This is a genomic window from Kribbella sp. VKM Ac-2568, assembly GCF_004345365.1.
GTDB lineage: Bacteria > Actinomycetota > Actinomycetes > Propionibacteriales > Kribbellaceae > Kribbella > Kribbella orskensis.
In genome coordinates this window covers 500,521-557,517 of record NZ_SLVF01000006.1, presented here as the reverse complement: position 1 = coordinate 557,517, position 56,997 = coordinate 500,521, and the positions used below count along the sequence as shown (strand labels likewise).

General features: G+C 68.6%; 52 protein-coding genes and 1 tRNA gene (2 of these 53 cut by a window edge). 21 read left to right on the top strand and 32 right to left on the bottom strand.

Annotated elements, in window-relative coordinates; all coding sequences use genetic code 11:
* From EV648_RS20665 to EV648_RS20655, 3 genes are all read right to left on the bottom strand, one after another.
* Positions 1 to 298: the start of a class I SAM-dependent methyltransferase gene (locus EV648_RS20665; RefSeq protein WP_132293972.1), read on the bottom strand. It extends 515 nt beyond the left edge of the window; the window shows 298 of its 813 coding nt (coding positions 1-298); it begins with the start codon at positions 296 to 298; its stop codon lies off the left edge, out of view.
* 94 nt (positions 299 to 392) lie between these two features.
* Positions 393 to 956 carry a cysteine dioxygenase family protein gene (locus EV648_RS20660; RefSeq protein ID WP_132293969.1) on the bottom strand — a complete coding sequence of 188 codons (564 nt, stop codon included), beginning with the start codon at positions 954 to 956 and terminating at the stop codon, positions 393 to 395.
* 55 nt (positions 957 to 1,011) lie between these two features.
* Positions 1,012 to 1,950 (bottom strand): amidohydrolase family protein, encoded by a 939-nt coding sequence (locus EV648_RS20655; RefSeq protein WP_241995411.1) that lies wholly within the window; start codon positions 1,948 to 1,950, stop codon positions 1,012 to 1,014.
* A gap of 173 nt (positions 1,951 to 2,123) precedes the next feature.
* Between EV648_RS20655 and EV648_RS20650 the strand changes: the two genes are divergently transcribed.
* Positions 2,124 to 3,137, top strand: coding sequence for a LacI family DNA-binding transcriptional regulator (locus EV648_RS20650; protein ID WP_132293966.1), 1,014 nt, complete (start codon positions 2,124 to 2,126; stop codon positions 3,135 to 3,137).
* Between the two features lie 114 nt (positions 3,138 to 3,251).
* Here EV648_RS20650 and EV648_RS20645 read toward each other — a convergent pair whose 3' ends face one another.
* Positions 3,252 to 4,700 (bottom strand): GAF domain-containing protein, encoded by a 1,449-nt coding sequence (locus EV648_RS20645; RefSeq protein ID WP_132293963.1) that lies wholly within the window; start codon positions 4,698 to 4,700, stop codon positions 3,252 to 3,254.
* Between the two features lie 116 nt (positions 4,701 to 4,816).
* Between EV648_RS20645 and adh the strand changes: the two genes are divergently transcribed.
* Positions 4,817 to 6,340 carry an aldehyde dehydrogenase gene (gene adh, locus EV648_RS20640; RefSeq protein WP_132293960.1) on the top strand — a complete coding sequence of 508 codons (1,524 nt, stop codon included), beginning with the start codon at positions 4,817 to 4,819 and terminating at the stop codon, positions 6,338 to 6,340.
* Between the two features lie 4 nt (positions 6,341 to 6,344).
* Positions 6,345 to 6,722 (top strand): DUF779 domain-containing protein, encoded by a 378-nt coding sequence (locus tag EV648_RS20635; RefSeq protein WP_132293957.1) that lies wholly within the window; start codon positions 6,345 to 6,347, stop codon positions 6,720 to 6,722.
* Between the two features lie 215 nt (positions 6,723 to 6,937).
* On the opposite strand, the gene EV648_RS20630 is transcribed toward EV648_RS20635, so the two are convergent.
* The 7 genes from EV648_RS20630 to EV648_RS20600 all read right to left on the bottom strand — a co-directional run bounded on the left by EV648_RS20630 (position 6,938) and on the right by EV648_RS20600 (position 14,299).
* A complete protein-coding gene (locus EV648_RS20630) occupies positions 6,938 to 7,498 on the bottom strand; it encodes a hypothetical protein (RefSeq protein WP_132293954.1) in 561 nt (186 codons plus the stop codon).
* A gap of 16 nt (positions 7,499 to 7,514) precedes the next feature.
* On the bottom strand, positions 7,515 to 10,013 hold the full coding sequence (locus tag EV648_RS20625) for a GH116 family glycosyl-hydrolase (protein WP_132293951.1): 2,499 nt from the start codon (positions 10,011 to 10,013) through the stop codon (positions 7,515 to 7,517).
* Complete coding sequence (locus tag EV648_RS20620) at positions 9,994 to 10,647, bottom strand: hypothetical protein (protein WP_132293948.1); 654 nt, start codon at positions 10,645 to 10,647, stop codon at positions 9,994 to 9,996. Before EV648_RS20620 ends, EV648_RS20625 begins: the two co-directional genes overlap by 20 nt.
* Positions 10,644 to 11,486 carry a carbohydrate ABC transporter permease gene (locus EV648_RS20615; protein ID WP_241995410.1) on the bottom strand — a complete coding sequence of 281 codons (843 nt, stop codon included), beginning with the start codon at positions 11,484 to 11,486 and terminating at the stop codon, positions 10,644 to 10,646. The genes EV648_RS20620 and EV648_RS20615 overlap by 4 nt, the downstream gene beginning before the upstream one ends.
* Complete coding sequence (locus EV648_RS20610; protein ID WP_132293945.1) at positions 11,483 to 12,403, bottom strand: carbohydrate ABC transporter permease; 921 nt, start codon at positions 12,401 to 12,403, stop codon at positions 11,483 to 11,485. Before EV648_RS20610 ends, EV648_RS20615 begins: the two co-directional genes overlap by 4 nt.
* A 4-nt stretch (positions 12,404 to 12,407) precedes the next feature.
* On the bottom strand, positions 12,408 to 13,730 hold the full coding sequence (locus EV648_RS20605; RefSeq protein ID WP_132293942.1) for a sugar ABC transporter substrate-binding protein: 1,323 nt from the start codon (positions 13,728 to 13,730) through the stop codon (positions 12,408 to 12,410).
* 137 nt (positions 13,731 to 13,867) lie between these two features.
* The gene (locus tag EV648_RS20600) at positions 13,868 to 14,299 is read right to left on the bottom strand and encodes an RbsD/FucU family protein (RefSeq protein WP_241995409.1); all 432 of its coding nucleotides are present in this window, start codon (positions 14,297 to 14,299) and stop codon (positions 13,868 to 13,870) included.
* 148 nt (positions 14,300 to 14,447) lie between these two features.
* Between EV648_RS20600 and EV648_RS20595 the strand changes: the two genes are divergently transcribed.
* From EV648_RS20595 to EV648_RS20580, 4 genes are all read left to right on the top strand, one after another.
* On the top strand, positions 14,448 to 14,747 hold the full coding sequence (locus tag EV648_RS20595; protein ID WP_199234712.1) for a hypothetical protein: 300 nt from the start codon (positions 14,448 to 14,450) through the stop codon (positions 14,745 to 14,747).
* 135 nt (positions 14,748 to 14,882) lie between these two features.
* Entirely contained in the window at positions 14,883 to 17,753 is a 2,871-nt protein-coding gene (locus tag EV648_RS20590) for a M36 family metallopeptidase (protein WP_241995408.1), read from the top strand.
* A 153-nt stretch (positions 17,754 to 17,906) separates the two neighbouring features.
* Positions 17,907 to 20,054 (top strand): (Fe-S)-binding protein, encoded by a 2,148-nt coding sequence (locus EV648_RS20585; RefSeq protein ID WP_132293936.1) that lies wholly within the window; start codon positions 17,907 to 17,909, stop codon positions 20,052 to 20,054.
* Positions 20,055 to 20,154: 100 nt separating this feature from the next.
* Positions 20,155 to 20,964: an LppX_LprAFG lipoprotein gene (locus EV648_RS20580; protein WP_132293933.1), complete on the top strand. Its 810-nt coding sequence runs from the start codon at positions 20,155 to 20,157 to the stop codon at positions 20,962 to 20,964.
* 78 nt (positions 20,965 to 21,042) lie between these two features.
* Here the strand turns inward: EV648_RS20580 and EV648_RS20575 are convergent, their stop codons facing one another.
* A complete protein-coding gene (locus tag EV648_RS20575) occupies positions 21,043 to 21,837 on the bottom strand; it encodes an SDR family NAD(P)-dependent oxidoreductase (protein WP_241995407.1) in 795 nt (264 codons plus the stop codon).
* A 110-nt stretch (positions 21,838 to 21,947) separates the two neighbouring features.
* Here EV648_RS20575 and EV648_RS43315 point away from each other — a divergent pair, with 110 nt between their 5' ends.
* The 4 genes from EV648_RS43315 to EV648_RS20555 all read left to right on the top strand — a co-directional run bounded on the left by EV648_RS43315 (position 21,948) and on the right by EV648_RS20555 (position 25,439).
* Positions 21,948 to 22,703: a hypothetical protein gene (locus EV648_RS43315; protein WP_199234711.1), complete on the top strand. Its 756-nt coding sequence runs from the start codon at positions 21,948 to 21,950 to the stop codon at positions 22,701 to 22,703.
* Positions 22,700 to 23,527 (top strand): DUF4097 family beta strand repeat-containing protein, encoded by an 828-nt coding sequence (locus EV648_RS20565; protein WP_132293924.1) that lies wholly within the window; start codon positions 22,700 to 22,702, stop codon positions 23,525 to 23,527. Before EV648_RS43315 ends, EV648_RS20565 begins: the two co-directional genes overlap by 4 nt.
* A gap of 64 nt (positions 23,528 to 23,591) precedes the next feature.
* Positions 23,592 to 23,810: a hypothetical protein gene (locus EV648_RS20560; RefSeq protein WP_132293921.1), complete on the top strand. Its 219-nt coding sequence runs from the start codon at positions 23,592 to 23,594 to the stop codon at positions 23,808 to 23,810.
* 123 nt (positions 23,811 to 23,933) lie between these two features.
* Positions 23,934 to 25,439: a hypothetical protein gene (locus EV648_RS20555; protein ID WP_132293918.1), complete on the top strand. Its 1,506-nt coding sequence runs from the start codon at positions 23,934 to 23,936 to the stop codon at positions 25,437 to 25,439.
* A gap of 63 nt (positions 25,440 to 25,502) precedes the next feature.
* On the opposite strand, the gene dcd is transcribed toward EV648_RS20555, so the two are convergent.
* Both dcd and EV648_RS20545 read right to left on the bottom strand, forming a co-directional pair.
* Positions 25,503 to 26,078 (bottom strand): dCTP deaminase, encoded by a 576-nt coding sequence (gene dcd / locus EV648_RS20550; protein WP_132196992.1) that lies wholly within the window; start codon positions 26,076 to 26,078, stop codon positions 25,503 to 25,505.
* Between the two features lie 127 nt (positions 26,079 to 26,205).
* Positions 26,206 to 26,649 (bottom strand): MarR family winged helix-turn-helix transcriptional regulator, encoded by a 444-nt coding sequence (locus EV648_RS20545; protein ID WP_241995406.1) that lies wholly within the window; start codon positions 26,647 to 26,649, stop codon positions 26,206 to 26,208.
* Between the two features lie 232 nt (positions 26,650 to 26,881).
* Here EV648_RS20545 and EV648_RS20540 point away from each other — a divergent pair.
* Positions 26,882 to 26,955 (top strand) — tRNA-Gly (locus EV648_RS20540).
* Between the two features lie 287 nt (positions 26,956 to 27,242).
* On the opposite strand, the gene EV648_RS20535 is transcribed toward EV648_RS20540, so the two are convergent.
* The 5 genes from EV648_RS20535 to EV648_RS20515 all read right to left on the bottom strand — a co-directional run bounded on the left by EV648_RS20535 (position 27,243) and on the right by EV648_RS20515 (position 32,975).
* The gene (locus EV648_RS20535; RefSeq protein ID WP_132293915.1) at positions 27,243 to 29,780 is read right to left on the bottom strand and encodes a polysaccharide lyase family 8 super-sandwich domain-containing protein; all 2,538 of its coding nucleotides are present in this window, start codon (positions 29,778 to 29,780) and stop codon (positions 27,243 to 27,245) included.
* A 97-nt stretch (positions 29,781 to 29,877) separates the two neighbouring features.
* Positions 29,878 to 31,104, bottom strand: a complete 1,227-nt coding sequence (locus EV648_RS20530; RefSeq protein WP_132293912.1) for an epoxide hydrolase family protein — start codon at positions 31,102 to 31,104, stop codon at positions 29,878 to 29,880.
* An 83-nt stretch (positions 31,105 to 31,187) separates the two neighbouring features.
* On the bottom strand, positions 31,188 to 31,712 hold the full coding sequence (locus EV648_RS20525) for an NUDIX hydrolase (RefSeq protein ID WP_132293909.1): 525 nt from the start codon (positions 31,710 to 31,712) through the stop codon (positions 31,188 to 31,190).
* A gap of 106 nt (positions 31,713 to 31,818) precedes the next feature.
* Entirely contained in the window at positions 31,819 to 32,316 is a 498-nt protein-coding gene (locus EV648_RS20520) for a hypothetical protein (protein ID WP_132293906.1), read from the bottom strand.
* A 26-nt stretch (positions 32,317 to 32,342) separates the two neighbouring features.
* Positions 32,343 to 32,975, bottom strand: coding sequence for a TetR/AcrR family transcriptional regulator (locus tag EV648_RS20515; RefSeq protein ID WP_132293903.1), 633 nt, complete (start codon positions 32,973 to 32,975; stop codon positions 32,343 to 32,345).
* Positions 32,976 to 33,036: 61 nt separating this feature from the next.
* Here EV648_RS20515 and EV648_RS20510 point away from each other — a divergent pair, with 61 nt between their 5' ends.
* Positions 33,037 to 33,903 (top strand): LLM class flavin-dependent oxidoreductase, encoded by an 867-nt coding sequence (locus tag EV648_RS20510; protein ID WP_132293900.1) that lies wholly within the window; start codon positions 33,037 to 33,039, stop codon positions 33,901 to 33,903.
* 60 nt (positions 33,904 to 33,963) lie between these two features.
* Here the strand turns inward: EV648_RS20510 and EV648_RS20505 are convergent, their stop codons facing one another.
* From EV648_RS20505 to EV648_RS20495, 3 genes are all read right to left on the bottom strand, one after another.
* Positions 33,964 to 34,260: a hypothetical protein gene (locus EV648_RS20505; RefSeq protein ID WP_132191613.1), complete on the bottom strand. Its 297-nt coding sequence runs from the start codon at positions 34,258 to 34,260 to the stop codon at positions 33,964 to 33,966.
* Between the two features lie 121 nt (positions 34,261 to 34,381).
* Positions 34,382 to 35,560 (bottom strand): MFS transporter, encoded by a 1,179-nt coding sequence (locus EV648_RS20500; protein ID WP_132293897.1) that lies wholly within the window; start codon positions 35,558 to 35,560, stop codon positions 34,382 to 34,384.
* Positions 35,557 to 36,606, bottom strand: a complete 1,050-nt coding sequence (locus tag EV648_RS20495; RefSeq protein ID WP_132293894.1) for a MerR family transcriptional regulator — start codon at positions 36,604 to 36,606, stop codon at positions 35,557 to 35,559. Before EV648_RS20495 ends, EV648_RS20500 begins: the two co-directional genes overlap by 4 nt.
* Before the next feature lie 123 nt (positions 36,607 to 36,729).
* On the opposite strand from EV648_RS20495, the gene EV648_RS20490 reads away from it, so the two are divergent.
* Positions 36,730 to 37,203 carry an AAA family ATPase gene (locus EV648_RS20490; protein WP_241995405.1) on the top strand — a complete coding sequence of 158 codons (474 nt, stop codon included), beginning with the start codon at positions 36,730 to 36,732 and terminating at the stop codon, positions 37,201 to 37,203.
* Here EV648_RS20490 and EV648_RS20485 read toward each other — a convergent pair.
* The 4 genes from EV648_RS20485 to EV648_RS20470 all read right to left on the bottom strand — a co-directional run bounded on the left by EV648_RS20485 (position 37,193) and on the right by EV648_RS20470 (position 41,293).
* On the bottom strand, positions 37,193 to 38,086 hold the full coding sequence (locus EV648_RS20485; protein WP_132293891.1) for a S9 family peptidase: 894 nt from the start codon (positions 38,084 to 38,086) through the stop codon (positions 37,193 to 37,195). The genes EV648_RS20490 and EV648_RS20485 overlap by 11 nt on opposite strands.
* 39 nt (positions 38,087 to 38,125) lie before the next feature.
* Complete coding sequence (locus EV648_RS20480; protein ID WP_132293888.1) at positions 38,126 to 39,289, bottom strand: anhydro-N-acetylmuramic acid kinase; 1,164 nt, start codon at positions 39,287 to 39,289, stop codon at positions 38,126 to 38,128.
* Between the two features lies 1 nt (position 39,290).
* Entirely contained in the window at positions 39,291 to 40,619 is a 1,329-nt protein-coding gene (locus tag EV648_RS20475; protein WP_132293885.1) for an MFS transporter, read from the bottom strand.
* Between the two features lie 146 nt (positions 40,620 to 40,765).
* Complete coding sequence (locus tag EV648_RS20470; protein WP_132293882.1) at positions 40,766 to 41,293, bottom strand: histidine phosphatase family protein; 528 nt, start codon at positions 41,291 to 41,293, stop codon at positions 40,766 to 40,768.
* A gap of 113 nt (positions 41,294 to 41,406) precedes the next feature.
* Between EV648_RS20470 and EV648_RS20465 the strand changes: the two genes are divergently transcribed.
* The 6 genes from EV648_RS20465 to EV648_RS20440 all read left to right on the top strand — a co-directional run bounded on the left by EV648_RS20465 (position 41,407) and on the right by EV648_RS20440 (position 48,116).
* Entirely contained in the window at positions 41,407 to 43,266 is a 1,860-nt protein-coding gene (locus EV648_RS20465; protein WP_132293879.1) for an acyl-CoA dehydrogenase, read from the top strand.
* Positions 43,267 to 43,482: 216 nt separating this feature from the next.
* Entirely contained in the window at positions 43,483 to 44,865 is a 1,383-nt protein-coding gene (locus EV648_RS20460) for a hypothetical protein (RefSeq protein ID WP_132293876.1), read from the top strand.
* Positions 44,865 to 45,527 carry a hypothetical protein gene (locus EV648_RS20455; RefSeq protein WP_132293873.1) on the top strand — a complete coding sequence of 221 codons (663 nt, stop codon included), beginning with the start codon at positions 44,865 to 44,867 and terminating at the stop codon, positions 45,525 to 45,527. The genes EV648_RS20460 and EV648_RS20455 overlap by 1 nt, the downstream gene beginning before the upstream one ends.
* On the top strand, positions 45,524 to 46,798 hold the full coding sequence (locus tag EV648_RS20450; protein ID WP_132293870.1) for a hypothetical protein: 1,275 nt from the start codon (positions 45,524 to 45,526) through the stop codon (positions 46,796 to 46,798). The genes EV648_RS20455 and EV648_RS20450 overlap by 4 nt, the downstream gene beginning before the upstream one ends.
* Before the next feature lie 116 nt (positions 46,799 to 46,914).
* Positions 46,915 to 47,685, top strand: a complete 771-nt coding sequence (locus EV648_RS20445; RefSeq protein ID WP_132293867.1) for a DUF4097 family beta strand repeat-containing protein — start codon at positions 46,915 to 46,917, stop codon at positions 47,683 to 47,685.
* A 182-nt stretch (positions 47,686 to 47,867) separates the two neighbouring features.
* Entirely contained in the window at positions 47,868 to 48,116 is a 249-nt protein-coding gene (locus tag EV648_RS20440; protein ID WP_132293864.1) for a DUF6458 family protein, read from the top strand.
* Here EV648_RS20440 and EV648_RS20435 read toward each other — a convergent pair.
* Entirely contained in the window at positions 48,106 to 49,890 is a 1,785-nt protein-coding gene (locus tag EV648_RS20435) for an NHL domain-containing thioredoxin family protein (RefSeq protein ID WP_132293861.1), read from the bottom strand. The two genes, EV648_RS20440 and EV648_RS20435, sit on opposite strands and share 11 nt — an antisense overlap.
* Positions 49,891 to 50,009: 119 nt before the next feature.
* On the opposite strand from EV648_RS20435, the gene EV648_RS20430 reads away from it, so the two are divergent.
* Positions 50,010 to 50,927: a hypothetical protein gene (locus EV648_RS20430; RefSeq protein WP_132293858.1), complete on the top strand. Its 918-nt coding sequence runs from the start codon at positions 50,010 to 50,012 to the stop codon at positions 50,925 to 50,927.
* A 12-nt stretch (positions 50,928 to 50,939) separates the two neighbouring features.
* On the opposite strand, the gene EV648_RS20425 is transcribed toward EV648_RS20430, so the two are convergent.
* The 5 genes from EV648_RS20425 to EV648_RS20405 all read right to left on the bottom strand — a co-directional run.
* Entirely contained in the window at positions 50,940 to 52,583 is a 1,644-nt protein-coding gene (locus EV648_RS20425; protein ID WP_241995404.1) for a hypothetical protein, read from the bottom strand.
* A gap of 163 nt (positions 52,584 to 52,746) precedes the next feature.
* A complete protein-coding gene (locus EV648_RS20420) occupies positions 52,747 to 53,646 on the bottom strand; it encodes a carbohydrate ABC transporter permease (RefSeq protein WP_132191623.1) in 900 nt (299 codons plus the stop codon).
* Positions 53,643 to 54,545, bottom strand: a complete 903-nt coding sequence (locus EV648_RS20415) for a carbohydrate ABC transporter permease (RefSeq protein ID WP_132191624.1) — start codon at positions 54,543 to 54,545, stop codon at positions 53,643 to 53,645. The genes EV648_RS20420 and EV648_RS20415 overlap by 4 nt, the downstream gene beginning before the upstream one ends.
* Positions 54,546 to 54,588: 43 nt before the next feature.
* A complete protein-coding gene (locus EV648_RS20410) occupies positions 54,589 to 55,866 on the bottom strand; it encodes an ABC transporter substrate-binding protein (RefSeq protein WP_132294162.1) in 1,278 nt (425 codons plus the stop codon).
* 208 nt (positions 55,867 to 56,074) lie between these two features.
* Positions 56,075 to 56,997, bottom strand: partial view of a zinc-dependent alcohol dehydrogenase family protein gene (locus EV648_RS20405; RefSeq protein ID WP_132293855.1) — the 3' portion only. 109 nt of this gene lie beyond the right edge of the window; 923 of the gene's 1,032 nt are visible here — the last part of the coding sequence; its start codon lies off the right edge, out of view; its stop codon occupies positions 56,075 to 56,077.

Genomic DNA, 56,997 nt, shown 5'->3' with positions numbered 1-56,997 from the left:
AGGGCAACCGCCGCGCATCCCCTTGTACTGCGCTGATCCCCGCGGCCGTGGCTTGTTCCACGTGGTGCTGCACGGGATCGAGCAGCTCGACCTCGTACCCGCGGTCCTTCAACCAGCTCGCATGTACTCCGGGTCCGCCACCGACATCCGCCACCACCGCGGGAGGTTCGGGGAGGTAGCGGGTGAGCAGGTCGTGAACCCGGGCTTGTTCCAGCCGGCCTTTCAAGGTCGAGCTCAACCGAGTCGCCTCGTCGTGCCGGGTCGTGTAGTGGGCCTCGATATCCAACTGGGTCGTCATGCCAGCCGAGTCTGGTCAGCGGTCCAGCCCGACGGCAGGCCAGATCGCGGGGCAACCCGGGGCAGATCCGCTGCCTGCCGCGTGGCCGGACGAGCTAGTCCAGGGGGCGGAGTTCGTCGGCGTAGGAGACGGAGACCCGGCGGAGGACGCCTTCCTTGACGGAGTACTGGCCCATGCGCCACAGCGGCGGGCTGTAGGCGTGGACGGTGACGCTGCCCTTGTCGAGGCCGGTGAGGCGGTGGATGTGGTCGGGGCCGAAGCCGTAGACGTCGCCCGCCTCGATCTCGGTCTCGATCGACTCGGTGCCGATCGCGAGGTTGTGCTCGACGAGTTTGCCGCGGGCGACTGCGACGGCGCCGGAGGAGACGTCGTGGTCATGCCAGCCGGTGTCGTTGACCGGCGTCCAGCAGATCAGCCAGACGTCGACGTTGGCGTCGCGGTGCAGCGAGGCGAAGACGCGCTCCTCGTCGCTGTAGGCGACCTTGTCCTCCCACAGGTGCGGCTGGGCGGCGATCCCGCCGGCGAGCTCGGCCAGCTCGGCGGGGTCCAGGTCACGTCCCGGAAGGTTGTCCAGCGACAGACAGTCGTTGAGCTCCACGAGCCGGCTGGCCTGGCGCGCGGGAACGACGGGTGCGTCGGAAACGGGCTGAGCAGTCACTGCACTCCCCTCTCGGAGATGCTGCCGGTCCAGGACCGGCAGGTGGTCGGGTACCTCACCACGGGCGCGGGGAGGGGTTTTCCCGCCGCGGGCGCGGCGAGGGGTCTGCGGCACCGAACAGCAGCCGGTGCGGGTTGTCGTGGCGGATCACCGCGGTGGCGGCGTCGCCCTGACGGAGGTCGACGGTCCCGGCGTACGGCCGGTCGGTGCCGTGCACGACCTGGTCGATGCCGAGGACCCGGGCGACCGCGTCGATCCCCTGCGGGCCGTAGCTCGAGGTGTCGACGTACAGGTTGGGGTCGATGGTGCCGAGGCGGCCGCCGCGAGCGGTCAGCCTCTCGTGGTGGACCGGAGCCAGGCCGGCCGCGGCGACGAAGCAGAGCCGCAGCCGCGGGAACGCGGTACGGCCGCCGAACGCGTGCCAGGCCCACCAGGCCGCTTGAAGTTGGAGCGAGTAGTCGACCACCGGGCACCACCAGCCCGGCAGGTTCTCGGTCGGCGGCGCGGGCGTGCCCGGGTGGATGAGGATCGGCTTGTTCACCCGCTCGGCAAGGGTCAGGAGTTCACCCAGCTGAGCCCAGCCGGCCGGAGTACCGACGACCTGGGCCGGGAGCTGCAGACCGAGGAATCCCTTGTCCAGAACGGATTCCAGGCCGGCGAGGTCAGGCTCGGGAAGATTGACGGCCGCCCAGGCCTTGAAGGGTTCGGGCAACGCGGCAGCGCCGGTGTGCCATGCATCGAGCAACGCCAGGTCACCGAGGTGCTCGATCCCGAGAGGGCTCGACAGCGACAGCCCGACCAGGGCGGTCCCATCCCCCTGCTCCTCGGCCAGCCGCTTGTCGACGGCGTGCGCCGCCGGGTCCACCTCGTACGGCGCTTCGCCGGCCGTGTGCAGGGTCCAGCCGTCCAGGTACGGCGGCTCGGTCCGGGCCCGGAGGCGGTCGACGAACTCGGCCGGCCACAGGTGCTGGTGCACGTCGATCACGCCGTTCACGGGCCGTCCTCTCGCTGGTCGCCGGATCCCTCGGGGCTGGTCACGAGGGAGATTTTGAAGCGCTTCACGTCACTTTCAGTGAAGCGCTTCAAAGGCTCTTTTGTCAAGCCGTGTCTCAGCACCGCCGACCTGTCGGCAGGCTTTTGTCGGCGGGGTGGCCTAGGGTCGATCACATGTCCGGAACTGGCCGCAGGCCGACCCTCAAGGACATCGCAGCGGAGACCGGCCTCTCGATGGCAGCCGTGTCCTACGCGCTGCGAGGTCTGCAAGGAACGCCGGAGACGCAGCAGCGGGTGCAGGAAGCCGCCGAGCGTCTCGGGTACCAGGCCGACCCCGTGGCCCGCGCCCTCGCCTCCGGCCGGAGTGGTTCGGTCGGCGTGCTCTGCGCCTCGCTCGAGGATCTCTGGCAGCAGCGCCTGGCCGCCGCGCTCGGCCGCGAGCTCCTCGCCCCGGACCGGAACGCGTGGATCATCGACTCCGCCGGCGACGCCGACCGGCAATTGCAGCTCGCCCAGCACCTGGTCGACCACCGGGCCGACGCGATCGTGGTGATCCCGATCGACCCGGCCGCCAAGAGCTGGGCCAAGATCGCCCAGCAGGCGCCGGTGATCGCGATCGGCGATGCGCTGCCGGCCGCGAAGGCGAAGTCCGAGGTCCTCTTCGACAACGACTCCGGAGTCAGTACCGCGCTCCGCCGGCTGGCCGACGCGGGTCACCGCACCGTCGCCGTCCTGAGCCCGTCCCGCCGGGTGGAGATCGAGAGTCCCGTGGAAGAGATCGCGCAGCGGATCGCGGCTGGGCTGAAGCTGAAGATCCGCATCATCCCGTGCCCGCACGATCTGAGCGGCGCGACCGAGGTGGCTCGCGAGCTGCTGACGTCGAAACAGCGGCCGACCGGCATCCTGGCGCTGGCCGATTCGATGGCCTTCGGGGTGTACGCCGCCTGCAGGGAGCTCGACATCCGGATCCCGGACGACCTGTCCCTGCTCGGGTACGACGACCAGCCGATGTCGCAGCTGCTCACGCCGCCGCTGTCCACCTTCCACTGGCCGCTCGACGACCTGGTCGCGGACGTCGTCGCCCGGGTCACCTCTGCCGTCGACACGAACCGACGGGTTCGCCGGACCACCGTCGAGCCGACCCTGATCGAGCGCGGCTCGGTCGCCGCCGCGCCCGCGAAGGCGTGACGACGACGCTGAGTCACCCACGACGGCCACACCCGCGAAACTAGACTAGTTCAGTGCACTTAAATTCCACTGTCCACTATCTGGATAGACGGGTAGCCGGACGGGCAGGCGGGATCAGCGGGCGAGACGGTCCAGCCGGGCGATGACCGCCGGGCGCCGGTGGTCGGTGCTGGGCAACGCCCGCTCCAGTACCTCGAAAACCTCGAGGTCCTCAGCGCCGGTGGCCGTCTGCGCGAACCGCCAGACCAGGTCGGTATCCCCGGAGTCCAGCACTGCGCGGCGCAACGTCGCATCGAGCTCGTCCCGCTCCGCACGCAAGGCCGGCGCGTCGGATCGCCCGAGCAGCGGCCCGGCGTACAGCTCGAGCGCCTTGGGGAGTTCTCCGCGGCGGACTGCGGCCTGTACGTCGGTGACGTCGCCCGACACGGCCGCGATGATCCGGTACGGCTTGGTGTCCAGGATGCCGACGCCGAGCAGGTTCCGTAGCCGGTGCATCTCCGCGCGGACCGTGGTCGGATTCCCCTCGTCGCCGTACAGCTGAAGCATCAACTGCTCCGCCGTGAGCCCGGAGGGGTGGAGCAGCAGCAGGGCGAGCACTTCCGCGCGGCGCAGCGTCAGGGCGATCTCCCGGCCGCCGACGACCGCGATCGGCTGACCCGAACCCAGCAGTTTGAGCCGCAGCGAGCGGCGGTGCCCGCGTACCGCGCCCGGGATGCGCAGCAGGTAGCCCTCGTCGAGTTGTTCGACCACGGCCTCCCGACCGTCGCCGAGCTCGATCCGCTCGGCGCCGCCGGAGATGTCGAGGCGGTCGGGCAGCCAGGCGAGCGGCTGGACGGCGAGGACCCGGCCGGTCGGAGTCAGCAGCGCGCCGGGGGCATCGCCGAGGGCGGTCAGGTGCCGCATGTTGCGGGCGCGGAGCTGCTCGTCGGCGGCGGCCATCCGGACCCGGAGCTGCCCCTCGGCGAGCTGAGCAGCCGCGGTCACCAGCGCCATCATCGCGGGGTGGACCGTGCGCAACGGACCCGAGACGTCGACAGCGCCGATCAGCTTGCCGGTGTCCGGGTCGTGCACAGGGGCGGCGGCACAGGTCCACGCGTGGATCCGGCGTACCAGGTGCTCGGCCGAGTGGATCTGCACGGGCTGGTCGGCGGCGAGCGCAGTACCCATGCCGTTGGTTCCGATCGCGTCCTCTGCCCAGACGGCGCCTTCGGACAGGGCGATCCGGTCGGCCTGGCGGCGGACGTCGGCGGCACCCTCGCGCCAGAGGATCAGACCCTGGGCGTCGGTGACGATCATGATGTGGGACGCCTCGTCCGCGATCGTGGTCAGCGTTTCCCGCAGTACGGGCAGGACCGCGCGCAGCGGATGGTTCTCCCGCAGCGTCTCCAGCAGGTCGGCCGAGACGACCATCGGCGGCGCGTCCAGCTCGGGATCGACCGAGGCCGCGAGCGACCGCTGCCAGGACTCCGCGACAAGTGGGCGTGGCATGGCAGGTGCCCGGCCTTCGCCGAGCACCTCGTCGTACAGCTCACTGAGCCGGCGCGCTTCCTGCGCTGCGTCCACGCCTCAGCCTCGCCCGGAACCGCCCGGCGTTCAAGAGCAGAGAGTGATGCAACGTCGATGCAACGTCGCCGGATCTAAGGTGCGGCCAACCGCCAAACCCTTTCGTTGGAGGATCAATGACGATCTATGCAGCTCCCGGGCAGGACGGCAGCCCGGTCGAGTTCAAGTCGCGCTACGACCACTACATCGGCGGCGAGTGGGTACCGCCTTCCAAGGGCGGTTATTTCGAGAACCCGACTCCCGTGACCGGTGAGAACTTCACCGAGATCGCGCGCGGCACCGCCGACGACGTCGAGCTCGCGCTCGACGCCGCCCACGGGGCGGCGCCGGGCTGGGGCCGGACGTCGTCGTCGGAGCGCGCCAACATCCTGAACAAGATCGCCGACCGGATCGAGGACAACCTCGAACTGCTCGCGGTCGCCGAGACCTGGGACAACGGCAAGGCCGTCCGGGAGACGCTGGCCGCCGACATGCCGCTGGCGATCGACCACTTCCGGTACTTCGCCGGCGCGCTGCGGGCCCAGGAGGGCTCGATCTCGCAGGTCGACGACGACATGGTCGCGTACCACTTCCACGAACCGCTCGGCGTGGTCGCGCAGATCATCCCGTGGAACTTCCCGATCCTGATGGCGACCTGGAAACTCGCGCCCGCGCTGGCGGCGGGGAACGCCGTGGTGCTGAAGCCGGCCGAGCAGACGCCCGCCTCGATCCACGTGCTGATGGAGCTGATCGGCGACCTGCTCCCGCCGGGCGTGCTGAACATCGTCAACGGGTTCGGCGTCGAGGCCGGCAAACCGCTTGCCTCTAGCAACAGGGTCGCCAAGGTCGCGTTCACCGGTGAGACCACCACCGGCCGCCTCATCATGCAGTACGCGTCGGAGAACATCATCCCGGTGACGCTGGAGCTCGGCGGCAAGAGTCCGAACATCTTCTTCGACGACGTCGCGAACAGCAAGGACGACTTCTACAACAAGGCCCTCGAGGGCTTCACCATGTTCGCGCTGAACCAGGGCGAGGTGTGCACCTGTCCGTCCCGCGCGCTGATCCAGGCCGGCATTTACGACTCGTTCCTGACCGACGCGAAGGCCCGGACCGAGGCGGTCAAGCAGGGCAACCCGCTCGACACCGAGACGATGATGGGCGCCCAGGCCAGCAACGACCAGTACGAGAAGATTCTTTCCTACATCGACATCGGCAAGGCCGAGGGCGCCAAGGTGATCACCGGCGGCGAGAGAGCCGACCTCGGCGGCGATCTGAGCGGCGGCTACTACGTCCAGCCGACCATCTTCGAGGGCGAGAACAAGATGCGGATCTTCCAGGAGGAGATCTTCGGCCCGGTCGTCTCGGTGACGAAGTTCGACGACTACGCCGACGCGATGAAGATCGCCAACGACACCCTGTACGGGCTCGGCGCGGGCGTCTGGTCGCGGGACATCAACACGGCGTACCGGGCAGGTCGCGAGATCCAGGCCGGCCGGGTCTGGACCAACTGCTACCACGCGTACCCGGCGCACGCGGCCTTCGGTGGGTACAAGAACTCGGGCATCGGGCGCGAGAACCACAAGATGATGCTCGACCACTACCAGCAGACCAAGAACCTGCTGGTCAGCTACAGCCCGACGCCGGACGGCTTCTTCTAAGCCCATGGTCGACAGGGTTTCGTTCACGGAGGAGGCGGCGGAGTTGCTCCGCCGCCTCACCGAGCTGCACGGCCCGCTGATGTTCCACCAGTCCGGCGGGTGCTGCGACGGCAGCTCCCCGATGTGCTATCCCGACGGCGAGTTCCGGACCGGCGCGGCGGACATCCGCCTGGGTGACCTGGCCGTCGACGGGCTCGACAAGCCGGTCGCGTTCTGGATGTCGAAGAACCAGTTCGAATACTGGAAGCACACCCACCTGACCGTCGACGTCGTCAAAGGCCGCGGCAGCGGCTTCTCCGTGGAGGCCCCCGAAGGCGTCCGCTTCCTGATCCGCTCCCGCCTCTTCAGCGACCAGGAGACCGCCGACCTGGGTCTCCTCTAGTGCGCAGGGCACTCGAACTCACGCAGCGAGTGCCGACCGTCCGGTGGCGTTGCCGGACAGCCGGCGCTCTTCACTTGCGCGGAAGCACGCTCAGGGCAAACAAAAACGGCCTCCCGAGGGAGGCCGTTGGACCACAGCCGTGAGGCCATGGCGTGGTATCCAGATCCTAGCTATCCACAGGCCCGCGATACAACCCAGCGAGGTGGACCTGAGACTCAGCGACTGTCGAGGTGCTCCTGCAATTCGTCGAGGGTGCGGACGCCGTGGTCCAGGACGGCTGGGTAGATGTCGGTGCCGCCGAGTTTGGCTGGGTAGTCGGGGTGGGTGTTCTTGAGGCGGAGGATTGTGAGTTTCTGGGCGGGGGTTGCTGTGCGGAGGCGCTCTGCCTCGGCGACGTGGGGGCGGTCGACAGCGTGGAGCCAGACGGTCAGGTCCACCTTCCAAAGGCCGCCTGGGCCCTCGTAGCGCAGTACGGCGTAGAACCGTTCGTCGGTGAGGCGGGGGGTGGGGCGGCGGTCGGCGCGTTCGTCGGTGAAGTCCGCGGCCAGGAGGCCGGGACGGGTGGCGATCCGGGCAAGGCCTTCCAGCACTGCGGAAGCGGTGGCCTCGGGAGCAGTGAAGGTGATGTCCAGGTCGCGGTAGTTCATCAGGCCGGAGAGGGCACTCCCGACCAGTTGGGGTGGGCCGAAGGTCGGGAACGCCGCTTCCAGGTCGAGCAGGCGGAATACGTCGAGCGCTTCCGCCTGTAGTGCCTCGGCACGGGCCACTAGGTCCATGCCGAGGACGTTAGGTTCAGGGGGCGGGGATCGCCAGTGGTTTGCCTGGTATGACGACCTGGGTGTCCAGGGGTAGCTCGGAGCCGTCTAGGTGGATTGCGTGGATGTCTAGGTGGCCGGCGTGGCATTCGAGGGTCAGGGTGGAGTCGCGGAAGGTGGCTACGCCCCAGCCCGTCCCGGCGACGAAGGGGACCTGCCAGCCGCCGGCCAGGCGGGCCGCCTCGAGTGGTGCGAAGGTGAGCGTGTTCGTCAGCGCGTTGTAGCTGAACCCCGCGAGGGCCTCCAGCACGGACCAGCCGGCGGCGTTGCGGATGTAGTGGTCGCCGCACTCGATCGGGTTGAACGGGTTACGCCGCGTCCCGTCGTACCGATCCCACATCCCTTGCAGTACGGCCATTCCCTCGTCGACCAGGCCCTCATAGAGAAGGTGCGCCGCGACCTGGTACTCCGAGCCCGTCCACACCTCGTCGCAGTACCGCGTGGGAACAGCAGGGCGGCCACCATGCGGCCAGGTACACATCAGCAGGCCGGTGTCGTCGCCGTCCGCGAACACCCGGTAGGGGTGGGAGAAGTCCGCGAAACCCGTGCGCAGGTTGTGCCGCACGACAGCGCGCAATGCCGTCTTCACGTGCTCGGCGGGGAGCAGGTAGCCCAGGTCGAGCTGGTGCGCCCACCACTGGCCGATCAGCTGATCGGCCAGACAGCCGTCGCCCCACTGGAAGTCCTGCTTCTCCTCGGGTGCCAGCACCTGGCGGTAGTACTCGCCGGTGAACAGCAACTCGTCGTACGCCTTGCTGCCGGCCTCGAACAGCATCCGGTAGTCCTTGCCGTCCTCGCCGAGCAGCAGCGCCATCTCCTGGGCCGCACGCAGTGCCGCGAGCCACAGGGTCCCCATGAACGAGTTGACCCCGCAGAGGTCGATGTCGTGCGTACTGGGCTGGATGCCCCGCAGTACGCCAGTGCCCTCCGGGTCCCACTTGCCGCGGATGTGAGTGAGCAGCCGCTCGACGTTCGGCCATCTGCTGGCGAGCCACTCCATCCCCGCCCCCTGCCGGACCTCCCGGTAGGTCTTGAGCACGCTGCCGAGCATCCCGTCGAGCGCGGGCTCCTCCGGGCCGCCTATCACCACGTCCCAGAGCTGGCGCTGGTACGTCGGCGCGATCACCCGGTGCGGGATGTACCCCTCCGGCGCCTGCATCACGTCGTACTCCGTGTCGCGCATGTCGCGTTCCAGCGCGGGGAAGAGCCGGGACAACGTCTGCTCGTAGTTCCAGACGTGCGTGCAGTTCAACGGGCACGATCCGCCGTACCGGCCGCCCCACATCACCGTGGACGCGCCCAGCGTCCCCTCGAACCCAAGCACTGTCCCCTCGGCGGTCCGGAAGACAGTAGGACTCCGTACGTCGGCCACCAGCGCTGCCAGACGCGTCCCCGTCTCACCAGGCAAGGTGCTCGACTCGAAGGCATCGCCCCACGCCACACTCGCGGCAGCCAGCTCGTCCCACCGGGCGACGAAGTCCTCGGCGACGGCGACCGCGTCCGGCTGCGCCTGGGTGTAGGCGTTGCCCAGCCAGAACTTGCTGTGCCCGTAGTCGCGCCGAGGCCCGAACTGGTGGAAGTCGACGGAGCGGTTCGCGAAATGCCACGCGATCAGGAACCGCACCCGCACGGTCTCCCCCGCCGCCAGGTGGAACGGCGCCGCGAGCCCACCGTTCCAGGTGGTCCCTGCCGGGCTGGGGCCGCTCGACGGGATCGGCCGATCGGTGGGCCGTCCCGCGAGGTAGGTGATGAACTGTTCGGGTGTCGTCCACTGCGGATAGGCCTTCGTGCCGGCACCGTCCGTACTGAGCACCATTTGCCCGGCGCCCGGGTGATCCGCCGGCAGCGTGCCGTTCTCGAACACCAGCGAGGTCCAGCCATCTCGCTGCCTCGAGCGGTTCGTGTTGCCACCGTAGAGGCCGCAGGACACGCCGTCGATCGGCGTGACGCCGTCCCAGCCCACTGCGTTCTGCAGAGCTCCGGCAAGTGAGCCGTGCACAGCGATCTCACCGGGGTTGTGCAGTGTGAAGGTGAAGGCCGCGACCGGCTGCGAGCTCGCAGAGGCGTCCAGCGGGACGAGCGGGTTGAAGACCTCCATACTCACGTCGATCGGTAGGTCGGTCTCATAGTCGACCCGAGCCTGCGGATAGACCGCGGCGACAGACGCCTCACCGACCGGTCGCAGCAGCGAGTGCAGCCGCCGCTCAGCAGCCGGTACTGCGTCGTCCGTCACCAGCGGCGTGCCCGATGATTCCTGCAAAGGCCCTTGCAGCAAACGGATCTCGTCCACTGGCGGCTCGACGCGGGACACCCGGATGGCGAAGAAGCTGTCCGGCAGGTGCCCTTCGTGGTTGCCGATGTTGTGCAGTTGCCACTGCCGGAGCGCACCGTTGCCCGCCAACGCCAGGTTGCCGGTCCCCAGACCACCCAGCGGCAGTGCGAAGTGCCGCAGGTTCTCACCGGTGTAGCGCGCCATGCATGTTCTCCGATCGTCCGAGAGTCGTCCAGGTGCCAGCGGATGCGAACAGCGCCACCGGCCCGGGAGCCAGCAGCAGCAATGAGGCAGTGACAGAGGTACCGAGCAAAAGAGCAACCACCGCGAGGGCAACCACCCCGAGCGGTACTGCGGGGGCGCGGGCGACCAAAGCCAGCGCTGTGAGCCAGAGCGACTTACCACGCAGCCCTGCGGTCACCCGAAGGCTGAAGGCACTGAAGGAGGTCAAGACGGCCAACACAATGGCACAACCGCTCACTGCCAGAGGCAAGGCCATCAGCGGTCCGCTGTAGAGCGTCCAGTTCACCAGAGCCAGTGCAGCAACGACTCCCGGGACCAGGCCTACCTCAAGCCCCGCTCGCCAATGCCGCTTGAGGTTTTGCAGCAGCAGGAGCACTCCGCCGCGCCCACCCAGAACGACGGAGTCGGTGGTCGCGGTCACCCCGGCCCACACCGGCGCAACCAGTAACGCGGACAGGAGCACACTGCCCGGTGTCACCCCGGGCATCAGGACCACCACGGCAGCGTACGCAGTACAGGTGAGGACGCCGATGACGGCCAGCAGCGGCAGTTCGTGCCACAGAGAGCGGAGCGCGACGGGCAGGTGATCCGTCATGCGCGCAACCCGGTGGACGCGATCGATGCGATGAAGGAGCGCTGGAAGATCAGGAACAGCACCAGGATCGGCAGCACCACCAAGGTGATCGCGGCGAACAGCACCACCGCCGGCCCACCGCCCATCGCTCCCTGCAGGGAGACCAGGCCGACCGGCAGCGTCATCTTCTCCGGCGACGACAAGAAGATGTACGGCCAGAAGAAGTTGTTCCAGGACGCCTCGAAGACGAAGATCCCCAGCGCCGTCAGACCCGGTCGGGCCAGCGGCAGGATCACCCGGAACAGGATCCAGAAGTGGCCGGCGCCGTCCATGATCGCCGCCTCGTCCAGCTCCCGCGGGATCGACGCGATGTACTGCCGCAGGAAGAAGATCCCGAACACGTTGACGAGCGCCGGCAACCAGATCGCCACCGACGTGTCGACCAGGTGCAGCCACCGCATCAGGATGAACACCGGTACTACGGTCAGCTGAACCGGCACGACCAGGGCCGCCAGCAGCACCAGGAAGATCTGGTCCCGGCCGGGGAACCGCAGCCGCGAGAACGCGTAGGCGGCCAGTGCACTCGTCAGCAGCGATCCGGCCGTGGTGATCAGCGCGATCTGCAGGCTGTTCCACGCCATCCGGGCGAACGGGATCAAATCCGGCACCTGCTGGAAGTTCTCCAACGTCGGCGGCCGCGGGATCCACCGCGGCGGCAGCTGGAACGCGTCGATCGGCTGCGACAACGCGGTCACGATCAACCAGACCAGCGGCGCGATCATCAGCAGCCCGCCGAGCACCAGGACGAGGTCGAGCAGCCTGCCCTTCAATGCGACGCCGTTCAGTGCAGGGCCGTTCACTGGTGCACCCACCTTCGGCTGAGCCGGAACTGCAGCCCGGTGGCGATCATGATGACCAGGAACAGCACCAGCGACAGCGCCGCGGCGTACCCGACCTCGAAGGACTGGAAGCCCTTCTCGTAGGTGTACATCACGATGCTCTGGGTGGCGCCGTCCGGACCGCCGTTGGTCATGATCAGCATCGGGTCGAAGATCTGGAACGCGCCGATGAAGGTGATCACGGTGGCGAAGAAGATCGTCGGCGACATCACCGGCAGCGTGACGCTCCAGAACCGCCACCAGGCGTTCGCGCCGTCCACCCGGGCCGCCTCGTGCAACTGCGCGGGCACCGTCTGCAGCCCGGCCAGCAGGATGATGAACGTGTACCCGATCGTGTGCCACCAATCGACCACGATCAACGTCGGCAGGGCCCAGGTCGGCGAGGCGAGCCAGTTCGTCACCGGCAACCCGAGCGACGAGAGGTAGTGCGTGGCCAGGCCGAACGACGGATCGAGCACGTACTTCCAGATCAGCGCCACCGCCGCCCAGGACACCAGGAACGGGAAGAAGTACGCGGTCCGGACGAAGTACTTCGTACCGCGCGTCATCGTCCGGTGCACGCCGAGCGCGAGCAGCATGCCGATCCCGATGTGCGTGACCACCGACGCCGTGGCGAAGACGAAGGTGTTGATCACGGCGCGGATGGTGGCCTCGTCCGTCACCAGCTGCCGGAAGTTGTCCAGGCCGGCGAACTCCGGCGTACTGAGCAGGTCCCAGTGGAACAGGCTCAGCCCGAAGGCCGCGACCAGTGGAGCGGCGACGAAGACCAGGAACAGCAGCACAGCGGGGCCGATGAACAGATAGCCGGGCAGCCAGTCCCGCCGTTGCTGAGGAGTCGCCTGCTTCGCCGCCTGAAGTTCTGCTACGGCGGTCGCCATGAAGTCAGACCAGTCCCTCGAGCGCCGTCTGGGTCTTGCCGAGGGCGTCGGCCGGCGCGGCGTTGCCGGTCAGCACCTGCTTCCAGCCGTCCTCGATCGCCTTCTGGACCGCGGCGCCCTTGTCCGGTGAGGGAATCGGGGTCGCATAGCTGAGCGCCTGGTAGAGCGACTCGGTGCCCTTCGGGGCGTCGGTCAGGAACGACTCGCTGTTCGCGATCGACTTGCGGGCCGGCACGATGGTGCCGCCGAGCTGGGCGAAGAAGGACGAGCCCTCCTTGGAGATCAGGAACTTGATGAAGGTCCAGGCCTCGTCCTTCTTCTTCGACGCCTTCATGATCGGGTAGCCGTTCCAGCCGACCGGCGAACCCTGCTCGACCTTCACCGGCCAGGGCACGATGCCGATCTTGTTCTGCACCTTCAGGTTGCGGATGCTGATGATCGGCCAGCGGCCACCGCCGAACATCGCCAGCTTGCCCTGCGCGGCGGCCGTGGGGGCGTCGAAGGTGCCGCCCGGCGGAGGTGACAACTTGTCGGCCACCAGCGCCCGCTGGAACTCCGCTGCCTCGATCACGGCCGGATCGTTGAAGGTCGGCTTGGACCAGTCGTCGTTGAAGCTGCTGGTGCCGTTGGTGAGCAGCCAGGGCATGATCGCGGCGAAGTACGCGGAGTCCGCGGCGTACCCGAAGGCGCCGGTCTTGGCCTTGATCTGGTCGCACGCCTTGCGGAAGTCGTCCCAGGTCCACTTGGCCGTCGGCTCCGGTACGCCGGCCTTGGCGAAGAGGTCCTTGGAGTACCACATGCACATCGTGTTGAACTCGCCTGGCAGGTAGTACGTCTTGCCGTCGGTGGAGCTGTACTTCTTGTTCCACTCGATCAGGTTCGGGTCCATGTCGGCGTAGTACTCGTCGATCGTCGCCTTGTCCTTGGCGATGAAGTCGTCGAGCGGCGCGAGCAGGCCCTTGGACGCGAACAGCCGCTGGCCCTCGGTCGCCACCTGGATCACGTCCGGCACCTGGCCGCCGGCCAGGCGGGTGGACAGCTTGTTGAAGAAGTCGCCCCAGTTCGACAGCGGGATGCCCTCGGCCTTGAGCTTGATCTCCGGGTGTTGCTCGCTGAACTTGGCGAACAGCTTGTTCCAGGTGGCCTGCTGCTCGGCCGTGCCCATGTAGACGAACGACAGTTCCTTCGTGCTGGAACCGCCGCCGCTGTCGTCACCGCCTCCGCAGGCAGTCAGTGCGCCACTCGCGCCGACGGCCAGCGCAGTACCGCCCGCGGCGCGCAGGAATCCGCGGCGGCTGAGTCCGGATCGTTCCAGTGCAGGGGTCATCGCGCTCGCTCCTCGGTCCGGCGCGACTGCCTCACCAGGGTCGGACGGCCGCGTTCCATTGGGCGGGAAATCGATTTCTCGCCAGCATAGGCCCGGTCGCCGAGGCCCTGTCAAGGGCGTTCGGTCAATCCGCCGGCCTACTGCACGACGCCGAGGGTCAGCAGGATGTTGGCGTAGAGCCGCTGTTCTCCGGTGGCGACGGCGACGGCCAGCTCAGGACCGCGGGCAACGGCATAGAAGTCCCCGCGGCCCAACGGCTGCAGCGAAATGTCCGGCAGCAGCGAGCGGAAGCGCTCGTAGATGCCGGGCTCTTCCCCGGTGTCGGTCGCCATCACCCGGGCCGCCTCGACCGGCACCACACCGAGCAGTGTTTCGAGCACGTCGTCGACCGGGATCTGGCCCGGCCGCAGGTTAAGCCAGACAGTCTCGGCCGTCGCCGACACCGCGGTCGCATACGGATAGTTGCCATCGGCCAACAGCACGACGGACCCGTGCCCGGCCCGCGCGAGTGCCCCGAGCAACGGCGGATGGATCAACGGATAGCGCAGCACCAGGGACCTCCACGGCATCGACGGGAAATCGAAGTCAGGGACGACTCAGGGTAGGCCCAGACCCACTCCCCGCGGGGAGACAGAGCTCCTGTGGACAGCGCCGGCGCGCCGAATCACCGGCCGGAGCACCGAGCGCGGCGACCTGCGGACCGGCCACTTCCTCGGCGTGCACGCGCTGCAGGCGATCCCATTGGTTGCCCTAGGCGTCGTTCTGCCGGCCAGGCGGTACCCGGCGTTGCGCCCCGAGGGTCCACGCGCCGCCCTGGTCGCGGTAGGCGCCGCGGCGTACGCGGGACTGATCTGGCTGGTCACCTGGCAGGCCGAGCGCGGCGAGTCCCTCGTGCACCCGGGCACGCCGACACTGCTCGCGGCCGGGTCGTTGCTCAGTACGACCATTATCCTGTCGCTCGCAGTGGTAGTCCGTGCACAGAGGACAACCCTTGCTTCCGCCAGATTCCGCAGATAACCCTTCCCCGGGCTCGCCCGGGGACTTAGGGTCAGCCCGGGACGGACCGTGGAGGGCGGTCCGCTAAGACAAACTTCATGGAGCGTTGCAGTGAAAGTTTCAGGCAAAGGGCGGGGGCTCCTGGCAGTCGCTGCGGTGTCCGCCACCACCCTGCTCGCCGTAGCGGCCGGTGGCGGTGCCACGGCCGCCACTACCGCCAACCCGGACTCCAAGGGCCCGAGCGAGGCGACCAATCCGATCTCGTCGAAGGAGCGGAAGGGCAACTACGACGCCCGGACGCCGAATGCCCGATCGACCTACGCGCGCGCCGCGAAGGTGGTCGGCAAGGAGACCGCGGCCTCGGAGAAGTTCCGCGACTCCCTCGGCACCCAGGGCGTGGTGTCCGTGGACGCCAACACCGGTACGCCGGACCAGGTGACCAAACTGGACGGCTTCCTCACCGGGAAGAGCGCCAAGAAGGCGACCGACATCGCGCTGGCCTACGTCAAGGCGCACCCCGAGGTCTTCAAGCTCTCCGAGTCCGACCTCGGCACCCTCAAGCTGCGCAAGGACTACGTCGACGACCTCGGCACGCACCACATCTCCTGGGCGCAGGAGGTCGACGGCATCGAGGTGTTCGGCAACGGCCTGAAGGCGAACGTGACCAAGACCGGTCAGCTCATCTCCCTGCAGGGCGCCCCGATCGCCGGGCTGGTCTCGCAGGCACGGGCCCGCTCGGCCGCCCCGGCCGTCAGCGCCGACGCGGCCCGTTCTGCGGCCGCCGAGGACATCTCGGGCAAACTGGCCTCCGCCAAGGCGACCAAGTCCGGTGTGACCACCAAGTGGAGCAACGGCGACAGCGCCAAGCAGGTGTACTTCTACACCGCCAACGGCCTGCGCAAGGGCTGGATGACCTACGTCAACGCCGGCGGCTCGAAGATCTACACCCACGTCATCGACGCCCAGACCGGCGGCCTGCTGTACCGCAAGGACCTGGTCAGCGAGGGCAACGGCGACGCCCTGGTGCAGGACAACTACCCGGGTGCCCCCAAGGGTGGCACGCAACGCACCGAGAACCTGATCTACAACAAGTGGCTGCCGAAGACCGCGAAGACGCTGCTCGAGGGCACCTCGGTGGCCGCGTTCGCGGACATCAACGACGACAACCAGCCGAACGGCGGTGAGACGGTCAAGGTGCCCGGCACCAAGACCACCTCGGAGTACAAGCTGGTCCCGTTCCAGTCGAGCAGCTTCTGCTCGGCGGCGTTCGTCTGCACCTGGGACCCGGCCAAGCCGGACTCCTGGAAGACGAACATGAACCAGGACGTCACCAACGCGTTCTACCTGGCCAGCAACTTCCACGACTGGCTGGCCAAGCCGCCGATCAGCTTCACCCCGGCGGCCGGCTCGTTCGACGCCGCGGGCGGCGACCCGGTGCTGCTGAACGCCCTCGACGGCGCGGCGACCGGCGCCAACGGCGGCCCCGACGGCAACCACGTCAACAACGCGAACATGTCCACTCCGCCGGACGGCATCCCGCCGACCATGCAGATGTATCTGTTCCACACCCCGGGCGCGAGCGACGAGCAGGACGGCTACGTGCCGAGCAGCTCGGGCAACGACGCCAGCGTCCTGTACCACGAGTACACCCACGGTCTGTCGAACCGCCTGGTCGTGGACGCGACCGGCAACTCGACGCTGAACAGCATCCAGGCCGGCTCGATGGGTGAGGCGTGGAGCGACTTCTACGCGATGGACTACCTGGTCTCGCACGGCCTGGAGAAGGACACCACCGCCCCGGGCGAGATCCTCGAGGGCAAGTACGTCGCCCACGGCGAGCTGTTCCGCACCCAGGCGATCGACTGCCGGGTCAAGGCCACGGCGCCGACCTGTGTCGGCCTCGACGGCTCGCAGGGTGGCTACACCTACGGTGACTTCCCGACCATCGGCGGTACGCCGGAGGTGCACTCCTCCGGTGAGGTGTGGGCGCAGACCATGTGGGACCTGCGTGAGCGCTTCGGCCGTAGCTACGCGATGAGCATCATCACCCGTGCGATGGAGCTGTCCACCGCCGACCCGACGATGCTCGACATGCGCAACGCGATCGTGCAGGCCGACCTGGTCGCCAGCGGCGGCAAGAACGCCGGCATCATCTGGCAGGTCTTCGCCAACCGCGGGATGGGCTGGTTCGCGGGCGTGCTCGACGGTGGCGACTCGCACCCGGTCGAGGACTTCCACATCCCGCCGAAGGGCTCCACCACGACGATCACCGGCACGGTGACCGACAAGGACACCGGCGCTCCGGTGGCCGGCGCGCTCGTCTTCATCGGCGGCCACGCCTCGGGCTACGCGGGTGACTACTCCGCCGTGACCGCGGCGAACGGCAAGTACACGATCAAGGGGGTCCTGCCCGGCACCTACGGCAAGTTCGTCGTCTCCGGCGCCGGCTACGAGGTGCTCGGCGCTCCGCTGGCAGTCAAGGCCGGCGGCACCACCGCGAACTTCGCCCCGCGGCGCAACTGGGCGGCAGCGTCAGGTGGCGGCTCGGTGGTGGACTTCACCGGTCCGGACTTCACCCCGCAGTGTGGGCCGGACTACGCGATCGACTCCAGCCAGGGCACCGGCTGGGGCAGCACGACGGGTGACAACAACGGCACCCCGACCAACGTGATGATCCCGAAGAACATCGACATCGCGTTGCCGGCCGCCGTGAACATCACCAAGTTCTCGGTCGACCCGTCGAACACCTGTGGTGACCCGGGCAGCGCCTCGACCGGTAAGTACCGGATCGAGACCTCGGTCGACGGCACCACCTGGGCGACCGCCCAGGAGGGCGAGTTCACCGCCGCCAACCGCGGCAAGTACACCGAGCTCACCCCGTCGGGCAACACCGCCGGCGTGAAGTTCGTCCGGTTCGTGATGCTGAGCCCGCAGGTTCCGGACTTCGCGAACAACTGCCCGCTCGGCGCGTTCGGTGGCTGCCAGTTCACCGACATGACCGAGATCCAGGTCTACGGCACCAAGTAACACCCAGCACCACCCGCGAGGGCCGGCCGAGCATCCGCTCGACCGGCCCTCCGGCTTTTCAGCTACCCGCGCGAGAAGTGAGACGCAACACGCGGGCGTGATGAGGCCGACACCCACATGACTCACCGGTAACCAACCAATAACATCGCTGGTATGCAGATCCTCGCCATCGTCGTCTCGCTCGCGGTCGCCGCTGTCGGCATCGCGTTGTTCGGCAAGACGATCGGGCACATCGTGTCCGTCATCAAGCTCGGCCAGCCGGTCAGCCGGACCGACAAGCCGGGGCAGCGCTCCGCCACGCTGGCCAAGGAGACGCTCGGGCACACCAGGATGCTGCAGTGGAGCCACATCGGCGTGCTGCACTGGTTCGTCGCCTTCGGCTTCATCGGGTTGTTCCTCACTCTGGTGACGGCGTTCGGGCAGCTGTTCAACGCGCACTACGCGCTGCCGATCATCGGGCACTGGTTCGTCTTCGAGTGGGCCACCGAGTTCCTCACCTGGACCGGCCTGGTCTCGATCGTGGGACTGATCGTCATCCGGCTGCTCAACCTGCCGAAGGGTCACCTAGCCCGGTACAGCCGGTTCTTCGGTTCGCGCGCCTGGCAGGCGTACTACGTCGAGTACACGATCCTCGGCGTGCTGGTCTGCATCCTGCTGCTGCGCGGCCTGGAGTACGAGCTCGGCGCAGGCTCCAAGTTCCATTTCCCCACCACGTTCTTCTTCGGCACCGCCCTGTTCGGCGGGCTGAGCGAGCAGGCGCTGGAGAACACGGTCTACCTGGTCGCGATGATCAAGATCCTGATCTCGTTCGCCTGGATGATCACCATCTCGCTGAACGCCACGATGGGCGTCGCCTGGCACCGGTTCACCGCCTGGCCGAACATCTGGTTCAAGCGCAAGGCCGACGGCGGGACCTCGCTCGGCGCACTGCAGCCGATCATGATCAAGGGCGAGCCGATCGACTTCGAGAACATCGAGGAGCTCGACGAGGACGCCGCGCTCGGGGTCGGCAAGGTCGAGGACTTCACCTGGAAGGGCCTGCTCGACTTCACCACCTGTACCGAGTGCGGCCGCTGCCAGTCGCAGTGCCCGGCCTGGAACACCGACAAGCCGTTGTCGCCGAAGCTGATCATGATGAACCTGCGCGAGCACGCGTACGCCAAGGCGCCGTACCTGCTGGCCTCCTCGGACGACGAGCGCCAGTCGCTGCCGGACCTGGTGAAGGCCGAGCAGGAGCGCCCGCTGGTCGGCTCCCCCGACGTCGCCGTGATCGACGAGGAAGCACTCTGGGCCTGTACTTCGTGCGGCGCCTGCGTGCAGCAGTGTCCCGTCGACATCGAGCACGTCGACGCCATCATGGACATGCGCCGCTACCAGGTGCTGATCGAGTCGTCCTTCCCGTCCGAGCTCAACGGGCTCTTCAAGGGCTTGGAGAACAAGGGCAACCCGTGGAACATGAACCCGTCCGGCCGGATGGACTGGGCCAAGGGTCTGCCGTTCGAGGTCAAGCAGGTCGGCACCGATGTCGAGACACTGGCCGAGGTGGAGTACCTGTTCTGGGTCGGGTGCGCGGGCGCCTTCGAGGATCGCGCCAAGAAGACCACCCAGGCCGTGGCGGAACTGCTGAACATCGCGGGTGTCTCGTTCGCAGTACTGGGTGATGGCGAGACCTGCACGGGTGACCCGGCGCGGCGGGCCGGCAACGAGTTCGTCTTCCAGCAGTTGGCGATGCAGAACGCCGAGGTGTTCAAGGAGACCGGCGCGAAGAAGGTCGTCTCCACCTGCGCGCACTGCTTCAACACCCTGAAGAACGAGTACTCCCAGCTGGGTGTGGAGCTCGACGTCATCCACCACACGCAACTGCTGAACCGCCTCGTCCGCGAGGGCAAGCTGACCCCGGTCGCCCCGACGGACAGCGCACTCAACGGCCAGAAGATCACCTACCACGACCCGTGCTACCTCGGCCGCCACAACCAGGTGTACGACGCTCCGCGCGAGCTGCTCGACATCATCCCGGGCGCGGAGTTCGCCGAGATGCCGCGGAACCAGACGAAGTCGTTCTGCTGCGGTGCGGGCGGCGCGCGGATGTGGATGGAGGAGAAGGTCGGCACCCGGATCAACCTGAACCGGACCACCGAGGCGGTCGAGACCGGCGCGGACAAGATCGCCACCGGCTGCCCGTTCTGCCGGGTGATGCTGTCCGACGGCCTGACCGCCAAGCAGGCGGACGGATCGGCCCGCGAGGAGGTCGAGGTCGCCGACGTCGCGCAGCTTCTGCTCGCCTCGGTGAAGCGCGGGTAAAGCCCAGTACAAGTCTCTGCCACGAAGCGGCAATTGATTTCCCAGGCAGGGATTCCAGCCCGTAGGATCCAACGCCTTGATCCACTGGGAGGAAAACAAAGTGAGGTTCAGTTCTCGGGTGGCGACCACGGTCGTCACCCTGCCGTTGATGCTCGGACTCGCGGCCTGCGGTTCGGACAAGACGGCCACCGTCAACGCAGGCACCACGCCGACGCCCGTCAGCACGCCGGTCACCACGCCGAGCCAAGCACCGGAGCGGGTGGCTCCGGCCGTCGCGCACCTGAACACGGCGAGCTTCCTGCCGGCGATGAAGAAGTCGATGGTCGGCAAGGACTCTGTCAAGATGACCATGAAGATGGTCGCCGGCGGTCAGACCATGACGGTGACCGGTCAGCAGACCATGAAGCCGGTCGCGATGCAGCTGGAGATGAACGGCGCGGCCTTCGGTGGCAAGGCCAAGATGATCGTCGTCAAGAACATGCTGTACCTGTCCACCCCGGACGTCCCGGCGGGCAAGTACCTGAAGATCGACCCGAAGGACTCCAGCAACCCGATGGCGGCCAGCCTGGGCGGGATGCTGGACGAGATGGACCCGAGCAAGACCTTCGAGTCGTTCGACGGCGGTCTGAAGGCCGCCAAGTTCGTCAAGACCGAGACGATCGACGGCCGCAAGGTGGACCGGTACGCCGTCACCGTCGACATGGCGGCCGCGCTGAAGGCCAAGGGCCAGAAGATGGTCGCCGGGATGCCGAAGACGCTGGTCTACACGGTCTGGATGGGCTCCACCGACCACCTGATGTACAAGATCTTCTTCGAGATGGCCGGCGTGAGCATGACCATGAACGCCTCCGACTGGGGCAAGCCGATCAGCATCAAGGCTCCCCCGGCGAGCAAGATCGTCAGCCGCTGACCCAGCGGACACCGGCGATCGCCTGACCAAGGCGTCCGGAGTGGTGAGGCAGGCCCTCACCGCTCCGGACGTCGTCGTTTAGCGCAGGTACGAGGCGCCGTTGAAGTCCAGTACGGCGCCGCTGGACCAGCCGGCCGGCGGGGACGCGAGCCAGAGGACGGCAGCGGCGACCTCCTCGGGCGTCGCCACCCGGTTGAACGGGCTCTGGGCGCGGATCGCGTCGCCGCCGGGCCCGTTCAGACCCTGCGCGGCCATGTCGGTGGCGATGAAACCGGGCGCGATTGACGTCACGGTGATGTCATGGGGCGCCAGCGAGACCGCCATCGACTGCCCGAAGGCGTGCAGTCCCGCCTTGCTGGCCCCGTAGGCGGGCACATCCGGCTCCCCTCGGTACGCCCCGCGCGACCCGACATTGACGATCGCGCCCCGCCTGACCCCCTCGGCCGGGTCCCGGTCGAGCATCTGCCGGGCCACGCACCAGGTCAGGTGCGCGGCCCCCTCGAGATTCACCGCCAGCGTCCGGCGCCACGCCGCCACCCATTCGTCGTACGACGTGTCGGCGAGCGGGTGGCCGATCCGGCGCGACCCCGCGACCGGGTCGTCCACGAACAGCGCGGCGTTGTTCACCAGGACGTCGATCCGTCCGAGCGTTGCTGCCGATTCCTCAACCAGGGCCGGGATTCCGGCCGGTTCGCCGAGATCTCCGACCACCACCTCATGCCCCTGCCCGGGTAGTTCCGCCAACACGGCTCGGGCCTTGTCGGTCGCGCCGCGGCAGTGCAGCACGACCCGGTCGCCGGCCGCGGCGAATACCTTCGCCACCTCGGCTCCGACCCCTCGCGACGCACCGGTGACGAGCACTCCTCTGGACACCCTGTTCCCCTCTCCGTGGACTGCCCTCATTCTGCCCTGACACCACCCTGGCGGCTCGATGACATCAGAAGGGGTTGACAGTGACGTCACGATGACGTCAGTATTGCGTCATGGAACTTGATCACTACCTCGAGTCGGTCCGCCGTAGCGTGGAGAACGCCACCGCGTTGGCCGACGACCAAACTCGCTCCGTGGCCCAGCGCCTCGGCGCCACGCTGGATGACGCGGGCCGACTGGCCCTCATCTCAGCCCTGTCCGACGCTGCCGGGGAGATCAGCCGCGAGCTGTCCCCCGGATCGGTCGAGCTCCGGATGGCCGGCGGCCGTCCCGAGTTCGTGGTCACACCGGCCCCGAGCCAGCTGACCGGAGCCGATGACGACGAGCTGGACGACGACAACGACCACGACCAGCCGGCCGCGCAGGACGTCGCGCCGGATGCCGACGAGCCGACCGCGCGGATCACGCTGCGGCTGCCGATGTCGGTGAAGAACAAGGTGGACGAGGCCGCCAACGCCGAGGGCATCTCCTCGAACGCGTGGCTGATGCGCACCGTGATGACCGCCCTGACCGGCGGTCGCGGACCCCGGCCGCCCCGGCCGCCGCGCGCTCCGCGGGGTGGCTTCTTCGGCCCGGACGGACCGCTCGGCCCGGAAGGTCCGCTCGGGCCCGACGGCGTCTTCGGCAAGGACGGCGTCTTCGGACCCGAGGGACCCTTCGGCCCGGACGGCGTCTTCGGCGAGGGCTCCCGCCGCGGCGAGCGCGGTGAGCGCCGTGACCGCGGCGACCGTCGGGGCGAGCGCGGCGACCGTGGCAACGGACGTGGCCGCGGCGGCCGCGACCAGCGGGTGACGGGGTGGGCGCAGTGAGCGACCTCATCGGCACCGAGCTGACCGACGACATCCAGCGGGTCCGGATCGAGATCGGCGCCGGCCTGGTGGAGATCGTGCCCGCCGACGGCGAGCAGACCACCGCGACCCTCGAGGTGATCAACGGCTCCGCCGACGACGTCACCTTCAAGGTCACCAACGGTGAGCTGGTGGTCGAGCCGGCCAAGCAGTTCGCCCGCCGCGGCCCTGAGGTCCGGGTCCACATCGCGACCCCGGCCACCCTGGACGCGCGGATCAAGACCGGCTCGGGCGACATCTCGTCCCGGATGCCGCTGGGCGAGGCCCGGCTGTCGTCCGGCTCGGGTGACATCCGGGTCGAGCAGATCGCCGGCAGCCTGGCAGCGAGCGCCGGCAGCGGCGACATCCGGGTCGGGAACTCGGTGGGCACGGTCCGGGCCAGCACCGGCTCCGGCTCGATCGACATCGGCGAGGCGAACGACTCGGTCGGCGTGACCACCGGGTCCGGTGACGTCCGGATCGGCGACGCGGCCGGCCCGACCACCGTCAAGGTCGGCTCGGGTGACATCACCATCGAGCGGATCCGGGACCACTCGGTCGTCACCTCCGGCTCGGGCGACGTCCGGGTCGAGCTGACCGAGGGCCCGAGCGTCCGGGCGGAGACCGCCCGCGGCGACGTCCAGATCGGCGTACCGGACGGGCTGCCGACCTACCTCGACCTGAAGACGGTCACCGGGCAGATCCGGTGCGACCTCGAGCCCGGCGAGAAGCCGGCCGACGGCGAGCCCTCGCTGATGCTGCGGGCCCGCACCGTCTCCGGCGACATCACCGTCGTCCGGGTCTGAACCACCAAGCGCCATCAGCACCACCACATTCGTCAACGGGGACCAACGTGAGGGGAGCAGGACGATGATCACCGAACACCAAGAGGTCGCGCGCTACCAGGTAGAAGAGAAGCTCCGTGCCGCTGAGCTGCGGGCGCTGCGCAAGGAGGACCGCGCGACCCGTCGCGCGGCCTCCGGCCCGAGTGGTCCGCGGCACGAGCTCGCGACGGTACTGCGGCGCCTGGCCGACCGCCTCGAACCCCAGCCGCGGCACCGGCGTACCGGTCTCTCGGTCGTCCGGTGAGCACCGTGACCACGCAAGCACTTTGCAGCATGTTGCAACGCCTGGGGCTTGTGCCGGTGAGGGCCCGCTGACGCTGTTAGTGTCCTCGCCGTCACTCTTGGTCAATCTGGGGAGAGAGAAACGATGTTGCGTCCGTTGATCACCGTCACCGCGGCGGTCGTTCTACTGGCCGGCTGCAGCGGCGGCGACGACAAGGCGTCCAACTCGAGTCCGGACGACGGAGGCCAGTCGGCCTCCCCGACGCCGACCGCACCGGAGCTCGCATCCTTCGACCCGCCCAAGGCCTTCGCCGCGCTGTCGGCGATCGCGGAGCCGAGGACCGAGGACAGCTCGGTCGACACCGCCAGGGCCGGCATGGTCGGCCAGACCTCTCTCTACGCGAACCGCACCGCCATCACCGGCCGTACCCTGGCCGGTTCGAGCTGGCAGGTGCTCGCGAAGGAGGTCCAGACCACCAAAACGACAGACTTCACCGGGCCGATGGCCGTCCAGCTGGACGGCAAGGAGGTCATCGCGACCGCCTACATCCAGGACGTTCAGGGCAGCGGCACCCAGAAGTCCCACGGTCAGCTCAACTTCCAGTGGATCGATCCGGCCGAGGGCAAGGTGATCACCTCGATCGCCTTCGACCTCACCCCGACGCTGGGTCCCGGCAACGGCGGCGGCAGGATCCTCAGCCAGGCCTACGACGCCGCGACCGGACAGGTCGTCATCGCGCTCACGGTCTCGTCCCCGGACGGCACCGCGAAAATCGAGGACCTCAGCGTCTACGCCGATCCGAAGACCAAGAAGGCCACCGCGATCCCGTCCCTCAAGGCCGCCGGAGTGCTCAACGGCGTCGTCATCGCGGCCAAGGGCCAGCAGGGCGAAGGCAAGCGGAGCCTCTCGATCGCCTCCGTGGACGGCGCCACCGGCACCGTCAAGAAGGCCGCCGCCGTGCCAGGGAAGAACTACCTGTCGGCGCTCGGTACCGGCGGCCGGCGCGCCTACCTACACGGCACCGGATTCGTCGAGGGCGGCCTGGGGCACTTCGTGTCGTCCGTCTACTCCGTCGACATCGCCACCGGCGCGATCGTCGAGACGAAGCGGGCTGAAACCCCCAGCCGCTCCGAGGGCTACACCTGCTTCTCCGACCACGCGACCGCCTTGGTCTGCAACGGCAACGCCAGCCAGGGCAAGGACGAGATCCTGGCGTTCGACGAGACGACCGGCAAGCAGAGCTGGGGCTACACCTCCGAGTCGGCCAACCGCGTAGTCCCCGATGTCACCACGGTCTACAACGGCGCGGTCTACGGCCTGGCCGGCGACCAGCCCGTCGTGATGGACGCCAAGACCGGCCAGGACGTGCCGATCCCGACGCCAACTCCCAGTGCGACCCCCTCGGATGGCACCACGCCGTCTGAGGGCGGCGACTCCGAGGTCAGCCCGTCGGACGGCAACTCGCCGAACGACGGACCCACGCTCGGTGGCAAGAACATGGGCGGCTGGGGTGACACGTCGCTGATCTGGGGCAAGCCGCAGTCTCCGCAGATGGTCTCGAAGTACGGCAGCACCTACCTGCTGGACCCGGGCGGCAAGGCGCCGATGGGCACAGAGAAGATCTTCGTGGTGCAGAAGGCGATCGGCTGATCGACTGGCATGACGAGAGGCCCCGGGCGGATCCGCCCGGGGCCTCTCGTCTGTCCGGCTGGTTCAGATGTCGCTGCGGTGGAAGTTCAGGTACGACCGCGACGGCGTCGGGCCGCGCTGCCCCTGGTACCGCGAGCCGTACTTCGCGGAGCCGTACGGGTGCTGCGCGGGCGAGGACAACCGGAAGAAGCAGAGCTGGCCGATCTTCATCCCCGGCCAGAGCTTGATCGGCAGCGTCGCCACGTTCGACAGCTCCAGCGTCACGTGCCCGGAGAAGCCCGGGTCGATGAAGCCGGCGGTGGAGTGGGTCAGCAGGCCGAGTCGGCCGAGCGAGGACTTGCCCTCCAGCCGCGCCGCCACGTCGTCGGGCAGCGTCACCAGCTCGTAGGTGGAGCCGAGCACGAACTCACCGGGATGGAGGATGAAGGGCTCCTCGCCCTCCGGTTCGACCATCCGGGTCAGGTCGGGCTGTTCCTGGGCCGGATCGATGTGCGGGTAGCGATGGTTCTCGAACACCCGGAAGAATCGATCCAGCCGCACGTCGACGCTCGACGGCTGCACCATCGCAGCATCGAACGGGTCCAGCTGGACCCGCTTCGCGTCGAGCTCGGCCAAGATGTCACGGTCGGAGAGCAGCACGAACGCAACTTACCGCAGCGTGCTGCCGCTCCGCCCGCCGTGGGCCGGGCCCGTCACCGCTGATGTCCTGCTCCGGAGCCCTCAGCTCTCCGGAACGCCGTAGCGGCTACGGGCCGTCGGCAACGGCTCAGCCGGCCAGCTTGTTGAACTTCGACACCTGGGTGGCGAACGTCTTCACCTGGGCCGGCGACCAGTCCTTGAGCAGGTCCTCGATCACCTTGTGCCGCTTCTTCCGGGCCGCGGCGAGCTTGCGCTTGCCGTTGGCGGTCAGCGTCAGCAGGGTGGCCCGGGCGTCCGACTTGTCCGCGGCCCGCTTCAGCAGGCCTTCTTCCTCCAGGCGAGCGCAGGCCCGGCTGACCGGACCCTTGTCCACCTCGAGTGCCGCGACCAGGTCGGCCATCCGCACCGGTGCGAGTTCCTCGACGTGGTTCAGCAGTGCGTACTGCGCCGGCTCCAGGTCCGGGTGGGCCTCGTCGGACAGCGTCCGCTGCAGACCACGCAGCCGGCGCGCCAGGGTGACGAGTTCCTTCTCCAGATTCTCCAGCGCGTCATTAGTGTCAGTTGCCACCATTCACCCCTTCTTTTCAGTTGCCCCGCAACCATCTTGTCCGGTCCCGGCAAGGACCGCATCCTCACGTTGCGTTCCAAATGTTGCCCCCGGCAACGCGTTCTAATCTGCCAGAAGATGAGCAGCATGCCCAGTCCTCGGCGTGCCTTTGTGGAAAGTTGCCCGCTCACCCCCCGTGCAAACCGCACCGATGACCGGGTATGATCCTCTTCGTTCGCTGGTCCGGCCGGCGCTCGCGGGTGTAGTTCAATGGCAGAACATCAGCTTCCCAAGCTGACAGTGCGAGTTCGATTCTCGTCACCCGCTCCACGCAGGACCGCTGGTCAGAACATGCCTCTGACCTGCGCAGAAGGCGCCTCTCCAGTCTGGAGCAGGCGTCTTTTCACTTGCCGGCCAGGACCGCGCAACGCCCTCTCCGGGCCCCATTCGAACATCGGTCGGTCCGCGGTGTTCGGCGTCACCGGCCCACGGGTAGACCGCGGAATCCCTGCGGGGACAGAGGTCCGTGCCATCGGCACCTATCCCCGCCTCTCGTCATCCGCCGGACACCCCGGCGCGGACCGGCGATGCGGAATCGATGCCGGGATCGGACTCCACTACCCCCTGAAGGTTGCCGTCAGCGACGCGCCGTGCAGGTGGTGGGTGGTGAAGGTCAGACGCGTTCCGGCCAGGGTGTGCGTGACGGTGACGCCCGGATCGGCCGTCACCTTGGTGAGCCGGCGGGCCAGCACGAAGACCGAGATCGTGGCCCGCGACATCGTCGGGTCCGAGACGGCGATGGAGGTGGTGCCATCCGCGTTCCGCCGGGTGATCACCGACGCCGGTCCGTCGACGTTCAACCCCAGGACCTGGTGATGCCCGGGGGTGAACGTGTTGACGGCAATCAGGTCCAGGCCACTGTGGCGGATCGCCTGCACTCGCGTGGAGTTGGCCAGCACCAGCAGCCGCCCGTAAAGGTAGGACCGCAGCTTGGCCTCCGTGGCGTTCGGCACCAGCGCGTACGCGAGCGCAGTACGGCCTGGGGCCTGGTGGCTCAGGGAGAAGATCTGCTTGGTGACAGAAGTGTCCGGGTTGGATGTCCGGATCACGCGGCGGCTGCGAGTGACCTGTTCGACGCCGACGGTGACCTTGCTGGGCTGGAGGAAGTAGTAGCCGAGGGACGTACCCGCGGTGGTGTTGGCATAGCGGAGCCATCTGAGGTCGGCGTCGCCGGTACCGGACCACGAGCGCCCGTTCCGCAGTACTCCGTTGATCGTCAGCTGGTCGGCCGGAGCCGCTAGGCGCGCGTCGATCGAGGTGGTCACCGCGCGCTGGTCCTGGTCGCCGATCCCCGCGGCGAGCACGACGACCTCGTCGTCGAGCATGAACCAGGACTTGGTGGCGTCCGCGTTGCGGTAGACGACGAAGTCCTGGGGGAGCAGGTCCTGGTCGGCGTACGCGACATCGCTCGACTGGATCCACCCGGCCGCGCCGTACGGGCCGAGCGTCGCGCCACCGGAGTAGTGGTTGGTGCCGACCGGGAAATAGACGTACTTGTTCTGCGATTCCGACGACGCGGTGAAGTTGAGCGGATGCCCCGGGTTGTCGTAGTACACCGTGCCGTACAGCTCCGGGATCGTACTGCGCTGCTCCACCGGCGCGGTGACTCCGGCCAGCGCGTACGGCGACACTGTGGTCAGGTAGTCGACGCCGAACGCCTGGGTCTGGTCCTGGCCGCTCAGGTAGAGGTAGTACGCCCCGTCGCCCTGGAACCACGGCATCAGGTTCTCGCCGCTCATGTACTCGTACTTGCTGATCCGGGCGGAGCTCCGCGACAGGGCGAACGCGAACCCTGGCCGGCGATGCACGTTCCGATCCATCGCGTTGAAGGCGACGCTGCTGGCTGCCGGATTGAGGTCGGCCGGCACGATCGCCGGGTCGGCGGTGATAGCGGCGAAACGGGTGATGCTGACCGGCGAGACGAAGCTGTTCGGGTTGAGCGTCGGGCGCGCGGTGAACTTCACGTAGCTCTTCAGCCGCGCGGCGTCCGCCGGCTCCGCGTAGTCCGCGAGGTCGACGATCGCCTCGACCACGATGGCGACATCGTCGTACCCGGTGGCGGTGCGGGAAATCGCGCGGCCCTTGACCACCTCCGTCATCCAGCCCTCGAAGATCAGCGGCGCGAAGCCTTCCTCGATCCAGCCCTGGACCACCTTCACCAGCTCACCGGACTGCGCGTAGTCCGTGCCGTCGAGGGTCTTCACCGTCTGGACGACCCTGGTCAGCAGGCCCTTGCCGTACGAGCCGGTGTACGCGACCGAGTCGTGCTGGATGAACGAGCCGTCCGCGTAGTACCCGTCGGTGACGCCGTGCTGGAGGTTGTACGGGTCGATGGTGGCGAAGACCGTGAACTGGTCCTGCAGCGCCTTGCGGATCCGCGCGTCGTCGTCGAGCAGCGCGCCCTGGATGATCCGGTTGGCGGTGATGTCGGACAGGTTCGCACCGGTGTGGAACCGGGAGTCGAGGTCGACGTCACCGTCCTTGCCGTTGCGCAGGTACGCGTCCATCGACGCGACGTACGTGCTGATCAGATCGGCGGGAGCGTCGAGCAGCGCGAGGGTCTTGCCGACGTGGGTGGAGATGCCGATCTCCCAGGTGAACCAGTTGCCGTAGTACCCCTTCGACTGGTCGCCGTAGTAGTTGTCGTGCAACCAGCGCAGCTTCTCGATCACCCTGGCCTGGATCGCCGCGTTGCCCTGCAGGTCCGACGCCGGACCGGGGCGCCGGGTGGCCAGCGCGATCTCGTAGAGGTGCTGGTACGACGCGTTGAGGTTCGGGTCGCTTGTGCCGAGAGGGAGACCGGCGAAGAGTTCTCCGGCCTGGGCCCGGTCCATCGCGGACAGCCAGGTCCGGGCGGTTTGGTCGAGGGCCGCGAGCTTGGCCTTCACCTCGGGCCGTTGGTTGGACTCGGGCGTGCCCGCGAAGATGCCGACGAGGTTCGCCAGCAACTGCGCGGTACCGGCGGCTCGGGTTGCGCTGGCTCCTCGGTTCGTGGTGCTTCCTGAAGACGTGGCGCTCGCGGGCGCGGGGTTGACCGCGGTCAGCAGAGCGGCGGCGGGGACGAAAGAAAGCAGGCGGCGACGGGTGATGTCCACTGGTACTCCCGGGCGAAGGGGGAAAAACCTCACCCCCGGAGTCAACCAGCCGGAACTATCTTACGGCAACCGCTTACCTCCGCTTTCCTTCCCCGGATCAGCGGCGGGTGCGGAAGGTACGGCGGAGATCGTCCACCCAGGCGTCGGGAACTTCCCAGGGGATGAAGTGGCCGCCGGCATCGTGGGCGGTGAGGTTGACGTGGTTGTACCAGCCCTCACGCAGGCCGAGCCAGCTGTCGACGCGCTGCTCCGTGGTCACGCCGGGCGGGTTCTCGTAGCCGACGAAGGTGATACCGGTCGGGGCCTCGATCACCGGCTTGCGATCGTGCGACGGCGTCCACGGGTAGCGGTTGGCGTTCGCGTAGTACCGGATCGACGTACTGATCGCGTTGTTGACCCAGAAGATCATCGCGTGGGTGAGCAGGTCGTCCTTGCTGAAGACGCTCTCGAGGTCGCCGTGGTCGTCGCTCCATCGCTCCCAGCGCTCGAGGATCCAGGCGAGCAGGCCGACAGGCGAGTCGGTCAGTCCATAGGAGAGCGTGCTGGGGTCGAGGACGTGCGCGGCCAGGTGAACGGCGAACCGGCGATCGAGCGCGACGACCTGCGCATGGACGGCCTCTGGCAGCCCTTCGGGAATCGGCCGGCCGCCGCTGAGGTCCCAGGCCCGGTCGCCGGTGAAGAAGTCGAGCCGCAGACCCGAGCCGATGTGGATGCCGTGCAGCTCGTCGGCGTACTTGTGGCCGAGCTGGCCGGTCACCAGCGCGCCGACGTCGCACCCCGCTGCGGCGTACTTCGAGTAGCCGAGGGTCTCGGTCATCAAGGTGTGCCAGAGGTCGGCCACCTTCCAGAAGTTCATGTCCGGGTTCCTCGGCAGCGGGGTGGAGAACCCGAAGCCCGGCAGCGACGGCACGATCACGTCGAACGCGTCGGCCGGATCGCCCCCGAAGGCGGCGGGGTCAGCGAGCTTGTCGATCACCCTCGACCAGTGCCAGAAGGTCCACGGCCAGCCGTGACTGAGGATCAACGGTGTCGGCGCCGGGCCGACTCCCGGCTTGCGCAGGAAGTGCACCGGTACGCCGTCCACATGCACCTGGTAGTGCTCGTAGGCGTTGATCGCGGCCTCGGCCTTGCGCCAGTCGTACTGGTGGAGCCAGTACTCGGCGAGCTCTTGGAGGTAGGTCCGGCCGACCCCGTAGAACCAGTCGTCGTTCCCCACGTCGTCGGGCCACCGGGTGAGCTCGAGCCGCGCCCTGAGGTCGTCCAGCGTCGCGTCGGGAACATGGATCGGGGTCGGCTCCAACGGGAAGCGAGCGTTCTCAGCCATGCCACCTCTACCTGTCGACAGCGGGTTCCTTCCAGCTCGTAACGTATCCCGGCTTACCTTCGGCGCCGACCGAATTTCCACTTTCAGAGACGCCCGAACTCCGTGTACTGCGTCGCGCCGCGGCTGACCGCTTCCTGGGCGGCGGCGAGCCGGCGCGCCATGGACGGCCGCAGCCGGGTGCTCGCCTGCCCGAGCGTCAGGAACTCACTCCCGCGAGCCTCCACCGGGTCGATCCGCAGCTGCTGGATCTGCTCGTTGCTGAGGACACCGCCGTCGAAGACGAAGTTCACCGCGTCGAACCAGACTCCGATCGCCGGCACCCAGTCGACCACCAGCAACGGACCGATCTCCAGCTCCAGCCCGATCTCCTCCCGGACCTCGCGACGACAAGCCTCCAACGGCGACTCGTCCTGCTCCGCCATCCCACCCGGAATGTCGAGCGTCGGCTTGTAGGTCGGCTCGAGAAAGAGGATCAACCCGTCCTCGTTCCGGATCAACGCCCCACCGGCCACGCCCTTACGCGGCATCCGCTGCGCAATCCCCTGATGAAACTCCGCCTCAGGCACCCCCTCAGCAGCCAGATCACCCGCACGCCCACCCTCAGTCATCGGTCACACCTCCGGGTCGAGCCTCGCACGTGGTTGCGTCAGGAACCGCCCGCGCCTACCAGTTGGCCGTCCAGGGACAGGATGCGGGTCTTGGCGGTCGAACCCTTCAGCGGGATGTACCGGCGTTCAGCCGCTGCCAGACGCCGAGCTGCTGACTCTCCGGGTCGTCGGAGACACCCGAGCTGACGACGAACCGCATCGGGTAGGAGCTGAACGCGGGTGCGCCGATCTGTGGCTTGGTGTAGGTGAACGGCTTGATCTTCTTCTTGTCGGCCGCATCGAGCTTCCCGTCGATCCGGTACCCCGCGCGGGTCTGAGCGAGCGTCGGGTCGCCCTCGATCGTCTCCGAGAGCTTGGCGTCCCGCGCCTGGTTCGCCTTGTTGTTGACCTCGTTGTACCGCTCGACCACGGCCTTCCCGTCCGCCAGGGTGACCGCCGCTCGGCTGAGCGACTGGCTGGTGTTCTTCTCCGGCACCGCGACACAACCAGTTGCCGCCAGCAACAGAACGACCCCGGTCGTCAGCCCGGCGTACCGGCGTACCTGGCCTTGCTTCTCGTACGTCGGCGGGCTGTACGGCATCACCGGCGCGGCGGCACCGTCCATCCTCGACGCGACCCCATGCCCACGTCTCAGGCGAGCCCGGATTCGAGGTGGTTCAGGGCTCGCTCGGCCTGGCGGCGTACTCGGTTGGTGAGGGCGGCGCCGTGGCGGCCTGCGAGAACTTCAGCGCGTACTTCGGCCACGATGGCGCGCTGGACGCCGATCAGCGCGTTCGCGATCACCCAGGCCTCGAGGCGGCCGACGTCCTCCGTGCGCAACAGGGCGGCCAGGGAGTCGGTCGTCGTCGCGACGAGTTCGCGTTCACGGGCTTGCAGCGTCGGGCTGCCGGCCACGATCCGGGCAGCCGTCACGATGAGCTCGGTGGCCTTCGGGTCGGCCGCGTGCCGAATGTTCTGCAGGGTGAAGCGACGGAAGGCCGCGATCACCGACTCGCCCGCGCGCCGGTCGCGGACCGCGGCCAGCGTCCGCCCCTCGAACTCCTCCAGCCCGCCGCCGAAGAACAGCTCGTCCTTCGTCGGGAAGTAGTTGAAGACGGTGGCCTCGGAGACCCCTGCGGCGACCGCTACCCGGGCGACGGTGATGCTGTCGTACCCGTGCTGCTGGAAGAGCGCGCGCGCGGTCGCGGCGATCCGCTCGCGCGTCTCCTGCTTCTTCTGCTCGCGCAGCCCGCCGGGGCGGCCGGAGACCTCGGTCCGGTTCACACCCGCAGCCTAGTGCGCTACGGTGACCATAATTCTAGAGTCACCCTAAGAATTGGACGCTATGAAGCTCAGTCTGACCGTCACAGATCACTCCTGGCCCGATGGTGTCGGCGGGCTGCGGCAGGTGGCCACGATGGCGGATGAGGGTGGTCTCGACACGATCTGGGTGCCGGACCACCTCCTGCAGGCCGACCCGACCAGTCACGTCGAGGCCGAACTGTTCGAGGCCGTCAGCATGCTCGGGTACCTGTCGGCGATCACCGGCCGGGCACGCCTCGGCATGCTGGTCTCGCCGATCACCTTCCGGCCGCCGGCTGTCCAGGTGAAGGCGATCGCGACCCTGGACGCCTTCACCGGCGGACGCGCCTGGTTCGGCCTCGGTATCGGCTGGGAGGGTGCCGAAGCCAAGGCGATGGGGATCCCGATGGGACCGACCGGGGAGCGGTTCGACCAACTGCAGGAACTCCTGGAGATCGCCGACCGGATGTTCTCCGGGGACTCCTCGCCATATCAGGGTGAGCACTTCCAGCTCGGCGGCCCGATCTGCAGTCCGCGACCGGCTCGTCGGCCCCCGGTGCTGATCGGCGGCGTCGGCGAGCAACGCACGCTACGGATGGTCGCGCGCTCCGCGGACGCCTGCAACCTGTTCGACATCCCCGACGGCGGCAAGACCATCCGCCACAAGCTGGACGTGCTCCGTCGGCACTGCGACGAGGCCGGACGTCCCTACGACGCCGTCGAGAAGACCTTGTCCACCCGCCTCGAACCCGATGACACCGTCGACGACCTGGTCCGCCGCTTCGAGACCCAGGCAGCCCTCGGAATCGAGCACGCCATCGTCATCCGGACCGGGCCCTGGACCCCCGAATCAGTCCAGACCCTGATCGCGACTGTTCCCCGCATCGCCGCCCTCGAAGCCGGCGACTGACACCTCGCGGCGGAGGCCGCCCCGGCGCCGGTACTGCGCGTCGGCCGCCTCCCCGCTGATTCAGGTGCGGCTGGTGGCGTGGAGGCTCCGGCGCAGGCGGAGTTCGTCTCGCAGGGACGGGGGGATCGGTAGGTTGCGGTCCTCGAGGGCAGCGGCGCAGGCCTCGAGACTCTGCAGGAGGCGGTCCGCGCGACGGCCGCCGGCGGTGCCCAGCCGGGGCGCTCCGCGCTCAAGCTGGTTCGCGGATCGGGCTTCGGTCAGCTCGGCGAACAGTGCGTTGAGGGTGATGTCCGCTGGCCGCAGCCGGATCGGACCGGACTGCTCAGCGGACGACTGCAGGAACAGTGGGAACGACATAGACATCGCCTCGTCACACCGGGGACTTCCAGGCGCTCGACAGTGAGACGCCACCGACTCCGATCCCTCAAGATACTCCCTGTCTCGTCGGAGGGCCGCCGTCCTGATACTCCTTGTCTCGTCAGGCGACCGCCGCCGTGGCTCGCGGCATCGCCAGCAGCGTCGCCCCGGCGAGCGCAGTACCGGCGGCGGAAGCCAGTACTGCGAGCTGCACGCCGGCTGTGGCGACCAGGCCGAGCAGGCTCGTCGAGGCGATCAGCGGAAGAGTCTGGGCGAGAGCTAGCAGCGACTGCAGCCGGGTCAGGTGAGACCGGGGCGTGCTCGCGACGAAGAGCGGCGCCAGGTGCGAGGTGAAGATGCCGATACCGACGCCTTGGACCGCCGCGAACAGTGCCGCTAGGTAGGCGGACGACGCCAGCGAGAGACCGGTGACTCCAGTGGCAGCGACCAGGCAACCGACCGCAGCGGTCCGTGCGGGTTGGGCGAACGTCCCGAGCCGGGCGACCAACAGCGTGACCGTCAGCCCACCGGCGACCGTTGCCCCGACCACCAATCCCGCTTGCGAGGCGGCCCAGCCGTTCGAGCGGGCAAGAAGTGGCACGCACAACGAAGTCACCGGGAGAACGGAGGCCGCCATCAAACCGACGGTCAGCAGCAGCGCACTCAGTACGGGGTCGGTCCAGGCCAGGCGGATGCCATCGAGTGCTTCCTTCACCACGGATCCGGCGGCCGGCTCGGGTGCGGTCTCGCGCGGCAGTTTGATGATGGCGAGACAGGCGAAGGCGATGAGGAAGGTGAAGGCGTCGACCAGCAGCGCACCGACCAGCCCCGCCGCCGCGACGAGCAGCCCGCCTGCCGGCCCGCCGAGCAAGGTGACCACCTGCTGAGTGGAGGTGCGGAGCGCCATCACCCTGGGGAGTTCCTCGTCGCTGGCGAAGATGCGCGGGAACGAGCCTGCCGCTGGGAGGGCGAAGGCGTCGACGGTACCGATGGTGGATGCGGTCAGCAGGAGCAGCGCCACCGAGGTACCGATCAGGTGTACTGCGCCGGCGAGGAAGAGGGCGACCGCGGCGAGGAGGAGGTAGCAGGTGAGCAGGAGGCGGCGTGGACCCCAGCGGTCGCCCAGGACGCCACCGGCGAGCAGGAGTACGGCGCGAGGCAGGGTGTAACCGGTCAGCACCAGACCGGCTACGTGCGGACCGAGGCCGGCTGCCGCCCAACCGAGGGCGAAGAAGACCGCGGTGTCGCCGAACGCCGAGAGTGACGCGCCTGCCAGCCAGCCGTAGTAGGCCCGGTTCACCCGTCGAGAAGGGCCGGCATCACCAGAGTGGTGAAGGTGCCCTGATCGGCTGAGCGCACGACGACCGGCCGATCCACGGACCCGATCTCCAGCAGTACGTCCGGTCCCACGCTCACCTTCAGCGCGGCCGCGAGCAGCGAGGCGGTGAATCCGATCCGGAGAGGCTCGCCCGACGCGATCACCTCGAGCTCTCCCGACGGCGCCGTCGCACCCTTCGGCGTGACTGTGAGCCGTTCCGAGTCGATGCTCAGGGCAACGGTTTCGCCGGTCAGCAGGTCGAGCAGCCTGAGCCGGTCGACGACGACCCGGCTGGTCGGCGGCGCCAGTCCTTCGAGGATCGCCTGGTACGCCGGGAACTCCTCGTCGACCACCGGCACCTCGAGCGAGGTGCCGGCAGCCGCGAACGTCGTACCGGCTGGGCCCGTCTCGATCCGCACCTCGGCCGCGGCCGCCACCCAACGGGCGAGGGCGGTCAGCTCGGTCGCCGTGACGAGCAGGCTCCGCGGGTACCCGGTGAAGCCGACCGGGTGGAGCTTGCGGACCGACAGGCGGTAGCGGTCCGTCGCCACCAGGGTGACCTCGTCCTCGTCGAGCTCGACCAGAACGCAGGCGAGGGCCGGGATCTCGTCGGTCGGCGCCGCGGCCGCCGCCACCTGGCGGATCGCGCTTGCGAGCTCGGCGCCGCCCAGAGTGACTGCGCACTCGTAGGGAACGGCCGGCAGTGAGGCAAGGATCCGCGCAGCGGCCCGGCGAGCGGCGTCGGCCTTGCCCTCGACCGTCCGCAGGTGCGCCCGCACCACCGCGGCACCCGCAGCCGGCCCCTCGTCGAGCACCACCCGTACCTCGGCCAGCGGCAGGTCAATCTCCCGCAGATCCCGGAGCAGAACGGCCCGCGGTTCCTGGTCCGGCGCGTAGTACCGGTAGCCGTTCTGGTCGTCCACCTGCGCGGGCCGCAACAGCCCGCAGTCGTCGTAGAACCGCAGTGCACTCGGGGTCAATCCCACCCGCCGCGCAAACGCGCTGATCGCCAGCAACTCGTCCGTCATGCCCCCGATCCTCGATCCTCGACCAACTCGAAGGTCAACCCGCACACCTGGCCCGGGAGCGAGTGGGGAAATGAAGGGTCGAGTCGTGCTGCGGGAGGTCGGGGGGTCGGTGAAAATGGGGTCGTGACGAGGTTGTTCGTGGTGACCGGAGCGCCTGGGGCCGGCAAGTCGACGGTGATCCCGGAGCTGCTGCGGCTGCGCGCCGGGCAGCTGGTCGTGATGGACATGGACGAGTTGCTCGACTCCGAGGGGCGGGTGCTCGGCGTCGAGATCGCCGACTCGTCCGCCGCCGCGAACTGGCCGGCGTACAACGCGCTGTGGTTGCGGATCACCGAGCTGGTCCGGCGCTCCGGCACCCCGATGCTGCTGCTCTCGCCGCTGGTGCCCACGGAGTTGCCCGAAGGCCGCTGGCTGCACCTCGACTGCCCGGACTCTGTACGCCGTAAAAGGTTGTCCGAGCGAGGGTGGTCCGACGAGCAGATCGAGGAGGCGATCGCCGACGCCGCGCAGATCCGCAAGCTGGTCCCCCGTTCGGTCGCCGGCGACGGCACCCCTGAGGACTCCGCCCGCCTGATCCTTGCCTGGGTCAACGAGTAGCGAGCCACCGCGCGACCCAGGCCCGCAGGATGTCACCGTAGTCCTCGCTGATCCCCTCCAGACTGCGATCGACTGACCCCGGCCAGTGACCGACGCCGGGGATCCGCACGCTCTCCACCTCGATGTTGCCGGACGATGCAGCAGCTCGCCGCCAGACCTCGAGCGTCTCCGGCACCGGCAGGTTCGCCTCGTCCTCTCCGTGCATCAGCAGCACCGGGCACCGCACCGTCGCATAGAGCGGCTCGGACTCGAAGTCGATCTCGTGCCACACCGGCTGCTCGTCCCCCAGGTCCACCGGGATCCCGGTGAGGTCGAACCACGGCTCACCGCTTCGGCGCCGGAGCAACTCGTCGACCTCGGTCCGCTCAACCTCACCGCGCAACCAGTCGGCCACGACCTCGCGGATCTCCACGGCCCCGGCGACCGCCTCCTCGTCGTACCCGGCTCGCCGTACGGCCTCCACGGTCGCGTGCCGCATCTGCTCGGCCGGGCTCACCCCGGCACAACCGAGCAACAGCAGGAAGGCCGTCTCCGGCAACTGCTGCGCAGCCAGCGCCGCGACCCAAGTGCCCTGGCTGACTCCCCAGAACCCGACCGGTACGTCGTACCGCGCCCGCAGCTCCCGGTACGCCGCCACCGCGCCCTCGGCCTGCACCGCGAACGGGATGTCCACGTCGTCGTGCGGCCACGGCGCCCGCTCGAACGCGAGTACCGCGACGCCGAGCGGCGCGAGGGTCTCAGCCAGGTGCTCGAAGATCGCCTGCCGGTACGACGAGTTGCTGGATCCGTGCAGCGCGACAACCCCAACCCGGACGGGAACCTCCACCGGCACCGTGAGCAGCGCCGGCCTGCCGTCGACCTGGATCTCCTCGGACTTGATCACGCTGGATCGTCACACGCCGCCCGGTTCACTCCGCTCAGCTCACTCGATGTGCAGGGCGACTGGAACCCTCTCGGGCGGCGCGGCGATCGGCAACGCGCCGAGCCCGGGCGTGATCGACCCGAGCACGCTCGCATGCCGCGCCCCCGTACAACTCGGCACCGTCCCAGCCAGCCCGTTCACCGTCAGAAACCCCAGTACTGCGAACGCGTACGCCTCCTTCGCCGCGGCAGGCAGACCAAGCTCGTCCGTACTCCGCAAAGGGATCCCGCGGAGCTCCTGGGCGAGCAGGTGCATCAGCACGGGGTTCCGGATGCCACCCCCGGCCGCGATCACCTCGGTACCGCCGTACGCGTGCACGGCGTCGGCCACGGTCCGGGCGGTCAGCGCGGTGACGGTGGCGACCAGATCGTCGGGGGCGATCTCGGGAAGCCCGGTCATCGCCTTCGCGAGGTAGCCGAGGTGGAACAGCTCTTTCCCGGTGCTCTTGGGTGCCGGTCGGCTGTAGTAGGGCTCCGCCAGCAACCGCTTGAACAGCTCGGGGTGGACCCGCCCGCGACCGGCCATCACACCGTCCGCGTCAAAGGTGGATCGCCCACCAATGAGCTCCCGCACCACCGCATCGATCAACGCATTGGCCGGCCCGGTATCGAACGCGATCGGCTCCGAGCTTGGGACGACGGTGATGTTGGCTATGCCGCCCAGGTTGAGGGCAACCGGGGTGCCGGAGCGGCCGCGGAGCCAGAGGACGTCGAAGATGCTGACCAGCGGGGCTCCTTGACCGCCCGCGGCGACATCGCGGGAGCGCAGGTCCGAGACGACGGTGCTGCCGGTCGCCTCGGCGATCCAGGCCGGCTGCCCGAGTTGCAACGTGCCGTGGACCTGCCCCTCCTCCACCCAGTGGAAGACCGTCTGCCCGTGCGACACGATCAGATCCGCGTGACCACCACAGAGTTGCTCGACCGCCTGCTCCGCCAGTCCGGCGAAGGCCTGTCCGATCCCGGTGTCGAGCCGGCACACCTGCTCCAGTGTGGTGGTTGCCGGAGGCAAAGAACTGGCGAGCTCGGCCCGCAATGACTCCGGATACTCCCGGCTCAGCAGGCCCAGCGGAGTGAGGACGATCCGGTCGCCCTCGATCCGCAGGTCCGCCGCCGCCGCGTCGATCGCGTCGTACGAGGTGCCGGACATCAGCCCGATGACGCGCATGTCAGTCCCGCAACTCGCGCTTGTAGTCGTCGCCGCGCAAGGTCAGCAGCGCGACCACGCTGACCGCGCACGTCACCGCAACGTAGTACGCCGGGATGTCGACGTTCTTGGTCCGCTTGATCAGTTCGGTGATGATGAGGCCGGCGCAGCCGGAGAAGACCGCGTTCGACAGCGAGTACGCCAGGCCTAGGCCGGTGTAGCGCGCTCTGGTCGGGAACATCTCCGCCAGCATCGCGGGACCAGGTCCGGCCATCAGCCCGACGACCAACCCGGCCACGAAGACGGCGATTCCCTTGGCCGCGGTCGAACTCTCCTTGTCCTGCAGGAGATTCATCAGCGGGAACGCGAGCACGACCACCAGCGCGGCGCCGGTGACCATCACCGGACGGCGGCCGATCCGGTCGCTCAGCCAGCCCGCCGGCATGATCGAGACCGCGAACCCGAGGTTCGCCAGCACGGTCGCCACCAGCGCCTGCTGGAAGGTCGCGTTCAGCGTGGCCTGCAGGTAGGACGGCATCACCACGAGGAAGGTGTAGCCCGCCGCCGACCAGCCCATCAGCCGGCCGATGCCGAGCGCGATCGCCTTGGCCACCTCAGCCTTGTCTGCCGGCGGCACCTGCGCGACGTTCCTTCCGGCCACCTCACCCGTCCGAGCTTCCTGCTGCAAGCGCTCGAAGTTCGGCGTCTCGTCCAGTCTCAGCCGCAACCACAGCGCGACCAGACCGAGCGGCAGCGCCAGCAGGAACGGGACCCGCCAACCCCAGTCGTTCAGCGCCTCTTCACTCAGCACGGTCGCCACGATCGCCGCGAGCCCGGCTCCGACGAGCAACCCGAGCGCGACCGTGAGGGACTGCCAAGCGCCGTACAGGCCGCGCTTGGTCTTGGGGGCGAACTCGGTCATGATCGACACCGCGCCGCCGAACTCACCGCCGGCCGACAGGCCCTGCAGCGCCCGGACGAGCGTGAGCAGCCACGGTGCCGCAGCCCCGACGGTCGCGTACGTGGGCAGGATGCCGATCAGCGTGGTGGACAACGTCATCAGCAGCAGGACGATGATCAGCGTCGGTCGGCGGCCGATCCGGTCGCCGACCCGGCCGAACACCGCCGCGCCGATCGGCCGGAAGAAGAAGGCCAGCGCGAACGAGGCGTACGTCTTGATCAGGCTCTCGGCGTCGCTGGTGGAGGTGCTGCTGAAGAAGTTGGCGGCGATCACGGTGGCGAAGAAGCCGTAGGCGCCGAACTCGTACCACTCGACGAAGTTGCCGACCGTGCCCGCCACCAGGGACCTGCGGGTCCGCCGGACGTCGAGGGTCGCGGGTGCTGTGCTCATCGTTCGCCTTCCACTAGGCCCCGGTAACTTTCCTCCCACCTCAAGGTCCATCTTGGTCTATCAGTTCCACATCCGGCGAGCACGGGCGTGCCGGACACCTCCCGGCAGGCCCGGTTTCGCAGCGGGTGAATAGAGGAGAGGAGTCCTCAGAGCTCGTACTCCCAGCCCGGCTGCCAGGCGAAGGGCGCGTCTACGAGATCTTCCAGCGGAGTCCCGTCGCCGAGGAGATGCTGCAGGGCCCACCGCTGCGCCCCATGCCCGACCACCAGCACCTTGCGACCGTCGTACGGGCCCTTGATGTCGGCGAGGAACGACTGGGTGAGGCCGAGCACGTCCCGATAGCTCTGACCGCCCGGGAACGGTACGCCGACCTTCGGCCTCCGCGGCGCGAGTTGTTCGACCGGCGCCCCGTTGAGCTCGCCGTAGTCACACTCGCGCAGTCGCCAGTCCTGGAACCGCGGGATCGCCTGTCCCTCGAACGCGATCTCCACCGTCTTCACCGCGCGCAGCAGGTCGGAACTGAAGATCGCGTCGACGTCCTGGCGGCGCTCACCCAGCAGCACCGACTCGCGCCGGCCCTCGGCAGACAACTCCCCCGGCAGCCACCCGGTGGCGATGCCCGTCTCGTTGTCCACGGTCGTCGAGTGCGTCTCGTAAACCAGCTTCACAGTCACGCTGACCACCCTGCCCGATCAGGTCACAGAGGAATCCGCTTGGTGGTCGTTACTGGTGGGTATATACTTAAGTTACTCGTGAGTACAGCGTAGCGAAGAGGTAGGGGAACCTTGTGAGCCACTACAAGTCGAATCTGCGGGACATCGAGTTCAACCTGCTCGAGGTGCTGGGCCGCGGCGAGGTCCTCGGCCAGGGCCCGTATGCCGACATGGACGTCGACACCGCGCGTGAGGTGCTGTCCGAGATCGACCGGCTCGCCAAGTTCGAGCTGGCCGAATCGTTCGAGGACGCGGACCGGAACCCGCCGGTCTACGACCCGGCGACGCACGAGGTCCGGATGCCCGAGGCGTTCAAGAAGAGCTACCACGCCTACATGGACGCCGAGTGGTTCAAGCTCGAGCTGCCGCCGGAGCTCGGTGGCCAGCCGACGCCGCCGTCGCTGCGCTGGGCCGCCGCCGAGATGGTGCTGGGCTCGAACCCGGCCGTCCACATCTACGCCGCCGGCCCGAACTTCGCGCACGTGCTGTGGCGCAACGGCACCGAGCGGGACAAGAAGATCGCGCACCACATGATCGAGCGCGGCTGGGGCGCCACGATGGTGCTGACCGAGCCGGACGCTGGCTCCGACGTCGGCGCCGGGCGTACCAAGGCCACCCGGCAGGACGACGGCAGCTGGCACATCGAGGGCGTCAAGCGGTTCATCACGTCCGGCGAGCACGACATGACCGAGAACATCGTGCACCTGGTGCTGGCCCGCCCGCAGGGCATCGAGGGCGCCGGCGGCCCGGGCACGAAGGGGCTCAGCCTCTTCATCGTGCCGAAGTTCGACTTCGACCTGGAGACCGGCGAGCTGACCGGGGAGCGCAACGGCGCCTTCGTCACGAACGTCGAGAAGAAGATGGGCATCAAGGTCTCCACCACCTGCGAGATCACCTTCGGCGAGAACACCCCGGCCAAGGGCTACCTGCTCGGCGAGGTGCACGACGGCATCGCGCAGATGTTCCAGGTGATCGAGTACGCCCGGATGATGGTCGGCACCAAGGCCATCGCCACGCTGTCCACCGGCTACCTGAACGCGCTGGAGTACGCGAAGGAGCGGGTCCAGGGCGCCGATCTGACCAACGCCGCGAAGACCGCGCCGCGGGTGACCATCACCCACCACCCCGACGTACGCCGCTCGCTGATGACGCAGAAGTCGTACTCCGAGGCGCTGCGCGCACTGGTGCTCTTCACCGCGACGTACCAGGACCGGGCCGAGCAGGCGCGGTACGCGGGTGAGCACGACGAGGAGGCGGAGCGCGTCAACGACCTGCTGCTGCCGCTGGTGAAGGGCTACGGCTCGGAGAAGTCCTGGACGCTGCTCGGCACCGAGTCACTGCAGACCTTCGGCGGTTCGGGCTTCCTGCAGGACTACCCGATCGAGCAGTACGTCCGCGACGCCAAGATCGACACCCTGTACGAGGGCACCACCGCGATCCAGGGCCAGGACCTGTTCTTCCGCAAGATCATCAAGGACCAGGGCAAGGCGCTGGGCCACCTGGCCGACCAGATCCAGGCGTTCGTCGCCTCCGAGGCGGGCAACGGCCGGCTGAAGGAGGAGCGCGAACTGCTCGCGAAGGGGCTCGAGGACACCCAGCAGATCCTCGGCGTGATGGGCCAGGCGCTGATGGCGAGCAACCCGCGGGCCGAGAACGGCGACCCGCGCAACATCTACAAGGTGGGCCTGAACACGTCCCGGCTGCTGTACGTGCTCGGCGACGTGGTCTGCTCCTGGCTGATGCTGCGGCAGGCCGAGATCGCCCTGGAGAAGCTCGGCGGGGACCTGTCGCCGGCCGACCAGGACTTCTACACCGGCAAGCTCGCCGCCGCGCAGTGGTTCGTCCGGTCGACCATGCCGACCGTGCGCGCCGAGCGGATCAAGGCGGAGATGACCGACCTCGACGTGATGGATCTGCCCGAGTCGGCCTTCTGATCTGCCCCGCGCTGCCCGCCGATCTGCCCTCCCTGGCGTGATCGGTTTCAGGAATCGTTTCTGCCCGAGCGACACCGCGACCCTGGCCCGGCTTCCCCTGTCCGAGCCAGGGCCGCGCTCTGTCGGAACCCGGTCAGGCTCTGTCGGAACCCGGCCGGGGAGGCTCGCGTCAGTCCAGAAGTGAACCCGCCAACCGGTCGTCGTACCCTGACTGCGATGTCCGCCCGATTCGCCGGCCTCGGCGCCGCCCTGATCGCCGTCCTGGCTTTCCTCTCGCCGACCCCGGCCGCCGCCGCTCCGCCGGAACTCCCGGACCAGATCGCCGCCGCCTGGGAGACCGACCGCCTCTTCATCTACGACGCGATGCGGCCTGCGTTCCCGAAGGCCGAGCTGGACCGGATCCGGGCCGCGACCAAGACCGTCGACTTCCCCGTGTACGTCGCGCTGCTGCCGCGGGTGCCCTCGACGCGAGAGCTCCCAGAGGCGCTGCCGACGTTGCTGCAGGCCCGTACCGGTGAGCCGGGGCTGTATCTGGTGTTCACGGTCTCGAACGACTACTGGTCGGGCACCGAGAAGCTGATCCGGCCGGGCGGGCTCAAGGGCCGCGAACTCGTCGGCGTGCAACTGGACGACAAGCAGGACAACCGCATCGTGACCGACCGGCCGGCGCCGCGGATCGTGCGGACGATCCAGCAGGCCGCGACGGCGTACTACGGGCGCCCGCTGCCGGAGGTCCCCGCGGGCGACCTCCGCGAGGACACCTACTCCGGCCGGTCCGGCAGGTCCACCACGGACAAGGAAGACCTGTCCGCCTTCATCGGGATGGGCGTCGGCGGGGTGCTCGGGGTGATCATCGTGATCCTCCTGACCGTGCGCAGCCGGCGAAAGCGTCCCGCGAAGGACCGCCGGAACGCCAAGGCCGGCCGCGGCAAGGGCAGCGGCGGAGCCAGGGGCAAGGCAGGGCAGTCCCGGCCGGTGGCCGCGCCACGGGAGCCGGTGACTGTGGCGTCGGTGCGGTCGCAGGCCGATCGGTGGATCGGCAAGGCCGAGAAGGCGCTGCGCGGGCTGGAGTCCCGGATCAAGGCGTCCAGCGACAACAGTCTGGACCTGCTCGACCGGCGCGACGACGCGGCCCGGCGGCTCGATGCGGCTCGCACGCTCAGGTCCTCCGAAGGCGTGACGGCAACGGCCGGAGGTTCCTCCGAGGACCTGACCGCAGCCGCCGGGAGGTCCTCCTCCGAGGAGCTGACTGCAGCGGCTGGAGCGTTCGTACTGGCTCGGCAGGCTTGGCAGGTCGCCGGTGACGGGACGGTCCAGCCGCCGTGCTTCTTCAACCCGACCCACCAGCCGGGAACCGTCCAGGCCGCCTGGTCCGAAGGGACCGAAGTACCGGCCTGTCCGAACTGCGCGAGGCTGCTGGAGCGTGGCGAGACGCCGCGCGGGTTCCTGGTCTGGAAGAAGTCGGGGCTGTTCGGGATGGACCAGTCGGCGGTCCCGTACTGGACGCTCGACCCGAAGCTGCAGCCGCTGGTCGCCACCGGCTTCGGCTCGCTCGAGGACGATCTCGCCGAGCGGGTCGGCCGCCAGGAGGACAAGTGATGAAGCGCCTCGCCCTGATCCTGCTGACCGGCCTGGCCGTCTTCGTCGGCGGCGGACTCACCGCGTCGGCCGCCGACTTCCCGACCGATCCACGGGTCACGGCCGCCGTCGCCGCCTGGAAGACCAAGCCGGTGTACGTCGATCCGCTGTACGCCGAGTACGTCGGCACCCAGGACCAGCAGTTGGCCGAGCGGATCGCGACGGCACCAGCGCCGGTGTTCGTCGCCGTCATGCCGACTGGCGCATGGTTCCAGGAGAAGGACGACACCGAGCGGCTCGCGGGCTGGCTCGCCGTGACCAACGGCAAGCCCGGGATCTACGTCGTGATGGACGGGACGGCCACAACCGGGGCGGCGCACCTGCTCGGCGCCCGCGCGCCCTTCGACACCTTCGCGTCCTCGAAGACCGCTCTGGCCGACCAACTCTCGCAGTACCTGGACGATCTCGAGCTCAACGACCGGGTGAAGGTCAAGCCGGCCCGGACCGCCGAACTGCCGACGGCGCCGGAGCGCACCTACGAGCGGGAGCGGTTCACCGTGGGCAAGGCGATCGGCAACGGCATCGGCGGAATGACGATCGGCCTGATGGGCGGCGCCCTCCTGGCCGGCATCGTGTTCGGACTGGCGGCACTCGTCGCCCCTCGACGTGGAGGTCAGCAGTGAGAGCCCGGCAAGTCCTGATCCTGGCGGCCGCGTTGCTGCTGCCGCTGACGTTGGTCCCGGCTCCCGCCCGAGCAGCCGAGGTGGGTGCGAGTCAGACCCCCGCGGAACGAGCGCGCGAGATCGCGACCGCGCTGACGAAGGACCCGCTGTACGTCGACCCGTCGTACGCGCCGGGGCTGCCGGAGACGATGCGGGCGGGTGTGCGGGAGAAGGCCAAGGCGCTGGGATACCCGGTCTACACGATCATCCTGCCGCTCTCCCCGAGCGACGGCTTCCAGGGAAAGGAGCGCAACGTCCTCACCCTGGTGATGGACGCCCTGCGCAAACCCGGCCTGTACGTCGTGGTCGAGGGCGGCGGGAGGTTCCCCTGGTACGAGACGCTGGATGTTCCACAGCTCGACCAGAAGAAGCTGAGCCCGGCGCGGGAGCGCGCCCTGGACGACACCGAGTACGACGCCGGGCCGACCGAGGTGCTGACGCGGTTCTACGAGCTCCTGGCCGGGCCGGCTCTGCCGCCGGCGATGCGGCCGGAGACGGACCGGCGGACCGGCCCTGCCAACTATGACCATTCCGGTCGTTCCGGCGGCGTCATTGCCCTGGGCATCGTGTTGGCAGTGCTTGCGTGCCTGGTGGCGCTGGGGTTGTGGATCGGGCTGCGACGTCGCGGTTCGGGTGGCGCTGGGAGCAGCGGTTCGCCGAGGCGGGAGAAGCCGTTCAACATTCCGCCGCACGTCGCGGCGACGGTGGCTGCCGAGCGACGCCGCCGGCTGACCCGCGAGACCTCGGCCGAGCTCACCACGCTCGGATCGGACCTGGCTGCGCTGCCGACGGTCGCCGGCGAAGGTCTGCGGCATCAGCAGCTGGCACTCGACGCTCACGATGCCGCGAGCCGGGTGCTGGACTCCTCGCGCGACCTGGTCGACGTGGTCGGGGCGATGGTGCTGCTGGACCAGGGACGCCGCGAGTACGACATCGCCCAGGCTCTGGCGGCCGGGCGCAAGCCCGTCGAAGTACAGCCGCTGTGTGCCTTCAATCCCTTGCACGGAAGGGCTTCCGGCCGTCCGACGCAGGTCGATGCCGACGGCACCACGCTCACTCTGCCGCTCTGCGCCGACTGCCGGCGCGCGCTGAAACGCGGTACGGCACCGGCCTCTCTGCCGGGCGAGGACGGGCCCTACTGGCACAGCGACGACCTCTGGGCCCGGACGTTCTTCGGCGCCGTCACCGACGACCTGCCCAACGCCGTCACCCGTGGGGACCACCACCGCTGACCCTGAGCGTGGGGTCAGGGCGGATCTGAGGGTCTTGCCTGATCCGGGCTGCCGCCGTACGGACCTACTGTCAAGCGACAGGTTGGCGCGGGGCGGATGAGATGGGGCGGGTCGGGATGGCTGACACCAAGCAGGTGGGGGCGCTGCTGCTGGTGACCGGGGCGGCACTGGCGTTCTGGTCCTTCGGGGACCGGGAATCGGCCGGCGAGCACCAGGTCGACAGCAAGATCTCCACGGTGCGGCTGGACTCGCCGAACGCGGACATCACCATCAAGGTCGGCGACGGCGACACGACCACCGTCCAGGAGAAGCGCAAGTACTGGCTGATCAAGCACGGCGACACCTACTCGGTGGACGGCGAGACGCTGAAGCTGGACGGCGACTGCGGCTGGCAGTGCACCGCGGACTTCGTCATCACCGTCCCGCGCGGGACCAAGGTGACCGGCGAGAACGGCAGCGGCGACCTCTCGATCACCGGCGTCGGCGGGATCGACGCCAGCTCCCGGTCCGGGGACATCTCGGTGCGCGACGTGACCGGGGACGTGAAGCTCGACCTCACGTCAGGGGACGTGGAGATCGACCGGATCACCGGCAAGCTCGACATCGTGGCGACCTCGGGCGACATCGACGCCACCCGGCTGAAGGGTGGTGCGGTGAACGTCGAGACCACCTCCGGCGACCTGCAGCTCGAGCTCGACGAGCAGAACGACGTCCGGGCCAAGGGCACCAGCAGCGATATCGAGGTGAAGGCGCCGGCCGGCGACTACAAGGTCCACACCGAGACCCGCAGCGGCGACGTCGAGAACGGCCTCGGGAACGCGCCCGACGGCAGCCACAGCATCGACGCGAGCACGGTCAGCGGCGACGTGACACTGGCCACTCGTTGACGCTCCCGACTGGCCTGTCCCAGCCTGGAGCAGGGGCCGCGCGGCACGTTTACGGGCGGGTACCCCGAGAAAGCGCTGCGGGTCGTCCGGCCCGGGGCCGGACCGACACGCGTCGTTGATGGACCCCCGGGGCTGGCGGGCGTAGCGTCGAACTGTCCGTGACTTCTCGAGGAGGGCTCGACATGAGCATCGGTGTGGGGATCTTCCTGATGGTGGTGGGCGCCATCCTGGCGTTCGCCGTCCGCGACTCCTGGGACGCGGTCGACCTGACCGTGGTCGGTTACATCCTGATGCTCGCCGGCGCCGCCGGGATCGCCCTCTCCTTCTACATCACCAACCGGAGGCGGCGGGTCCCGAACGACGCGCTCGACCCGGCGGTCGAGGAGGAGTACCGCGTCGTCGAGGAACACAACCGCGACATCAAGGAGTAGTCGCTCCGGACAGCACCAGTTCGAGCCGATCGGGCGCCCCCGCGGCGACCCGGACCGGCACTCCCCAGTCCTGCCGATGCATGTGACAGGCCGGAAACTCCACCTCGGCCGAGTCGTCACAGGAAGCAGCCTGTACTGCGACGTGCAGCACTCCGTCGCCCACACGTTCGTCGATCACCAGCCGCCGGGTGAGCTCGGTGGAGTCACCCGCACCCTCCTTGAGCAAGCCCTCCGGGGTCGCTGAGACGAGCAGCCTGGTGGACGGCCCGTACCGGTCGTCCAGCTTCTGGCCCGGCGGCGGCGTGAACACGATGTCCAGCGTCACCTCGCCGCCCGCGATCTTCATCGGCGGGCGTTGCGTCCGGGTGCTGAACTCCTCCGCCTTCGCCGAAGCGCCCAGCGGGATGCGGGTCAGCCGGTGCGCCGCCGACTCGACCACCAGCAGCTCGTTGCCCACGACAACGGCTCCGCTCGGCTCGGCGAGACCCGTCGCCATCGTCTCGACGAGTCCGCTGCGCGGGTCGTACCGGCGTACGGCGCCGTTGTAGGTGTCGGCGATCGCGATCGAACCGTCCGGGAGGAGCGTCACGCCGAGCGGGTGCTGGAGGAGTGCCTCCTCGGCCTTGCCGTCGCGGAGGCCGAAGTCGAACAATCCAGTCCCGACGGCCGTGTGGACCTCGGTGTCGACCCAGCGCAGTGCGGAGATCTCGGAGTCGGCGAGCCAGAGCCGGTCGCCGTCCACCGCGAAACCGGATGTCTGCGCGAACCAGGCCTGCTCCTTGGCGCCGTCCCGCAATCCTTCGTTGGTGGTGCCCGCGGCGACCTCGGTGGTCCTGGTGAACGGGTCGAACGTCCAGAGCTGGTGCACGCCGGCCATGGCGATCCACACCTTGTCCTGCCACCAGGCGACGTCCCACGGCGAGCTCAGGACGTCCGTGCCGTCGCCGTCCATCCACTGCTTGCCGGTGCCGACGAGCGTGCTGACCGCGTTGGTGGTCAGGTTGATCCCGCGCAGCGTGTGGTTGACCGTGTCCGCGACGACCACGTCGTACCCGACCTTCGCCGCCACCTCGGCGGGGAGCAGGGTGAGGCCGTTCGGCTCGGAGAAGGTCGCTTGGTCGGCCGGGCCGTCGTTGAGGCCGCGCTGCTTGGTGCCGAACCTGCGGAGGACGGTGGTCGCGTCGGCCGCCAGCTCGACCACGCTGTGGTTGCCCGCGTCGGCGACGAGGAACCCGTCGCCCAGGGCCACCGCCTTGGCCGGGAAGCGCAGATCCGTCGGCTCGGCAGTCGGCGCCACGTACGGCGACTTGCCGCGGGTGAGAGTGCCCGCCTTCTCGTGCTCCGCGATCAGTTCCGCCAACTGGGCATCCAGCGCGTGCTCGTGCCCCTCCCCGGAGTACTGCGCGACGATGTAGCCGTTCGGGTCCACCAGCACGAGCGTCGGCCAGGCCCGCGCGGTGTAGTTCTCCCAGGTGACCAGCTCCGGGTCGTCCAGCACCGGATGCCCCACCTCATACCGCTCGACAGCCGCCTTGACGGCCGCCTCCTTGCCCTCATGCGCGAACTTCGGCGAATGCACCCCGACGATCACCAACGCGTCCCCGTACTTCTCCTCCAGAGGCCGCAACTCGTCCAGCACATGCAGACAGTTGATACAGCAAAAAGTCCAGAAATCGATCAACAAGAACCGCCCCCGGAAGTCAGTAAGCCTCAGCTCCTGACCCCCGGTGTTCAACCAACCCCGACCCCTGAGCTCCGGCGCGCGCACATGCATACCGTCCATTCTCCGCCCCTCCCCAACTCGCTCCCGAACCCAGCCCACCATCCGGCCGGCGCATCAGGGAGTAGTTGCCGAGCAACCTCGAGTGAGCCTGCTGCTGACAGAATGTCCCCGTGGCGAAGAAATCCCGGCGGCGAGGTACGCCGAAGCGGCCGCCGGCCGCCGCGAAGGTGCAGGTTGCCCCGAAAGAGCCCGCCGCCGCGGCGGTGCCGCGTGTCGAGCAGCAAGCCGCACCGGTACCGCGCGGGGTGCTGTCCCGCCCGAGGGACAAGGTGGCTGCTGCCAGTCTCGCCATCGCCTTGATCGTCCTGGTGTTCGGGGACTCGCTCGGGACGCGAGCCATCGGCCTGGTCCGCGGCAAGCCGAGTCTCGAGGAGCGGATCGAGCAGGCGATCGAGGAGTGCGAGCAGGATGGGTTCTCCTGCCGGACGACCAAGTCCGTGGTGATCGCGAACGGGACCGGGGAGCTCACGGCGGTCGGAGTGGACCTGGTCACCGAGGATGAGCTCGAGAGCCGGGCAGGCTCCGCCGTCCTGGTCTTCGACTCCTCCGGCGCGCTCCGCTGGAAGTCGCCGATCCAGTCGTTCGCCCCCGGCTACGGGCTGGGCGCGCTCGAGACGGACGTGACGAACCACCTGTTCGTCAGCTTCGCCGTCACCAACCACAGCGGGATCGCCTGGGTGCTCGATCCGTCCACGACGCCCGTCCAGACGTTCGGCACGGTGGGCGGCTCCGGCCTGGTGATCGACGGCTACGAGGAACCGAACCTCGCGGGTCTGCGCCGGCTCACCGCGTACCGCGAAGGCTGGCCGGCCAACACCCTGAATCCGACCACCAGCCGGGACGTCTTCGAGTGGAACGGCACCACCTACGTCTTCAAGTCCTGCGAGATCGTCGGCCAACGCTCGCCCGACGGCGAACTCCCTGTCCGCCGGGTCATCCCCGCAGGGACCGGCACCTGCAAGCATCCGATCGGCAAGTACTCCGTCGACCTCGACGGCGACCGCGCGGCTTCGACGCAGCCGCCGTAAAGGCGGCCGGGTTCAGCGCGGGAGGATCAGGGTGTCGGTGAGGAGTTTGGCGGTTTTGCGGAGGGTGGGAGCGGAGGAGGAGAGGTCGGCGGCGAGGGTTTGGGGGGTCAGGGGTTCGCCGGGGCCTACCAGGCGGTGGCGGTGGGCCAGGAGCCAGACGATGGCTCGGGGCCAGGTGGAGAGGCGGGCCTTGCCGAGGAGTTCGGGGGCGTCGCGGACCAGGCTGTCGGCGATCTCGAAGGCTTCGGCGGCGTAGTTCGCGCCGAGGATCTCGCCGGCCAGGAGCCAGGCGTGCGGGGCGAGGACGGTCAGGGTCGCCCCGAGGGACTTGTCGAGGCCGCGGAGGTCCGGGCGCGGGGGTGCTCCCAGGCCGGCCAGGCTGCGGTAGGCCTCCTCGAGGTCGGCGCTGGTGTCGTCGAGGAAGACGCGTTCACCCGACTTCGAGCCGATCGGGTCGGACAGCGCGGCCGCCTCGAGGGCCGGGGTCCACACGTCCACGGCGTCGGTGGCCTCCTCGATCGCGTCCAGGTCGAGCTCGGTCCGCTCCCCGGCGAACCGCAGCCACGCCTTCACCACGACCGGCACCGCCGCGAAGTAGGTGCTGTCGGCAAGCACCTTGCGCGGCAACCAGTAGGACAGGAAAAGCTCCACCAGTACCGCGCTGACGCGGAGCGGGCCGCCCACCGTCCGGTCCACCGCGTGGTCGATCCACAGCCGCGCGATGTCGGTCGCATCGTCGGGAAGGCCAACCCCGTAAGGCGATTCGAGGAACTCGTCCACCAGCTGATCCCGCTGCCGGCCGGACAGCTGCGCCCTGACCGGCGGCCGGACCGGGCGCTCCGGGAGCTGCGTCAGCCGGTTCACCAGCAGTCCGGAGAAGAACTCGAAGTCCTCGGTGACCGGCGGGTCGTCGTGGTCGTGGGTCTCGCCGAGCGCCTGCAGGATGATCCCCGCGGCGGTCGCGGGCCGGACCGTCCGGACGGTCACCCGGCCACCCCGCTGGTACGCCTCGACCACCCGGTCCACCGGCGGCCCGACGAAGACGTCCTTGGCGATCGCGCCCAGGTTGTTGTCGACGAAGACCACCACGGTGTGCGGGTGCTGGTCGTCGTCGTAGTCGAGCACCACGCTCAGCCCGTCACCGGTGACGTCCTCGGAGACGATCGCGCTGGTCAGCCGGAACCCCGCGATCCGCGACACCCAGTCAGGCACGTCGTACTGCGTCCGGCCGCGGGAGAGGTGGGCTCGCTGCAGCGGGAGTCGTCCGGCCGGGCCGACCGTGCGGGCCAGACTCGTCAACAGGACAAAGGAATCCGGGTCACGCCGCTCGCCGAGGACCCGGGCGGCGTCCGCCCAGAAGAACCGCTCGACCTCACCGATCTCGTCGGGCTGCCCGGCCGGCCAGAGTTGGTCCGCGAGCAGGGCGGCCGAGCGGGCCACCGAGGCTTCGGCGATCACCGGGTGTAGCGCTGGTGGGGCGGCGGCGAGGTCCAGCAGCAGCGTCTCCTGCAAGGTGTCCAGGACAGCGACGCTTGGCGTGGTGTCGAGGTCCTGCCCCGAGACACCCGCCGGCGGCTGCCCTGGGTTCGGGCCTGAACCTGAGCCGACCAGCCGTAAGTGGCTGCCGCGTCCGTCCCGGCCTCGTGACTTGGTCACTCTGGCGAGATTACCGCCGACCGGGCACCTGCCGCAGGGCGGTGCGCGCGTCCTGTGGATGACCGAGTCGACACGCCGTGGCGAAAGCCCGCGGCCCGTGGGTCCGGTACGAGGTACCGGTTCCACGGGCCGCAGGCCGCAGTACATGGGCAGGACCCCGAGATCAGCCCTTCAGGGCGCCTGCCATCAGGCCGCCGATGAACCAGCGGCCCAGCACGATGTAGACGAGCAGGGTCGGGATCGAGGTGATCAGGGCTCCCGCCATGCTGGCCGCGTAGTCGACCTTCTGCCCGCCGGCCAGCGCCGCGAGGCCCAGCGTGACCGGACCGTTGTTCTGCTGGGTCAGGAACAGCGCGAACAGGAAGTCGTTCCAGACCGAGGTGAACTGCCAGATCAGCGTCACCACGAAGCCCGAGATGGAGATCGGCAGGATGATCCGCAGGTACGTCTGGATCAGGCCGGCCCCGTCCACCCGGGCCGACTCGATGATCTCGTTCGGCACGATGGTGGCGTAGTAGTTCCGGAAGATCAGCGTGCAGATCGGGATGCCGTAGATGACGTGCGCGATGATCAGGGTCGGCACGCCCCGGGTCACGTCCAGCTCCTGGAACGTGGTCCGCAGCGGCAGCATCACCGCCTGGTACGGGATGAACATGCCGAACAAAATGAGGGCGAACACCAGGTTCGCCCCGGGGAACCGCCAGCGGGCCAGCACGAAGCCGTTCGCGGACCCGATCAGCGACGAGATGATCGCGGCCGGGATCGCCAGCGACAGCGAGCGGACCATGTAGGGCTGCAGCACGTCCCAGGCCTTGCGCCACGGTTCCAGCGTCCAGGTCTCCGGCAACGACCACTGCGCGGCGGCGGTGGTGTCGCTGGACGTCTTGAAGCTGCCGATCACCACGACGTACACCGGGGTCAGGATGAACAGCAGGAAGAGCAGCAGCAGGAGGTAGCGGACCGTCCGGCTGCGACGGGTCGAGCCGTCGGAGATGACCCCACGCTGCGGCTTCCGGCGGATCGCCGCGGCGGCCTGGCCGGTCGCAGCCTCTACGGCGGTCATTCTTCACTCTCCTGCCGGACGGTGTACGCGACGTACGGGATGACGAGTACGGCGACCACCGCGAGCAGCACGATCGCGATCGCGGCCGCCTTGGCCATGTCACCGCGGAGCAAGGTGTTCCACATGTAGATCGACGGCACCTCGGTGCGGAACTGGTTCGGCCCGGTGATCGCGTAGATCAGGTCGAACAGCTTCAGCGACATGTGGCCGAGGATGATCAGGGCCGACAGGGCGATCGGCGACAGCTGCGGGAACAGCACGTGCCGGTACAGCTTGAACTCGCTCGCACCGTCGACCCGGGCCGCCTCCCGTAGCTCCGGCGGGATGCCCCGGAACCCGGCCAGGAACAGCGCCATGATGTAGCCCGACAGCTGCCAGACCGCGGGTAGCGCGATGGCCATCATCGTCGTCCATCTACTGCCCGCGGTCCACCAGGGGTTCTCCAGGAAATTGAGCTGGAGGATCGAGAACAGCCGGTTCAGGCCGCGCGCGTCGTCACCCTGGGACGGGTTCAGCAACCAGCCCCAGACCACCCCGGAGGCGATCATCGAGATCGCCATCGGGAACAGGAAGACCGACCGGAACACGCCTTCCCCGGTGACCCCCTTCTCCAGCAGCAACGCCCAAATCACGCCGAAGATCAGCGTGCCCACGATGAACGACACCGTGAGCACGCCGAGGTTCTTCAGCGAGTTGAGGAACCGCTCCTCGCCGAACAGGTTCGCGTAGTTCTCGAACCCGACGTAGTCGACCGGGCCGCCCCTGCGGGCCGTGTGCCGGTCGGTCAGCGAGGTGTTGAACGTCCAGGCGATCAGCCCATAGACGAAGTACCCGAGCAGCAGCACCGTCGGCAGCAGCACCAGTGCGCCCGGGCCCCAGGTGCGGATTCTTCCGTGCATGCTCAGTCCTCCAAACCGACGCTTGTCCGCAACTCGGCCGGCATCAGCTCGTCTTCATCGCATTGGCGAACGCCGTCTGCAGTTGGGCTACGTTCTGGCTACCGCTGAACTGGCTGATCGCGGACAGGATGTCGTTGTTCTGGCCGAGCGTGCAGGCGGCGCCGTGCGCGCAGGACGGAACGATCTTGTCCTTCTTCCAGTCGGCCATCGCCGTCTGCTGGTACTTCGGGTAGTCCGCCGGGACCGCGTCCGAGCGGGCCGGGATCGAGCCCTTCTTGGTGTTGAACGCCTTCTGGCCCTCGGCCGAGCCGGTGACCTTCAGCCAGCACTTCGCGCCATCCGGGTCCTGCCCGTTGGTCGGCAGCGTGAAGGAGTCCGCCAGGTACTGGAAGTTGCCCGCCGTACCCGGAGCCGGCCAGTAGGTGTAGGCCGTGTCCGGGATCTTGTCGGCCAGCTGCTGCGCGGCGACCCAGTCACCCATCAGCGTGTAGCCGGCCTGACCCTTGTTCACGTACTGCAGCGCGTCCGGCCAGTCGATCGCCTCGCGGTCGGCGTTGGTGTAGGACAGCAGCTTCTTGTACTTGTCCAGCGCGGCCGTCACGTCGGAGCCGGCCCAGTCGGTCTCGCCCTTCCACAGACCGATGAACTTGTCCGGCCCGAGCTCGGCCAGCAGCACCGCCTCGACCAGCATCTCCTGGGCGAAGCCCTTGGAGATGGCCAGCGGCGCCTTCACGCCGGCGGCCTTCAGCTTGTCCATGTCCGCGATCCACGCGTCCACGTTCGCCGGTGCGGTGGCGCCGTCGATGTTCGCCTTCTTCAGCACGGCCGGGTTGGCCCACACCACGTTCGCGCGGTGCACGTTGGCCGGGATCGAGTAGATCTTGCCGTCGACGGTCAGGTTGTCGATCAGGCTCTGCGGGAAGGCCTTGTCCAGACCGAACTCCTTGTAGAGACCGCTGACGTCGTCGACCTGACCCGCTTTGATGTAGTCGCCCAGCTCGGCGCCGGCGTGCGCCTGGAACGTCGCCGGCGGCTTGCCCGCGGCGAGGTCGTTCGCCAGCACCTGCTTGGCGTTCGAGCCGGCGCCACCGGCGACGGCGGAGTTGACGAACTTGAAGTCCTTGCACTCGGTGCCGAAGACCGAGACGAGTCCGTCCAGGCCGGCCTTCTCGCCACCGTCGGCCCACCAGGTGAAAACGGTGACGTCCTTGCTGGCAGCCGAGTCCCCGCTGCTGTTGTCATCGCTGTTTCCGCAGGCACTGACCGCGAGAAGACCCACGGCACCCACCACCGCGAAGGTCCTGCTCCAACCACCACGCATCTTGTTCACTCTCCGATCAGCTCATGGAGCTGTCTGACAACGAATGCCCCCTTGACGGCCCAACTGTGGGCACGAGGCCGGTCAGGTGTCAACGCTCCGCGCAGGCGCGTTGCGCAGACGTGATCCCTTGCGCACATCTGGTATGAGAGCGCACACATACTGCCGCCGCAGGCCTCTTGACCTACTGGTCCGACGAGGCCACCGCGACCTACGGACGCAGCAGTACCTTGATCGCGCGCCGCTCGTGCATGGCCTTGTAGCCCTCCGCCACCTGGTCCAACGGCAACTCCAGATCGAAGACGAGCCCGGGGTTGATCTCACCTGAGAGTACGTCCGCCATCAGGTCCGGGAGGTAAGCCCGCGCCGGGGCGACGCCACCGGCCAGACCGACGTTCCGGCTGAACATCCGGCCGATCGGCACCTCGACGCCGTGCGGCACTCCGACGAAACCGACGGTCGCTCCGGGCCGGGCCACCGCGAAGGCGGTCTCGAACGACTGGTTCGTCCCGACACACTCCAGTACTGCGTCCGCGCCAACGCCGTCGGTCAGTTCCATCACCGCGGTCGTTGCCTCGTCACCCCGTTCGGCAATGATTTGCGTGGCACCGAACTCGCGCGCAATCTTCTGCCGCGGTTCGTGTCGCGACAGCGCGACCACTCGCTCGGCGCCCATCCGCGAAGCAGCCAGCACACCGCACAGTCCGACCGCGCCGTCGCCGACCACCACGACGGTGTCGCCGGGCTTCACTCGCGCAGCCCGGGCGGCATGCCAGCCGGTGCCCATCACGTCCGACAACGTGAGCAGCGAGGGAACCAGCGAGTCGTCCGGTACTGCGGGCGTGGCGACGAGCGTTCCGTCGGCCCACGGGACCTTCGCGTACTCGCCCTGGCCGCCATCCGCCCCGTTACTGCCTATGCCGACGATGTTCTGGCAGACCGACTGCAGTCCGGCCAGGCAGTTCGGGCAGGTGCCATCGCTCGCGACGAACGGGGTGACAACGAAGTCGCCCGGCTTGACCGTCCGCACGTCCGAGCCGATCTCCTGCACGACTCCCACGTACTCGTGGCCGATCCGGCTGCCCGGGGTGATCTTGTTCTCGCCGCGGTACGGCCAGAGGTCCGAGCCGCAGA

What these genes read in the sequence shown, in the direction of transcription:
- adh (WP_132293960.1), top strand. Translation starts at nt 4,817, where the DNA reads ATGACGATCTATGCAGCTCCCGGGCAGGACGGCAGCCCGGTCGAGTTC.
- EV648_RS20555 (WP_132293918.1), top strand. Translation starts at nt 23,934, where the DNA reads ATGTTGCGTCCGTTGATCACCGTCACCGCGGCGGTCGTTCTACTGGCC.
- EV648_RS20620 (WP_132293948.1), bottom strand. Translation starts at nt 10,647, where the DNA reads ATGACGGATCACCTGCCCGTCGCGCTCCGCTCTCTGTGGCACGAACTG.
- EV648_RS20475 (WP_132293885.1), bottom strand. Translation starts at nt 40,619, where the DNA reads ATGAGCACAGCACCCGCGACCCTCGACGTCCGGCGGACCCGCAGGTCC.
- EV648_RS20585 (WP_132293936.1), top strand. Translation starts at nt 17,907, where the DNA reads ATGCAGATCCTCGCCATCGTCGTCTCGCTCGCGGTCGCCGCTGTCGGC.
- EV648_RS20510 (WP_132293900.1), top strand. Translation starts at nt 33,037, where the DNA reads ATGAAGCTCAGTCTGACCGTCACAGATCACTCCTGGCCCGATGGTGTC.
- EV648_RS20600 (WP_241995409.1), bottom strand. Translation starts at nt 14,299, where the DNA reads ATGCCGTGGAGGTCCCTGGTGCTGCGCTATCCGTTGATCCATCCGCCG.
- EV648_RS20610 (WP_132293945.1), bottom strand. Translation starts at nt 12,403, where the DNA reads ATGGCGACCGCCGTAGCAGAACTTCAGGCGGCGAAGCAGGCGACTCCT.
- EV648_RS20520 (WP_132293906.1), bottom strand. Translation starts at nt 32,316, where the DNA reads ATGGACGGTGCCGCCGCGCCGGTGATGCCGTACAGCCCGCCGACGTAC.
- EV648_RS20560 (WP_132293921.1), top strand. Translation starts at nt 23,592, where the DNA reads ATGATCACCGAACACCAAGAGGTCGCGCGCTACCAGGTAGAAGAGAAG.
- EV648_RS20530 (WP_132293912.1), bottom strand. Translation starts at nt 31,104, where the DNA reads ATGGCTGAGAACGCTCGCTTCCCGTTGGAGCCGACCCCGATCCATGTT.
- EV648_RS20410 (WP_132294162.1), bottom strand. Translation starts at nt 55,866, where the DNA reads ATGCGTGGTGGTTGGAGCAGGACCTTCGCGGTGGTGGGTGCCGTGGGT.
- EV648_RS20420 (WP_132191623.1), bottom strand. Translation starts at nt 53,646, where the DNA reads ATGACCGCCGTAGAGGCTGCGACCGGCCAGGCCGCCGCGGCGATCCGC.
- EV648_RS20495 (WP_132293894.1), bottom strand. Translation starts at nt 36,606, where the DNA reads ATGACGGACGAGTTGCTGGCGATCAGCGCGTTTGCGCGGCGGGTGGGA.
- EV648_RS43315 (WP_199234711.1), top strand. Translation starts at nt 21,948, where the DNA reads ATGGAACTTGATCACTACCTCGAGTCGGTCCGCCGTAGCGTGGAGAAC.
- EV648_RS20635 (WP_132293957.1), top strand. Translation starts at nt 6,345, where the DNA reads ATGGTCGACAGGGTTTCGTTCACGGAGGAGGCGGCGGAGTTGCTCCGC.
- EV648_RS20545 (WP_241995406.1), bottom strand. Translation starts at nt 26,649, where the DNA reads ATGGTGGCAACTGACACTAATGACGCGCTGGAGAATCTGGAGAAGGAA.
- EV648_RS20445 (WP_132293867.1), top strand. Translation starts at nt 46,915, where the DNA reads ATGGCTGACACCAAGCAGGTGGGGGCGCTGCTGCTGGTGACCGGGGCG.
- EV648_RS20605 (WP_132293942.1), bottom strand. Translation starts at nt 13,730, where the DNA reads ATGACCCCTGCACTGGAACGATCCGGACTCAGCCGCCGCGGATTCCTG.
- EV648_RS20415 (WP_132191624.1), bottom strand. Translation starts at nt 54,545, where the DNA reads ATGCACGGAAGAATCCGCACCTGGGGCCCGGGCGCACTGGTGCTGCTG.
- EV648_RS20525 (WP_132293909.1), bottom strand. Translation starts at nt 31,712, where the DNA reads ATGACTGAGGGTGGGCGTGCGGGTGATCTGGCTGCTGAGGGGGTGCCT.
- EV648_RS20650 (WP_132293966.1), top strand. Translation starts at nt 2,124, where the DNA reads ATGTCCGGAACTGGCCGCAGGCCGACCCTCAAGGACATCGCAGCGGAG.
- EV648_RS20625 (WP_132293951.1), bottom strand. Translation starts at nt 10,013, where the DNA reads ATGGCGCGCTACACCGGTGAGAACCTGCGGCACTTCGCACTGCCGCTG.
- EV648_RS20435 (WP_132293861.1), bottom strand. Translation starts at nt 49,890, where the DNA reads ATGCATGTGCGCGCGCCGGAGCTCAGGGGTCGGGGTTGGTTGAACACC.
- EV648_RS20505 (WP_132191613.1), bottom strand. Translation starts at nt 34,260, where the DNA reads ATGTCGTTCCCACTGTTCCTGCAGTCGTCCGCTGAGCAGTCCGGTCCG.
- EV648_RS20440 (WP_132293864.1), top strand. Translation starts at nt 47,868, where the DNA reads ATGAGCATCGGTGTGGGGATCTTCCTGATGGTGGTGGGCGCCATCCTG.
- EV648_RS20480 (WP_132293888.1), bottom strand. Translation starts at nt 39,289, where the DNA reads ATGCGCGTCATCGGGCTGATGTCCGGCACCTCGTACGACGCGATCGAC.
- EV648_RS20460 (WP_132293876.1), top strand. Translation starts at nt 43,483, where the DNA reads ATGTCCGCCCGATTCGCCGGCCTCGGCGCCGCCCTGATCGCCGTCCTG.
- EV648_RS20630 (WP_132293954.1), bottom strand. Translation starts at nt 7,498, where the DNA reads ATGGACCTAGTGGCCCGTGCCGAGGCACTACAGGCGGAAGCGCTCGAC.
- EV648_RS20455 (WP_132293873.1), top strand. Translation starts at nt 44,865, where the DNA reads ATGAAGCGCCTCGCCCTGATCCTGCTGACCGGCCTGGCCGTCTTCGTC.